Here is a 57,378-nt window from a genome sequence, read left to right as displayed (position 1 = left end):
TCACCGCGGGCCTGCGGGGACACCCCGGCGGCGACCAGCGCGGACTCCGCGGCCGCGGCGGACCCGGCCCACCCCGCCAGCGCGGCCCGCAGCGTCTTGCGGCGCTGCGCGAAGGCGGCGTCGACCACCGCGAAGACCTCCTGGCGGCTCGCCGACGTACGCGGCGGGTCGCGCCGCACCAGCGCGACCAGCCCCGAGTCGACGTTGGGCGCGGGCCAGAAGACGCTGCGCCCGATGGCGCCGGCCCGCTTGACGTCGGCGTACCAGTTCGCCTTCACGGACGGCACGCCGTAGACCTTGTTGCCCGGCCCGGCGGCGAGCCGGTCGGCGACCTCGGACTGCACCATCACGAGCGTGCGCTCGATGCCCGGGAAGGTCGCGAGCATGTGCAGCAGGACGGGGACGGCGACGTTGTACGGCAGGTTCGCCACCAGGGCGGTGGGCGGCGGGCCCGGCAGCTCGGTCACCGCCATGGCGTCGCTGTGGACCAGGTCGAAGTGGTCCGCCCTGCCGGGCAGCCGTGCCGCCACCGTGGCGGGCAGCGCCGCGGCCAGCACGTCGTCGATCTCGATCGCCGTCACGTGCGCGGCCGCCTCCAGCAGCGCCAGGGTGAGCGAGCCCAGCCCGGGGCCCACCTCGACGACCGTGTCGTCGGGCCCGACCCCCGCGGTCCGCACGATCTTCCGTACGGTGTTCGCGTCGATCACGAAATTCTGCCCGCGCTGCTTCGTCGGCCGCACGCCGAGCGCCGCGGCCAGCTCCCTGACGTCCGCGGGGCCCAGCAGGGCGTCGCTCTCAGTGCCACTCACGCGCCCTAGGCTAATCGGTTCTCCCGCCCTGCCCGGCCAGGCGATTCCCGGGGCCTCCTCCCGGCGGGTGGCACCCGCGGTCCGGACATTGCGCCGCGGGCGGTCAGCGGAAGAGGTGGCGGCCGCACACCGGCCAGGGGGAGGCGCCCCGGGTGGCGTAGAGGCGCTGGGCGCGGGCGGTCTGCTCCGCCGCGCCGGCGTTCTGGGGCAGGCCGCGGCCGCCGAGGCTCCGCCAGGTGCGGACGTCGAACTGGTAGAGGCCGCCGTAGCGCCCACTGGGGTCGACGGCGTTCGGACGGCCGCCGGATTCGCACAGGGCGAGGCCGTGCCAGTCGAGGCCGGACCGGTCGGTCCCGGGCAGGTCGTTTCCGGGCAGGTCCGAGCCGTGCGGGTCGACGCCGGACCGGTCGGCGCCGGGCTGGTCTTTGCCGTGCCGACGGGGGGCGGCGTGCCGGTGCCGGCGGGGTGAGGGCGCGGACGTGCCGACGCGGACGACCTCGGTGACCGGCGCGAGGACGAGGGTGGCGCGCAGGACGCGGGTGGAGCCGGTCACGCCGTCGACCGTGCGGACGGCGTAGCTGACCTCGCGCAGCCCGGGACGCCCTGCCACGGACACCGCGGTGGACCCGCGGGGCAGAGACGGGTCCCGGCGGCGTACGACGCCGTAGGGCACCGGCTCGCGGCGGGTGGACTGCGAGGTCCTGACGCGTACGACGGTCACAGCGAGGCCTTCCGCCGGGAAACTGCCCGCGGCGGGCGACAGCGTGTCCTCGGCGCCGAGGACGAGGCCGGCGTCCGCGACGGCCCCGCGGACGGTGACCGCGTGCGTGCGCACGATGTGCGCGCGGCCGTCGGCGACGACGGTGACGCGGCGCTGCGTGCGGACGGACAGCGCGAGCCCGAGCCGCCCGATGGCGGCGCCGCGGGAGGCGTCGACGAAGGCGCCGTCGGCGCGGACGCCGAGCTGCCGCAGGGCCGCGGCGACGGTGGTCGCCGTGGTCCAGACGCGGCGGCGGCGCCCGTCGAGCGAGAGGGTCAGCGGGCGGCCGTAGCGCACGGCGACGGTGTCCCCGTCGTGCAGCGGCCGTCCGGGCGCGGGCGCCACGATGTCGTGCCCGCCGACCGCGATGTGCTGCCGGCGCAGGACGCCGGCGACGTCCGCGGCGAAGGTGTGGACGGTCCGCTCCCGGCCGTCGACGCTGAGCCGTACGGTCTTGTCGGCCGCGACATACGCCCCGGCGCCGCCGGCGAGCACCGCCACGACGAGTGTCTGCGGTACGAGCCTGCGCGCGTGTCCGGCGAGGTGGATGCTCACGACGTCGGACCTTAAAGCACAAAAAATGCGATATGCGGCATTTACGTCACGTGTCGTAACCGAAGGCCCGTGCGGTGTTGGCGGCGATCGCGGCCGCGAGCAGGTCCTCGTCGTCCCCTCTGGCGGCGGCCATCGCGCGCAGCGTGACCGGGATGAGGTAGGGCGCGTTCGGCCGCCCGCGATGGGGCACCGGGGTCAGGAAGGGCGCGTCGGTCTCCACCAGCAGCAGTTCGCGCGGGGCGACGGCGACCGCGTCCCGCAGATTCTGCGCGGACTTGTAGCTGACGGTCCCGGCGAAGGACATGTAGTAGCCGCGCTCGGCGCACACCTTGGCCATCTCCGCGTCGCCGGAGTAGCAGTGGAAGACCACCGTGGAGGGCGCGCCCTCCTCGGCGAGGATGCGCAGCACGTCGGCGTGGGCGTCCCGGTCGTGGATGACCAGCGCCTTCCCGTGGCGTTTGGCGATGGCGATGTGCCGGCGGAAGGAGTGCTGCTGGTCCTCGACCCCTTCGGGTCCCGTACGGAAGTAGTCGAGGCCGGTCTCCCCGACCCCGAGGACCTGCGGCAGGGCGGCGAGCGCGTCGATGGCGTCGATCTCGGCGTCGAGTCCGGGCCTGCCTCCGCCGGAGGTGCGGGCCGCCACGCGCGGCGCCTCGTTCGGGTGCAGCGCCACCGTGGCCCAGATGCGGTCCCAGGTGGCGGCCGTCTCGGCGGCCCAGCGCGACCCCGCGAGGTCGCAGCCCACCTGGACCAGCGTGTCGACGCCGACGGCCGCGGCCTGGGCAACGGCGTCGGCGACGCTGCCCGACTGCATGTCGAGGTGGGTGTGGGAGTCGGCGACCGCCACCCGCAGCGGCTCGGGCGCCGGCGGCGGTGCGGTCGGCTTCTTGCTGTCCCTGTCTGGCATGCCCCCGATCCTAGGGACCCGCCCGCAATGTACCGGCGGCAAGGCCCACCGCCGGCAATGTACCGGCGGCAAGGCCGACCGCCCCGTGATGTCGCCCTCGCCGGCCTTGTGCGCGTGCCCGAGCTGCAGGGGCGCAGGGGGTCCGGCGGCGCGGCGCCTCGTGCGCGATCCACGCTCCACGCTCAGCGCGCGTGACCCGGTCCGCATCGCTCACGGAGGCCGTGCGCGGCCCGCCGGTGGGCCGGTGGGCCGGTGGGGGAATCCTCACACCGCGCCGTGCTTGGCGGCCACGACCGCGTCGAAGACCTCGCGCTTGGGCAGCCCGGCGTCCGCGGCGACCGCGGCGATGGCCTCCTTGCGCCGCTCCCCCGCGGCCTCGCGCGCCGCGACCCTGCGGACGATCTCGGCCTGGTCGAGGTCGGCGGGCCCGGGCGCGGGCGCGCCCTCGACCACGACGGTGATCTCGCCCCGTACGCCGTCCTGCGCCGCCCAGCGGGCCAGTTCGGCCAGCGGGCCGCGCCTGACCTCCTCGTAGGTCTTGGTCAGCTCGCGGCAGACCGCGCCGCGCCGCTCGGCGCCGAAGACCTCGGCCATGGCGGCGAGCGTGTCGTCGATGCGGTGGGTGGCCTCGAAGTAGACGAGCGTCCTGCGGTCCGCGGCGACCTCGCGCAGTCGTGCCAGCCGCTCGCCCGCCTTGCGGGGCAGGAAGCCCTCGAAGCAGAAGCGGTCGACCGGCAGCCCGGAGACGGCCAGCGCGGTCAGCACGGCGGAGGGGCCGGGAACCGCCGTGACGGTGATGCCGCGCTCGACGGCGGCGGCGACCAGCCGGTAGCCGGGGTCGGAGACGGAGGGCATCCCGGCGTCGGTGACCAGGACCACGCGGGCGCCGCCGGCCAGCGCCTCGACCAGTTCGGGCGTGCGGCCCGTCTCGTTGCCCTCGAAGTAGGACACGATCCGCCCGGTCGGCTCGATGCCGAGCGCCTGGGTGAGCCGGCGCAGCCGCCGGGTGTCCTCGGCGGCGATGACATCGGCGCCGGTCAGCTCGGTGCCGAGCCGCGGCGGGGCGTCCGCGGGGTCGCCGATGGGGGTTCCGGCCAGTACGAGGACGCCTGCGGCTTGCGTGGTCACCCGCCAAGCTTCCCACTCGCGGCGACCGCCCGGTCTCCCCCGCCGGCGTCCCGGCCCGGCCGCACAGCCGGCTCACGGGTTTGCGGACAAACAGGGGCGCCGGGCGCCGACCTCATCACATTTTCAGAGGCGTTCCCTACGATGGGCCGGTGACGAGTGAGACCGCGACGCAGGACCGGGCCGCCGAGGCTGTTCTGGCACAGCTGCATCCGAGCCCCTGGGCGCAGCGGCTGCGCAGGTTCGGCTATGCGGAGAGGCCGCGCACCGACACCCGCGAGCGCCTGGTTCCGCCCTTCCCCGAGCCGGGGACGCGGATGTGGCGGTCGCTGGGCGCGAGCCAGGAGCTGTCGTATCTGCTGGCCAGGATCTCGGGCTGGCTCGGCCCGATCCTGGTGGCGGTCTTCGCCGGCGCGCTGCGCTTCTGGCACCTGGGCACGCCCCGCGAGGTCGTCTTCGACGAGACGTACTACGCCAAGGACGCCTGGTCGCTGCTCCAGTTCGGCTACGAGGGCACCTGGCCGGACGCCAAGATCACCAACCCGGACCTGCTGGGCCACCCCCAGACGATCCCGCTGTCCGATGCGCCCGGCTACGTGGTGCACCCGCCGGCCGGCAAGTGGGTGATCGCGCTCGGCGAGTGGATGTTCGGCATGAACCCCTTCGGCTGGCGCTTCATGATGGCCGTGCTCGGCACCCTCGCGGTGCTGATGCTGTGCCGTATCGGGCGCCGGCTGTTCCGCTCCACCGCGCTGGGCTGCCTGGCCGGGGTGCTGATGTCGGTGGACGGCCTGGAATTCGTGATGAGCCGGATCGCGCTGCTCGACCTGGTGATCATGTTCTTCGCGCTGGCCGCCTTCGGCTGCCTGCTGGTGGACCGCGACTGGTCCAGAGCGCGGCTGGCGCGGGCGCTGCCGGTGGACGGGTCGGGCTGGGCGGGGCCGGACCGGCAGGTGGGCGAACGGGTCGGCATGGGCTGGCGCCCGTGGCGTATTGCCGCGGCGGTCTTCCTCGGCCTTGCTGCGGCGAGCAAGTGGAACGGCTTCTACTTCCTGGCCTTCTTCGTGGTCATGACGCTGGCCTGGGACATCGGCGCGCGCCGCGTCGCGGGCGCCCGGCGGCCGTGGCTGGCGATGCTGCGCAAGGACTTCGGCTGGTCGGTGCTGACCATGATCCCGGTCACGCTGCTCACCTACCTGGCGACGTGGACCGGCTGGTTCATGTCCGACAAGGCCTACAACCGGCACTGGGCCGACGGCCGCAGTGGCACCTGGTCGTGGATCCCGGGGCCGCTGCGCAGTCTGTGGCACTACGAGTACGAGGTCTACCAGTTCAATGTGACGCTGCACACTCCCCACCCGTACCAGTCCAACCCGTGGAGCTGGCTGGTCCTCGGCCGCCCGGTGTCGTACTACTTCGAGTCGCCCAAGCTCGGCCAGGACGGCTGCCACAGCGCGGGAGGGTGCTCCAAGGAGATCCTGGCGCTGGGCACCCCGCTGCTGTGGTGGTCGGCGTGCTTCGCGCTGCTCTACCTGCTCTACCGCTGGATCATGCGCCGCGACTGGCGGGCGGGGGCCGTCCTGGGCGCGCTGGGCGCGGGCCTGCTGCCGTGGTTCCACTACCAGGACCGCACGATCTTCTACTTCTACGCGGTCGCCTTCGTGCCGTACCTGTGCCTGGCGGTGGCGATGATGGTGGGCGCCTTCCTCGGCCCGCCGGGTTCCGGCGAGGGCCGCCGGATGTGGGGCGCGGTGGGTGCGGGCACCCTGGTGCTGCTGATCATCTGGAACTTCATCTACTTCTTCCCCATCTACACCGGCACGACCATCCCTTACACCGGCTGGCAGGCCAGGATGTGGTTCGACTCCTGGGTGTGATCCCCCGACGGCCCACAGGTGACCCGGGTAGAGTGCCGGTGGGAGCGCGCTCATTTGAACGCGTTCAGGGGGTGGGTGGAGGGGGGTCTCGGTGCCCATGGCACGGGGGGTCAAGACCGGCGTCATCAGTGCGGTCTTCGTCTGCATGGTGAGCGTCGCGGGTTACGGCGCGTACAACATCTACACGGGTCTGGACGGCAGCAGCACCGGCACCAAGCCGGCCGCCACGACCAGCAGGGACGAACCGCTCAGCAGCAAGGACGTCACCGACACCGCGACGGACTTCCTGGCCGCGTGGTCGGCCGGCGACGACGCGAAGGCCGCCAAGCTGACGGACTCGGTCGGGACGGCGACGACCGCGCTGACCGAGTACCGGAACAAGGCGAGCATCACCAAGGTCACGGCGACGGCCACACCGACGGGCAGCGCGACCGACTCGACCGCGACCGCGGGCGCGACCGGTGTCACCGTCTCGTTCACGGTGCAGGCGACCGTCGCCTACCAGCAGCTCGCACCGAAGATCTGGACGTACGGCTCGACCCTGACCGTCGGCCGCAACACGGTGGGCGATCCGGCCGTCAAGTGGGCGCCCAGCGTCCTGGAGCCCGACCTCAAGGACGGGCTGTCCCTGGTCACGGGCCTTGCCACGTCACCGGACCTGGACCTGGTCGACCGGCACGGCAAGACGATGACGGCCGCGCAGTATCCGGGCCTGACCGACGTCTTCACCGACCTGCGCAAGCGGTACGCGAACGCGAAGCTCGGCGGCACCGCCGGCATCGAGACCTACGTGACCGACGACGGCGGCAACCTCGTCAAGACGCTCTACACGGTCGCACCGGGCAAGAACGCCAAGCTCAAGACGACGCTGGACGCCGGCATCCAGGCGGCGGCCGAGAAGGCGGTCCGGAAGTACGGGCAGTCGGGGGTGACCGCGCTGGACACCCGCGACGGCTCGATCCTCGCCATGGCGGCCAACCCGCCCGGTGGCACGAACTACGCGCTGTCCCTCCAGCCGCCCGGCTCGACCTTCAAGATCGTGACGGCGACCGCGCTGATGCTCTCGCCGCAGCACATCACGCCCCAGACCCGGTCGCAGTGCGTCGACGGGTACGCGCCGATCGGCGGCAAGCCCTACCACAACGTCACGCCCGACAAGCAGGACGCCACACTGGGCTGGGACTTCTCCCGGTCCTGCAACACCGGCTTCATCCGGCTCTCGAAGTATCTGACCCCGACCTCGCTGACGGACGTCGGCAGGAAGTACTTCGGGCTCGTCGGCGACGCCCGCCCCTGGTACACGGGCACCGGCACCACCGACGGCAGCATCCCCGGCGGCACGGGCGACGAGATGACGTCGGAGATGATCGGCCAGGGCAAGGTGCTGATGAACACGCTGAACATGGCGTCGGTCGCCGCCACCGTCCGGGACGGCGAATTCCACCAGCCGTCGATCCTGCAGGACACCAACCTCATCGAGAATCGGCAGCACCTCGGCACCACCCCGCTGCCGCACGCCGTCCGGCAGAACCTGATGTCGATGATGCAGCTGACGGCGACCGACGGCACCGCCGCGGGCCTGCTGACCGGCGTGAACAGCCCCTACGGTGCCAAGACCGGCTCGGCGGAGGAAAACAAGAACGATCTCCCGACCGGCTGGTTCACCGCCTACAGCGGCCATGTGGCGGCGGCGGCGATGGTCGTGCAGGGCGACCACGGCAACAAGTCCGCGGGCCCGATCGTCGCGGACGTCCTGCGCGCCTCCTGATACCGCATCAATCAACGTGCTGATGCGGCTCCCGCTCGCGCAAGTGCCTTCTCGACGGCTTCCTGCACGCGGTCGTCCTCGTCCTGCCTGCGGCGGCGGCGGTTGCGGCGGGTGACGAGGAGTGCCACGACGGCAGCCGCGACCAGGAGGACGGCCGGCAGCACGAGCACCCACGGGAGCGCCCAGCCGCCGGTGGTGCCGTGCACCTGTCGAGGGGGGTGGTGGTGCCCGAGGCGTCGGTGAGCAGCGGCGTGAGGGTGACAGTCGCGGTCAGCCGGCCGGCGGGGGCGACGCCACTGACGGGCACCGTGACCTTCCAGCGTTCCCCCGGCAGAAGTTCCGGCGATGCGGCGACCTTGCCCGCGTCGGTGCGCAGCCGTCCGAAGGGTCCAGCGACGGACACCTTCTGCCGGGCGGAGAGCATGGCGTTGCCGGTGTTGTGGATCGTGTACGTGACCGTCGCGCTGCCCTTGCCGAAGGGGTTCGACGTGCCTGAGTAGTCGAGGTGAGGGTTCTCGACCCGCAGAGCCGGCCGCAGTTCACCGCTGACCCGCAGCTTGACCCGGATGCCGAGTCGCCGGTCCACGTTGATCTGCTCGGCGTCGTCGGACCGGGAGTGGTCGCGGGAGGAGGACGTCGACCTCAGGACGGTGACGGCAGGCGGACCGGCCGACCTCGCCCCCGGCATCACCCGAGCCCTCGGCATGCGTCCCGACCTCATCGTCAGCGCGGGCAACGACCTGGTCGACCCGCTGGCGACGGTCACCCCGAACCATCTCTCGCAGCAGTTCCTGGTCGTGGGGGCCGAGCTGGCCGAACCCACCCAGAACGTCACCGCTGTCGACTGGTCCGGCGCGTCCTTCCGCGGCGAGGGACTCGGCATGTCCTCGACTTACGATCCCGCGTCCTTCACCACCGAGCGGTGCTCGGCATCCATCCGTGCGGGGGTCGCGGCCGTCCTCAACGACCTCACCGGGATAGTGATCTGGCTCGACCGGGTCTGAGCGCCCGGCGCCACGTCGGCTTCTTCGCTTCTCCCCCTCCGGCCGCCGCGCCGGACGGCGGTGGACGCAACCGGTCACCTGGCGGACGTGCCGGTGCCCCCGCCCCGCGGCGACCGCGGACGGGGGCACCGGCGTCTGGGGCGGTCAGCCCAGCAGCACCGGCAGCCGCAGGTGGCCGTGCGAGATGAACGACTCGACCGGCTCCAGCTCCTCGGTGGGAGCCGCCAGCGCCAGGCCCGGGAAGCGGGCGAAGAGCGCGGGCAGCGCCACCTCCGCCTCCAGCTGGGCCAGCGGCGCGCCCAGGCAGCGATGGACGCCGTAACCGAAGGCCAAGTGCTCCTTGTTGACCCGCAGGACGTCGAAGCGGTCGGCGGTCGGCCCGTGGTAGGCGGGGTGGCGCCCGGCGGCGGAGTAGGAGGCCAGGATCGCCTCGCCCTTCTTGATGCGTACCCCGCCGGCCTCGATGTCGTCGACCGCGTAGCGCAGCGGCAGGCTGGCGACCGGCGCCTCGGCCCGTAGCGTCTCCTCGATCACGTCGCTCCAGTTCGCCTTGCCGGTCCTGACCAGTTCGAGCTGGTCGGGGTGGGTGAGCAGGGCGTGGACAGCGTTGTCGAGCAGGTTGACGGTGGTCTCGTGGCCCGCGCTGATCATCAGGATCAGGGTGTCGACGAGTTCGCCCTCGGTCAGCCGGGAGCCGTCCTCCTCGCGGGCGGAGATGAGCACGCTGGTCAGGTCGTCGCCCGGCGTCTCCCGCTTGAGCGCGACCAGGCCGCTGAGCACCTGGTGGATGCCGGCGAAGGTCGCGACGGCCTCCTCGGCGCTGATGGCGGTGTTGAAGATGTTGTCGACCAGCCGGCGCAGCTCCCTGCTGGTCGCCTCGTCCTCGACGCCGAAGAGCCGGCTGATCACCTGGATCGGGATCGGGTAGCAGTACGCCTCCCGCAGGTCGACCGGCTCGCCGGCCGGTGTCCCGGCGAGGCCGTCGAGCAGGTCGGCGGTCAGCTGCTCGATCCAGGGGCGCATCGCCTCGGTGCGGCGGGCGGTGAAGGCCATCGACACCAGCTTGCGCAGCCGCCGGTGGTCGCCCCCGTAGGCGGTGAACATGTTGGTGACCGCGACCCAGGTGAACAGCGGCCAGTCAGGGGTGATCTCGCCGTTGGCCCAGGCCGTCCAGTGCTGCCGCGGGTCCTTGGAGACCCGCGGGTCGGTCAGCAGCTCCTTGAGCAGCGCCTGGTCGGTTACCGCCCACGCCTGGACCCCACCAGGAAGCTCCACCAGCGTCGCGGGGCCGCGTTCGCGGAGCCTGGCTCCCTCGGCGTGGATGTCACGCCCTGCGGGGTCGATGACGAGGGGGCCGAGGCCGGCTGCGTCAGTGGCGGGAGGGTCGGCGGGGTGGGCTCGGTTGTCCATGCGGTGGCTCCAGGGGTCTCGTCCGCGGCGGCCTGCGCGGTGACGGTGATCGGCGGGTAGACGACGGGCAGGGCGACCAGGGCCCGGTGGAAGGGACCCTGCCGCCACTCCAACTGATCGGTTTCGCAGTCGAGTTCGATGTCCGGCAGCCGGTCGAGCAGTTTTTCCACCGCGACCGCCGCGATCAGCCGGGCCGGGCTCTTGGCGGGGCAGGTGTGCGGTCCTGCGCTCCACGACAGGTGGGCGCGGTTGCCGCCGCGCCGCTCGCCGCTGAGCGCCGGGTCGGTGTTGGCGGCGGTGAAGCTGACCAGGATCGGGCGTCCGGGGGCCAGTTCGACGCCGTCGACCTCGGTCTCCTGGAGCGCGTAGTGCACCGCGTAGTTGGCCAGCGGCGGGTCGGCCCACAGCACCTCGTCGAGCGCCTCGTCGACCGGCATGCTGCCGCCCGCCAGGTCGCCGGCGAAGCGGTCGTCGGACAGCAGCAGGAGCAGCGAGTTGCAGATCAGGTTCTGCTCGGGCTCGGTGCCCGCGCCCACCAGCAGGACGAGCTGGTGCAGCATCTCCTCGTCGGTCAAGCCCGCCGGGTGCGCCATCATCCACGACGTGACGTCGGCGCCGGGCTCGCGCCGCTTGAGCGCGACGAGTTCGGCCATGCCCTCGCCGAGGATCTGGTTGGCCTTCTCCGAGTCGGCGTCGGCGTCGAAGATGCCGGACATGCCGACGACCAGCTTGTCGCCGATGTCGGCGGGACAGCCGAAGAGGCGGTTGAAGACCAGCAGCGGCAGCAGCGCGCCGTATTCGCCGAGCAGGTCGGCATGGCCGCGGGCGCCGATGCGGTCGATGAGGACGTCGGCGCTCTCCTCGACGTAGCCGCGCAGCGCGTTCGGGTCGACCTGGCTGAGGCTGTCGGTGATCACCCCGCGGTAGCGGGCGTGCGCCTCGCCGTCGGACCACAGGGCGTTGGGCCGGTACATCATCATCGGCACCACCGGGCTGTCGGCCGGCACCGTGCCGTCCGCCAGCGCCCGCCAGTTGCGCGGGTCCTTCGAGAAGCGCTCGGGGCTGCGCAGCACTTCCAGCGCGCTCTGGTAGCCCAGGACGAGGGTGGCCTCGACGCCGGGGGCGATCTCCACGGGCGCGACGGAGCCCTGGGCGCGCAGCGCCGCGAAGGTCGCCTTGGGGTCGGCGGCGTGCTCCGGTCCGTAGAGGCGCGCGGCGCCGCCGGCGTGGGCGGGGCAGCCGGGCGGCGGGGAGAGCGGCTCGGCCGAGGCGTAGCCCGGGTTCGGTACGGGCTCTGGCGCGGTGGGGGACGTCATCCTGGTCAGGACTCCTGGGGTGCGAGGGCGGGGCGGGTCTGGAGGTGTTCCACCAGGGCGATCAGCGCCTTGGTGGAGGAGGCGGTGTCGCGGGCGTCGCAGCCGATCAGGGGCGTGTCCGGCAGCAGGTCGAGCGCCTCGCGTATCTCCTCCTCGGGGAAGTGCGGCGCCCCGTCGAACTGGTTGACCGCGACCGCGTACGGCATCCCGAACTCCTCCAGCAGCCCCATCACGTCGAAGGACTGGTGGAGCCGCCGGGTGTCGGCGAGCACCAGGGCGCCGAGCGCGCCCTGGAGCATGTCGGTCCACAGCCGCGTGAAGCGCTTCTGGCCGGGCGCACCGAAGAGGTAGAGCACCAGGCTGTCGCTGAGGGTGAGCCGGCCGAAGTCCATGGCGACGGTCGTCGCGGTCTTGTCGGGGACGCCGGCCAGGTCGTCGACGTGCGCGCCGGCCTGCGACAGCGGCTCCTCGGTGCGCAGCGGCCTGATCTCGGACAGGGTCCCGACGAAGGTGGTCTTACCGACCGCGAAGTGCCCCACGACGAGGATCTTGGCCGCGGTCCTGACCGAGTCGGCCACATAGGAGGGTGTGCCGCCCGGGGGGACGAGGGCGCGGTCAGAGGCGGGCGCGGAGCCCATCGAGCACCTCCTGCAGAAGCTGGACGTCGGGGAGTTGCGCCTTCGGGATGGCGGCCCGCGCGATGATGTGGCCGCTGTCGATGAGGTCACTGATCAGCACCTTGGTGACGCTGATGGGCAGCGCCAGATAGCCGGCGACCTCGGCGACGGACAGGGCGCCGCCCCGGCACAGATCCATCACCGCGCGCCGCTCGGGGGTGAGCCCGGCCGGCGAGCGGCCGGGCACGGCGTTCACCAGCGAGACGATGTCCAGGGTGTTGCGCGTGGGGTGGGCGCGTCCGTCGGTGACGACGTAGGCCCGCACGAGCCCCTGCTCCCGCTTGCGCGGCGGGGTCATGACGGAACGGTGGTGCCCGGCCGGAAGTTCGCCGCGTCCTGGCGGGGCGGGCTCGTCAGCTCCTTGCCGAGCCGGTCGACGAGCTTCTGCATGCGGTAGGTGACCATCTCCATGTCCACGTCCTGCGTGGAGGAGACCGCCAGATACGCGCCGGCGCCCGCGGCGACCAGGAAGACGTAGCCGCCGGCGAATTCCACCAGCGTCTGCTGCCAGGGCGAACCGTCCTTGCCGCAGAATTCCGCGGTGCTGCGGCTGATGGACTGGAGCCCCGACAGGGCCGCGGCCTGCCGTTCCGCCTCGTCCCTGCCGATGCCCTTGGAGTGGGCCCGCAGCATGCCGTCCGCGGACAGCAGGATGGCGTGCCGCGCCTCCGGGACCTTCAGGACCTCGTCGAGCATCCAGCCCAGTTCGTTGGCCATATGGTCGTTCATTCCTGAGTCGTCCCTTCGTCATCGGCGGATTCCGCGCGCCCGGAGCGCGTGCCACGGGCGAATGCACCCATACGGGATGCGGTCTCGTAGGGGGTGCGGATCGGTCCGGTGTCCTCGCCCGCGGGTTCCGCGGGGCGTGCGTGCCGGGCGGCGAACTGCTGCTCGCTGACCTCCCGCCTGCGCCGCTTGGGCAGACCGCCCGCGGTGGCTCCGGTGATCGGGGTCTCGGGTACGTCGTCGTCACCGGGCGCGCGCTCGTGCACGGGTTCGGCGGCGGCCGCGTGCCCGGCGGCGGCCGGTACGGCGGCGGGGCCGCGTACCGGCGTGCGGACCGGCAGCTCGGCCTGTGCGGCCTCGCGCCGGTGCGCCGCCGCGCGGGCGGCCACCGGGGCCGCGGCGGTTCCCGAGGCGACCAGCAGCGCCTTGGGCAGGAACAGCACGGCCCGCACCCCGCCGTAGGGCGACCTGGTGTCCACCGACACCGAGAAGCCGTAGCGGGCGGCGAGCACGCCGATCACCGCGAAGCCGAACTGCGGCGGGTCGCCGAGCCGGTTGATGTCCAGGTTCTCGCCACCCCCGAGGCGTTCGACAGCGACCGAGACCTCCAACTCGTCCATGCCGACACCCGCGTCGTCGATGACGATCGTGGTGCCGTTGTGGGCGGGCCGCAGGGAGACCTCGACGCTGGTGTTCGGCTGCGAGTGGCGGGTGGCGTTGTCCAGCAGCTCGGCGACCGCGAGCACGACCGGCTCCACGGCCCGGCTGATCACGTCGACGTCCGGGCCCTGGCCGATCTCAACCCGCTGGTAGTCGCGGATACGGGACTTGGCGCCGCGCAGCACGTCGATCAGCGGCGAGGCCGCGCGCTGCCGCCCCGGCCACGACCCGCAGAGCACCGCGATGGCCTGCGCGCGCCGGGCGAACTGCGAGTTGGCGTGGTCGATCTCCATCAGGTCCTGGAGCACGTACGGGCTGTCGTGCCGGTCCTGCATGTCGGAGATGGACAGCTGCTGCTCGTTGGCGAGCGCCTGGACCGAGCGCATCGCCGCCTTGAGCGTGGCCTTGGCGGACTGGTCGGCCCGCACCCTGGCCTTCTCGACGGTGCCGACGAAGCGGCTCACGACCTGGTCCATCCGGTCGGCGTAGACCGTCCCGGCCAGCCGGCCGTCCCGCAGCCCCTGCTGGGGCCGCCGCCCGCCCAACTCCACGGCCGGCAACCGGACGTCGACCAGGTGCGCGACCTCCGCCTCACGGATCCGCACGTCCGCCTCGCGGTCCCGCACCTGCTGCTCGGTGGCGGCGAGCCGTCTGCGGAGCCGGGCCGCGGCGACCGCCTGCCGGACCCACATCACCAGGGCCACGAGCGCGACGGCGGCGACAGGCCAGAACACCACTCCCGATATGTGACTAGTCATCAGATCCTCAGGAACTCGGGGAGGCCGATCAGACCGGGGCAGCCCATCGGATCCCGGCACACACGCGTGCGCGCCGGAATGCGCACAGCGGTCGGCGTGGTCAAAACCCGACGCGCGCACCCGCCATGGGAAGGGATTGCCTGATCATCCTAGCCATCTGACTGAGGAACAAGGGCCGTCTGGTGAGGGAGTTGTGACAGCTCGTCATGCGAAAGCGGGGTCGTCTCCCGCGCCTCCGTGCCTGACGTGGCGGTCTGTCCTGCCCGAGCGCGCCTCCCCCGGCGCGCGGGGCTGATGCGCCGCTCGGCGCAATTACGCCACGGGATGCGTGCGCCCGTGCGCCGCGCGTGACGACGCCCGGGTGGGCGGACGCCGTCCGGCGGGGGCCGGGGCGCGGTGGTGCGGCGGCGCGGCGCTGTTGCGCCACCGGGCACGCGCGCGTCCGATGCCGCCGGCGCCGGCCGCCCGTGCGGGGTCGTGCCACCGCCTCGCCCGCGCCTGCGTTCCCGTGCGGTGGCGGGGCGCGCGCGCGGGCGCCGTCCGTGACGTGCCCGCCGTCCGACGCGACCGGCCCCGCCGCCCCCGTGGCGGCGGGACCGCCTCCCCCGTCGGTGCCACCACCGTAGGCGGAGGGTCTGACAACGGCCCCCGAAGCCCGCCGCCCGGCGGGCGCGGGCGTACTGCCGGGCGCCTTCGTCCTGGCCGGGCCCGGAAGCCGTGGTCCATTGCCGGGCCTCGGGATATTGCGCAGCGGCACGGGCGCGCGGGGGGGGCGGGCGCGGGCGTCGCTTCCCGGCGCGGGGGCTGGCCACCGGCACGGGCACCGGGCGCGAGGCCTACTGTTCGGTGACCGCCTCGACCGCGTCCGCGAACCCGGGGTTGCTGAGCAGGATGCCGCCGTCGACGGGCAGCGTCACGCCGGTGATCCATGCGGCGTCGCGGGACGCGAGGAAGGTGACGGCGGCCGCGATGTCGTCCGGCTCGCCGATCCGGCCGAGGGGATAGAGCGGCGCGGCCGCGGTCAGGACCGACTCCTTGCCCGTCCAGGCCGGTGTGCGGATGGTGCCCGGGGCGACGAGGTTCACCCGGACTCCGCTGGGCGCGGCATGCACCGCCAGCGTGCGGGTCAGCGACATCAGGCCCGCCTTGGCCGCGCTGTAGGAGTGGTTGCCGAAGTAGGAGATCCCGTTGACCGAACCGATGTTGACCACCGCGCCCCGCCGGTCGGGCGCGGCGGCCAGGTGCGGCAGCGCGGCCCGGGTGCAGCGCATGGCGCCGACCAGGCTGACGTCCAGGTCGAGCCGCCACTCCTCGTCGTCCTCGTCGGTGAAGTCGGGGCGGTGCTCGCCGCACCGGTAGGCGTTGTTGACCAGCACGTCGAGCGTCCCGAAGGCGTCCACCGCCCGTGCCACGGCCGCGTCCACCGACGTACGGTCGGCGACGTCGCAGCCGACCGCCTCGGCCCGCCCGCCCGCCGCCCGGATCGACTCGGCGGTCCGCTCGGCCCCTTCCTGGTCGATGTCGGCGATCAGCACCCCGGCGCCCTCGGCGGCGAACCGCCGCGCGGTGGCCTCACCGATACCGCGTGCCCCGCCCGTGACGATCACACCGAAGTCCCCGAAGCGTCCTCGCATCGGGTCAGCGTATGCATTCCCTGAGCGCCCTGACCAGGGCCTGGGCGCGCGGATCCGCCGTGACGTTGCGCTGCATGCCGTTGGTGACATAGCCGAAGCCGACAGCCGTACCGGGGTCGGCGAAGGCCAGGCTGCCACCACGGCCCGGGTGCCCGAACGACCCGGGGGCCAGCAGCGGCGACGCCGGACCGTGCAGCATGTAGCCCAGCCCGAAACGGGTGTTGACCACCAGCACGCGGTCCGGCCCGTCCGACTCCGGGGTCCTGGCCGCGGTCACCGTCGCGGGCGCGAACAGCCGCGGCCCGTCCGCCACCTCGCCGACCAGCGACGCGTAGAAGCGCGCGAGTGACCGGGCGGTGGCGATACCGCCGGAAGCCGCCAGCTCCCCGGCCCGATACGCCGGGTCGTTCTCGTCGGGCAGCGGGGTGATCGCGGCGAAGGCCCGCCGGGTGAGCGAGTCGGGATCGGCGTAGGCGTCGTGGACGGACTGCTTGGCCCGGGTGCGCAGCCCGCCGGACACCGCGGGCTCGGGCACCTCGATGTCGGCGATCCTGCCGACCTGGCCCGTCCGGTCGGCCGGCAGGCCTATCCACAGGTCGAGGCCGAGCGGCCGGGTGATCTCCTCGGCCACGAAGCGCCCGATCGACCGCCCCGAGGCGCGCAGCACCAGCTCGCCTGCCAGCCAACTGAAGGTCTGCGCGTGATAGCCGTGCTCGGCACCCGGCGGGAAGAGCGGCTGCTGCGCGGCCACCGCGCGCGGCCCCGACGTCCCGTCCAGCGCCTGCCCGGGGGTGAGCGGCATGTCCAGCGCGGGCACCCCGGCCCGGTGCGCGAGCACGTCCCGAACCGTCACCCGCTCCTTGCCGCGCGCCTTGAACTCCGGCCAGTACGCCCCCACCGGCGCGTCCAGGTCCAGCTGCCCGCGCTGGTGGAGCAGCAGCAGGCAGGCCGCGGCCACGCCCTTCGTCGCGGACCGCACGGTCTGCGCGGTGTCCTCCCGCCAGGGGGCGCCCCCGTCCGGCGCCGCGGTGCCGCCCCACAGGTCGACGACCTTCCGCCCGTCCCGGTAGACCGCGACCGCCGCGCCGCGGTCCCCGCGGCGCGCGAAATTCCCCGCGAAGGCGGCGCGGACCGGCTCGTACCCCGGCTCCACCGACCCGTACACCTCGGTGACGTCCATGAACCCGCCCCCCCTTCCCCTCGTCCCGGCCACGGCGGCCTTTCCACCCAATGGTGCACGAAGGGTCCGACAACCGGGCAGGCCGGGGCCCAGCACGGCCCCGGGCATGCGGCGGGCCCGTGACGGGACCGCGGTCCGGGTCGATGTGACCCAGGCGCGGCCCCGTACGGGCCCGGTGGGGGGATCCGCTGGTCAGGTGTTACGACAGCGGCGGGTATGCGTTGGCCACCAGCTGGTGGAACTGTGCGGAGAACCAGTCACCGGCGAGCGGCGAGTCCGGCAGCGCGCCGGTCTTGTTGTTGCCGTTGCGTGCGTTGCCCGCGTAGTTCGGGTCGCACATCCCGTCGAAGCCCTTGCCCTGGTCGTTGGGGATGGCCTTGCTCGCACCGTCGGACTCACCCGGGGGCTTGACCCAGACGTAGGCGTCGATGCTCGTCGCCGGAGCGGCGGTCGGCCGTGCGCCGAGACCGGCACCCGACTGGTTGCACCAGTTGCCCGCGTGGATGCGGCGGTCGATCCGGCCACCGTCCACGTAGGTGTCGACGCTGGTCGTCGCGCCCGGGCCGGTGGGACGGGCGCTGCCGCCCCAGCCGTTGCGGGAGGTGTCGATCAGCATGCCGATGCTGGAGCTGAAGCCGAGCGAGACCAGCTTGTCCCGGAGGCCCACCGCGTAGGACTGCTCGTCCACGTAGTAGTTCCAGTCGACCCACTTGGACTGCCGCACCGTGGTGCCGTTGACGTTGTCCGTGATCTTGACGTAAGGCTCGACGGTCGCACCGTAGTTCGCGGTGTTGACGATGAAGCCCTGGACGTCCGCGACGCTGGCACCGTTGGTCGTGGCGACCTTGTAGAACTCCTGCGCGGCCGGGCCGAGGTTGGTGTCCCAGCCGAGCCAGGCGTGGTGTCCGGCGTCGATGTAGTTGTAGGTGTTGCCGAGGCCGCCGAGCTTCGCGAGTGCGTAGCTGACGCCCTTCTCGTAGTTGCCGTTCGCCTTCATCGTCGCGCACGCGTCGGTGGAACCGGCGGTGCCGCCCGCGTTGGTGGTGAGGTTGGGCAGCGAGTCGGGCTCGATGATGTTGACGATGCGCAGCCCCGCGTACGCCGGGTTGCCCTCAAGGGCGGTGATCGGGTCGATGTACTCGGTCTGGTAGCGGCCGATGTCCGTCGGGCCCAGCTCACCGTTGGAGGCGAGGGCGGCGCAGTCGCGTCCCGGCAGGTCGTAGATGACCAGTTCGATGGTCAGCGGCTGACCGGCCGCCTGCTGTACGGCTGCGTCCAGGTGGGCCTTGAGGCCCATGCCGCCGTTCACGCCGTTGATCGCGGCGATCCGGTCCAGCCACACGGCGGTGGACTGGTTGGCGACCTTCTGACCGCCGTCGGCTGCGGCCTTCGCGGACCACTCAGGGTTGACGTAGCCCTTGGCGCCCACGTACGGGTTGTCGACCTTCTGCCCGGGAGGCGGGGTGGTCGGCGGGGTGGTGGGCGGGGTGGTCGGCGGCGTCGTGGGAGGCGTCGTCGGCGGGGTGGTCGGCGGCGTCGTGGGAGGCGTCGTCGGCGGCGTCGTGCTGGTGCCACCGCACGCGACACCGTTCAGGGTGAACGCCGTCGGCGAGGTGTTGGTGCCGCTGTACGACCCGTTGAAGCCGAAGGTCGCCGTCCCGCCGGTCGCCACCGCACCGTTGTACGACAGGTTGGCCGCGGTGACGGCCTTGCCGCTCTGGGTGACGGTGGCGTTCCACGACTGGGTGATCTGCTGGTTGCCGGCGAAGCTCCAGCCGAGTTTCCAGCTGGTCAGCGCCGGGCCGGTGTTGGTGATCGTCACCTGCGTGGTGAAGCCGGTGTCCCACTGGCTCACGTTGTAGGCGACCGAGCAGCCGGCTGTGGCCGCGGAGGCGGACGTGGTGCTGAGTGCAGCGGCCACACCGCCGGACGCGACGACCATCAGGCCTGCGGCCAGTGCCGCGGTTCTGCGTCGGACTATCGGGACTGCCATGTGCGAACAACCTCCATTGGGGGGTGGGCCTTCGAAAGGGCTTCGAGAGGTCATGGGAGGTGGTGCGGTGATTCATTGTTCGGTTACACGCTCTTAACGTGGGAGCGCTCCCATAGTGCGGAGCCGTCCTGCTCCTGTCAATGCTTGAAGCACGACAAGGCGCTCCGCTCCAGGCCCGGTTACCCCCTGCCCCCACCGTCCCCGCAGGTCACGCCCGTCCCCGCCGGGCTCGCGCCCCGCCCCATCCGACGCCTCACCCCGCCGCCCCCGCCCCCGACTTCGCGCCCCGAAGCAGTGGGCGGCGGCAGGCGCGCCGGGAACCGCACCGGTCCAACCGCCGCCCGCGGGCGAAGACGCGGGAGCCGCTAGGGCCTGTCCGGCGGATCTTGGCGGATCAGCCTGCGGCGTCCGGTGCCGTACATCGCAAGGCGGAGAATCGTCCTCGTACCGGGTCGTACAAGGATGATTCGACAACGCAGCGAGGTGCGGTGTCGGGCGTCGCAGGCCCGCCAAGATCCGCCGGACAGGCCCTAGACGGTGGCCGCCACCGCGGCCCTGCCCGCCCGCCGCCCGGAGAATATGCACCCGCCGAGGAACGTCCCCTCCAGCGAACGGTATCCGTGCATGCCGCCCCCGCCGAAGCCGGCCGCTTCCCCGGCCGCGTACAGCCCGCCCAGCGGCTCTCCGCGCCCGCCGCCGGCGCCGGACGCCGTGCCGACCGCCGGAGGCGCGAGCACCCGCCCGTCAAGGTCCGTCTCCAGCCCGCCCAATGACTTCCGCGTCAGAATGTTCAGCCGCACGGCGATGAGCGGGCCGGCCTTCGGATCGAGCAGCCGATGCGGGGACGCCGTACGGATGAGCTTGTCCCCGATATAGTTCCGCGCCCCGCGAATCGCCGTGACCTGCAGATCCTTTGTGTACGTATTCGCGATCTCCCGGTCCCTCGCCTCGATTTCACGCCGCAGCGCCCGCTCGTCCACCAGGTCCTCCCCCGTAAGCGCGTTCATGCCCCTCACAAGTGCGCCGAGTTCGCTCTCCACGACGAAGTCGACTCCGTGGCGCTTGAAGGCCTCCACGGGCCCGGGAGCCCCGGGCAGCGCGCGTTTGAGAACCTCCCGCACACTGCGCCCGGTGAGGTCGGGATTCTGCTCGGATCCCGAAAGGGCGAACTCCTTCTCGATGATCTTCTGCGTGAGGACGAACCATGTGTATTCGTGCCCGGTGCGCATGATGTGTTCGAGGGTGCCAAGCGTGTCGAAGCCGGGAAAATAGGGCACGGGCAGGCGTTTTCCGGTCGCGTCGAGCCATAGCGACGAGGGGCCGGGCAGAATGCGGATTCCGTGCCTGGCCCAGATCGGGTTCCAGTTCTCGATGCCCTCGGTGTAGTGCCACATACGGTCGCCGTTGATACCGGAGGCGCCCGCCGATTCCGCGACGCCGAGCATCAACCCGTCGACATGCGCGGGAACGCCGGAGAGCAGTTTCTTCGGAGGTGTGCCGAGCCGCTCGGGCCATGCCGCGCGCACCAGGTCGTGGTTGCCGCCGATTCCGCCGCTGGTGATGACGACGGCCTGCGCCTTGAGGGCGAATTCGCCCGCGACCTCCCGTGAACTGGCCGTGCCCCGCTGCGCGTCGCTGGCCGCCAGCACCTCGCCGGTGACACCGTCGACGGCGCCGCCGGTCGTACTCAGCCCGGTCACCCGGTGCCGGAACCGCAGTTCGACGCGCCCCCGGGCGACCGCCTCCCGCACCCGCCGCTCGAACGGCTCGACCACGCCGGGACCCGTACCCCAGGTGATGTGGAAACGCGGCACCGAATTGCCGGGACCGGTCGCCAGGAAACCGCCGCGCTCGGCCCAGCCGACCACCGGGAAGAGCCGCAGCCCCTGCGCACGCAGCCAGGCCCGCTTCTCACCGGCGGCGAAGTCGACGTAGGCCTGCGCCCATTGCCGCGGCCAGTGGTCCTCGGGCCGGTCGAAACCGGCTGTTCCCAGCCAGTCCTGGAGCGCCAACTCCGTACTGTCCCTGATCCGCATCCGGCGCTGCTCGGGCGAGTCCACGAAGAAGAGCCCGCCGAACGACCAGAAGGCCTGCCCCCCGAGCGACGCCTCCGGCTCCTGGTCGACCAGGATCACCTTCCGCCCGGCGTCCGCCAGCTCGGCGGTGGCCACCAGCCCCGCGAGACCCGCACCCACCACGACGACGTCCGCGTCCAGTGCCATCCGCCCGCCTCCTGCTCCCGCGCCCATTACCCACGACCTACTCGGTGGTAATGCACGTTACGCGAGCCACCCCCGCCAGGTCAGTGCCCCTGCACGCGCTCCCGGGCTGCTGCCACCGCCCGCAGGCGCCCGGCTCATCGGATGATCAACCGCCATCTCATCTCACCGTCGTGCCACTCGTCCGTGGCGGTGAGCCCCGCCGCCGCGGCCACCGCGGCGGACGCCCGGTGATCGGGGTGAACGTGCGCGACCACCGCCGCCACCCCCTGCTCGCCGAGCCACCCGACCAGCCCACGCGCGGCCTCGGTCGCGATCCCTCGGCCTTGCCACGGCCTTCCCACCACCCACGCGATCTCCGCCTGCCCACCGGCGACCGTCGCCTGCACCGTCCCGGTCAGACGATCCGCGGAATTCAGCCGCACCACCCAGTTGCACCACGACACCCCGGGCTCCCCCGACCCGGCGGCCAACCGCTCGTACCGCGCCCGCAACTCCTGCGCGGTCCGCGGCGCACCGCCGATGAAGGCGTGCAGGTCCGGGTCGCCCAGCACCTCGGCCATTTCCTCGGCATATTGCGCCGCCAACGGCACCAGCGTCAGCCGCCGCGTCGCAATGACCCCCGCTTCCACTCCCCGCACCCCGCCTCCCCGCCACAGGCCCGCCGCCGATCACCCGCACCTCCCCGGGACCGTACGCCCCGGCGGCCGCCCGGGTGCGCCGAGGCACTTCGGGGGCGCACGGGAGTGAAAAGTTGCTGGCCGTGCGGGCGCCCCGAAACATGGGTGGAGTGAGCGACGGCGCGTACCTACGGTTTCCGCACCTGCACGGCGACATGCTCTGCTTCGCCGCGGAGGACGACCTCTGGGTGGCCCCGCTGGGGCCGCCGGGCGGCTCCCCCGGGCGTGCGTGGCGGGTGACGGCCGACCGTACGCGGGTCGGGCCGCCGCGGCTGTCACCCGATGGGGCGACGATCGCCTTCACGACCTGGCGGAGCCTGGACCCTGAGGTGTATCTGGTGCCGTCCGACGGCGGCACCGCACGCCGGCTGACGTACTGGGGCAGCGCCGACACACGGGTGTGCTCATGGACTCCCGACGGCCACGTACTGGCGGTCTCCTCCCACGGGCAGCCGTTCTCCTACTTCACCTGGGCGCACAGCGTGCCGGTCGAGTGCGGCCCCGGCGGACCGCTGCCCTGGGGGCCGGTGTCGGACATCGCCGTGCGCGACGACGACGCCGGCGGCGAGCGCCGCACCCTGCTGCTGACGGGCACGCCGCCGCACGAACCGCACGCGTGGAAGCGCTACCGCGGCGGCGCGACCGGACGGCTGTGGCTGCACGGTGAGCGCCTGGTGCCGGACATCGACGGGCACCTCGCGTCGCCGATGTTCGTGGCCGGCCGGATCGCTTTCCTGTCCGACCACGAGGGCATCGGCAACCTCTACTCCTGCCTCCCCGACGGCACCGACCTGCGCCGCCACACCGACCACGCCGACTTCTACGCCCGCAATGCGGCCACCGACGGCGAGCGTGTCGTCTACCAGTGCGCGGGCGACCTGTGGCTGGTCGAGGACCTGGCCTCGGCCGACGCCGTCCCGCGCCGCCTCGACATGCGCCTGGGCGGCGCCCGCAGCGGCCGCCGCCGGTATCAGGTGCCGGCGGCCTCCAACCTCGACGGCCTGGCCATCGACCCGTCCGGTCGCGCCAGCGCTGTATGCGTACGCGGCAGCCTGTACTGGCTCACCCACCGCGACGGGCCGGCCCGCACCATCGCCGACGACGCGGGCGCCCGGGTGCGGCTGCCCGCGATGCTGGGCGACACCGGCCTCGTCGGCTACGTCACCGACGCCGAGGGTGAGGACGGCATCGAGCTTGCCCCCCTCCCGGGCCGCGCCTCCCGCGCCCTCAGCCGCGGCCCGGAGACGGCCGCAGAGGCGGCCGCGGCGGCCGCCGTCGTGGACGCTGCTCCGGACTCCGTCGAGCCGTCCGGCGCCCCGGCGGACGCGGGCGCGGGGGCGAGTGCGGGGGCGGGTGCGGGGGCGGGTGCGGGGGCGGGTGCGGTTCCGGTGGGCAGCGCGCGGTCGCGTACGGCGGGGGGCGATGATCATATTCCGGCGGGCGATGATCATACGAAAGCGGGCGATCATCGTATTCCGGCGGGCGATGACCACATGATCAGAACCGGTTCCACCCGGGTGGCCTACGTCGACGGCGCCGTCACCCTCGCCGCCGCCGGCGGCGGAGACAGCGGCCCGCCACCCGGCGACAGTTCCGACGCGGTCACCCGTCTGGCGGTGGGCCGCCTGGGCCGCGTACTGGAACTGGTGTCGTCACCCGACGGCGGCACCCTGGCGGTCGCGTCGAACGACGGCGGCCTGCTGCTGGTGACCACCGGCGTGGCTACCGACGCGAATTCCGACGGGGGCGGCGCGACCCGCTACGACGACACGGACCCCGGCACCGCGGACGTCACCTTTGAGGAGCAGAACCCGCCCGGCACGGTGAAGGAGCTGATCCGCTCCACCAACGGGCCGGTCCGCGACCTCGCCTTCTCCCCCGACTCGGCGTGGCTGACCTGGTCCCATCCCGGCGTCGGCCGCTCCCTGCGCTCCATCAAGATCGCCCGATTGTCCGACCACACGATCATCGACGTCACCAACGGGCGCTTCGAGGACGAGCAGCCGGTCTTCACCCGCGACGGCCGCTATCTGGCCTTCCTGTCCTGGCGCGGTTTCGACCCGGTGTACGACGTCCATACCGGCGACCTGTCGTTCCCGCTCGGCTGCCGCCCGTATCTCGTGCCGCTCAACTCGGCCACGCCGTCCCCCTTCGCCCTGCCCGTCGACGGCGGCCCGGTCGGCAGCGCCAGCGGCAGCGGCCTCGACCCGGGCGAGAGCGGCGGCGACAGTGACGGCCCGGTCGTCGTCGAGGCGGAGGGCCTGCCCAGCCGGGTGACGCCCTTCCCCGTGCCCGCGTCGAAGTACTCGTCACTCGAACCGGTGCAGGGCGGCCTGGTCTGGATGCGCTGGCCGATCTCCGGCGCCCTCGGCGAGACGTTCGTCAATCCCACCGACCCCTCCTCCCGCCCGAGCCTGGAGTTCTTCAACCTCGGCAAGTCCAAGAAGACCGAGCTGGTCCACCACATGGACTGGTATTCCGTCAGCGGTGACGGCCGCCGGCTCGCGGTATATGACGAAGCCGAACTGGCGGTGCTGCCCGCCAACGAACGCGGTGACGACGACACCACCGTCTATGTCGACATGCGCCGCATCCTGCACGAGGTCGACCCCGGCGCCGAATGGCGGCAGTCCTATGCCGAGGCGGGCCGCCTGACCCGCGACTACTTCTGGGCGCCGGACATGTGCGGCGTGGACTGGCCGGCCGTCCTTGACCAGTACCGCCCGCTGGTGGACCGGGTGGCCACGCCGGACGAGTTCGCCGACCTGCTCCGCGAAGTGCTGGGCGAACTGGGCACGTCCCACGCCTATGTCGCCGCCGCCCGCCGCAACGAAGGGCCGCCGCACTACCAGCGCCCCATCGGCCTGCTCGGCGCCGACTTCCAGCACAACAAGGACGGCACCTGGACGGTGGTCCGCATTCTGCCGGGCGAGTCGTCGGACTCCAAGGCCCGCTCCCCGCTGGCGGGCACCGGCATCCGCGAAGGAGCCGTCCTCACCCACGTCGACGGCCGCCCGGTGGACCCGCACGCGGGCCCCTTCCCGCTGCTCGCGGGCGCCGGCGGCACCACCGTGGAGCTGACCTTCCGCCCGCCGGGCGGCCGCGGCGCACCCCGCCGGGTGGCCGTCGTCCCACTCATCGACGACCGCCCGCTGCGCTACCAGCACTGGGTCGCCAAACGCCGCAAGGTCGTGCGCCGGCTCAGCGGCGGCCGGTGCGGCTATCTGCACATCCCGGACCTGGGCGGCTCCGGCTGGGCGCAGTTCAACCGCGACCTGCGCAAGGAGGTCGCCTACGACGCCCTGCTGGTGGACGTCCGCGGCAATGCGGGCGGCAACATCAGCGAACTGGTCATCGAGAAGCTCACTCGCACGGTCCTGGGCTGGGACCTCACCCGCAACGCCCAACCCGTCTCGTACGCGAGCAACGCACCACGGGGCCCGATCGTCGCCATTGCCGACGAAGCCACCTCCTCCGACGGCGACATGATCACCGCGGCGTTCAAACTCCTCGGCCTCGGCCCCGTGGTGGGCCTGCGCACCTGGGGCGGCGTCGTCGGCATGACCGGCCGCCACCGCCTGGGCGACGGCACCGTGATCACGGTGCCGATGAACGCCGCCTGGTTCGACGCCTACGGCTGGTCGGTGGAGAACCACGGGGTCGCACCCGACATCGAGTGCCTGCGTACGCCGCTGGACTGGGCTGAGGGCCGCCACGGCCAACTCGACGTCGCCGTACGCACCGCCCTGACCCTCCTCTCCCAGCACCCCGCGGCCACCCCTCCGGACCTCTCCACCCGTCCCGACCGCGCCCGGCCGCCACTTCCCCCGCGCCCGCCCGCGACGCCGCTCTGAGGCCGTCCTCGCACCCCGGCCTGCCGGTCGCACCGCGGACGTGGCAGCCTCCTCGCAATGGACACTCACGGCAGCGGCAGCAGGGCACGGGCCGCCTGGCCGCGTTCGGTGGACGAGGCCTTGGCCGAGCAGGAGCGGATGCGCGGTCTGGCGGATCTGACCTCGCCGGGCCCGGCGCCCGGCAATGTACGGCTGGTTGCGGGCGTGGACGTCTCCTACGCCAGGCAAGGCGACGCCCTCGTGGCGGCGGCCGTGGTTCTGGACGCGACGACGCTGGAGACTGTCGAGGTCGCGCTGGTCGAGGGGACGGTGACCTTCCCGTACGTACCGGGTCTGCTGGCATTCCGCGAACTGCCCCCGGTCATGGCGGCGCTGGAGAAGCTGACGTGCGGACCGGACCTTCTGGTGTGCGACGGCTACGGCGTCGCACATCCCCGCCGGGCAGGCCTGGCGGTGCAGCTGGGCGTGCTGACCGGACTTCCGTGCTTCGGCGTCGCGAAGACCCCGTTCGTCTTCGGCCACCAGGAGGTCGGCGAAGAGCGCGGCTACGGCGCCGCGTTGACGTCGGACGACGACGAGGTGGTGGGCCGGGTGCTGCGCACACAACCGGGCGTCAAACCGGTGTTCGTCTCGGTGGGCCACGCGATCAGCCTGGACCACGCCTGCGCCCATACCCTCCGGCTCGCCCCCCGATACCGGCTTCCGGAGACCACCCGCAGGGCCGACCACCTCAGCCGCGAACGCCTGCGCGCGATCACGCTCTAGACCGGGCGCCACGAGCCGGACAGCGAAGAAGGGGCGCCCCGAGGGGCGCCCCTTCCCTGTGTCACGGTATTCGCGCGACTATCTCGAGGCGCGACGTCAGCTCCAGTCGTCCTGGGGCTCGTCGTTCGAGTCCTCGCCCATCCGGCGAGCCCGCTCCTGGCCTCGCTGAGCCGGCTCGTCGACACGGCCGCCCGAGCGCTCCGGGGCTTCCTGCCCGGCGCGCTGCATGCCCTCGTCGGCCTGCTCGGAGCCCTGACGGCGGGCCGTCTTGGCCTTGTCGGCGTACTCGCTCGCCTTGTTCCTGATGTCGTCCATACCGCCCATGATTACTCCTCCTGGAGTGTGTGGGGATGCGGCCTCGACCAGACTTACATGGGGTGACAACCAGCGCATCCTGGGGCAATCAACTGCCAATCGCCCCAGGTCAGCGGCACTTTGTCGTCACAGAACGTGATGACCGGCGGCGCGGGCCGACTCGTCGGCGGCACCTCCCCGCCCGACAAGACCCCGGTGTATTCCCGCGTTGCGGGCCAGCGCGGGCGCCGCCCGCCGCATTTCGCGCCGCCCGAGGGCCCCGCCGATGACCGACGGCAGCGCGCCCCGCACCGACTGCATGCCGCGCAGCCACCACTGGGCATAGACGTGCGGCGAACGCCGCGCGATACCCGCCGCGATGCGCTCCACCGCCGGCTCCAGCGGATAGGTGCGGTTGGCCGGCCACGGCAGCCGTGCGCGCAACTCCCGCAGGACGTCGTCCTCGTCGGCGCCGCGCACCATGTCGGTGTCGGTCCAGCTGAGATATCCGACGCCCACTGCCACGCCGTGGTGGCCGACTTCCGCGCGCAGGCTGTGCGCGAAGGCCTCCACGCCCGACTTGCTCGCGCAGTAGGCCGCCATCATCGGCGCGGGGGTGATCGCAGCGAGCGAGGCGATCTGCAGCAGGTAGCCGCGCGATTCGAGCAGCGCCGGCAGAAAGGCGCGGGCGGTGGCGATACTGCCCAGCAGGTTGACCTGGATGACGCGGTCGAAGGCGTCGGGGTCGGACTCGAGGAACGGACCGCCCGTCGCCACACCGGCGTTGGCGACGACGACGTCGATCCGGCCGAATTGCGTGACCACTTCGGCGGCGACCCGGGCCATGGCGGCCCGGTCGGTGACGTCCGCGGTCCAGCAGGCGGCGTCGCCGCCCAGCGACGCGGTGACCTGCTTGAGCTCGTCCGGCTCCAGCCCGACCAGGGCCAGCCGCGCGCCGCGCGCGGCGAGCTTGCGGGCCAGCAACTCGCCCACCCCGCGGGCGGCGCCTGTCACCACCACGACCTGACCCTGTACCGATGACCGGCTCATGCGCTCTTCTCCTCGACTACGGCGTCACCCTGTCCGGCGACGGCGTCGACATCGGCGTCAACCTCGGTGGACGGCACTGCGTGGGCGGCGGCCAGCTCACGTATGACGGACGCCACCGCCTCCGGGTCCTCGATCGGCGTCATATGGCCGAGCCCGGGCAGTTCGGTCAGGCCCACGCAGCGCGGCAGCACCTTCGCCATCTCGCGGGCGTGCACTTTCGGCGTGAGCTTGTCATGCGTGCCCACCAGCACGGCGGTGGGCACGTCCAGCGCGGCGATCTCGGTGTCCAGGTCGAGAACGGCAAGCACCCGCCCCCACGCGGCCCGCTGCCTGGCTTTGCAGGCGTGCACGATCCGCGCGGTGAAGGCCGCCTGCTCCCTGGTCGCAGCGGCCCCCAGGACGCCGTAGGCGAAGGCCTTGCGCGACATCGGGGTGATCGGCCCGAGCGGCAGCCGCGAGACCAGCAGCTGCCGGTGAAAGAACCGCCGCAGCCACCGGGACGAGAACCGCGGCGGCAGCACCTCGGTCGAACCGAGCAGCCGCCCGCTGCCGGTGCTCGCCAGCAGCACCGCGGCCGTACGGCTGGTGACGGCCGCCCGCCCGAACGCCGCCATGATCGTCATACCGCCCATGGAGTGCCCGACCAACACCGCCCGTTCACCCTCCGGGGGCACCGCTTCCAGTACGGCTTCCAGATCATCGGCCAGCACAGCGGTGCCGTAACCCGTGCGGGTGAGCGGAGCCGCGCTGCGACCGTGACCTCGCTGGTCGTAGGCGATCACCCGGAAATCGGACGAGAGCAGCCGTATCACCGGCGCCCAGAAGAGGGTCGAGCACGTCCAGCCGTGTGCCAGGACGACGGCCGGCCCGTCGGCGCGGCCGAATTCCTCAACATGGACGCGGGTTCCGTCCGCCGACACCACGTGCAGCGTGCGCCGCGCGGTCACCGCTTCGTATGAGAGCGTCATGACGCGACCTCCGCCGGGATCGTACGATCGTCGCCCACCGGTGAGACGTCACCCGCGGCGGGTGCGATCAGATCGTATTCGGAGATTTTCAACTGCTCGGTCGCACGGCGGAATTCAGCGGTGGTGCCCGGCCACGCCGTGGTGTTGCGCCCGTTCGCGTCCAGATACCAGCTCTTGCACCCGCCGGTGTTCCAGACCGTGCGCGCGGCGCGGCTCTGCATCTCCGCGTTCCACGCGGCCACTGCGGCGGGTTTGGCGTCCAGCGCCGCGGCGCCGGTGCGCGCCAGGGTGCGCATGTAGTCGGCGACGTAGTTGAGCGATGATTCGATCATCAGGATCATCGAGCTGTTACCGAGGCCGGTGTTGGGGCCGATGATGAGCAGCAGGTTCGGGAAGCCGTCGACCGTGCAGCCACGCAGCGCCGCCATCCCTTCCTTCCAGTGCTCGCCCAAGGTGCGCCCGTCCGCGCCGATGACGCGGTCGCCGATCGGCATGTCGGTGACGCGGAAGCCGGTGCCGAAGATGATCGCGTCGACCTCGCGCTCGGTTCCGTCGGCGGTGACCACCGAAGAGCCCCGCACCTCGGTGAGCGCGGCGGTGACGACCTCGGTGTTGGGCTGCGCGAGCGCCGGATAGTAGGTGTTGGACAGCAGGATCCGCTTGCAGCCGATCGTGTAGTCCGGGGTGAGCCGGGCGCGCAGCGCCGGATCCTTGACCGACCGCCGCAGGTGGGCGCGGGCGATGCGCTCCGCCGCTTTCATCAACCGGGGCCGCTTGACGAAGGCGCCGACCTGGAATTCCCTGATCAGCCACAGCAGTCCGCGCCTGGCCTTCGCGGTGCTCGGTACATTGCCGTGGAGCCAGCGCTCCGCGCCGCTGACCGCGCGGTCGACACGCGGCATCACCCACGGCGGGGTGCGCTGTATGACGGTCAGGCTGCGGACCTCGGGCTGGATTGACGGCACGATCTGGATCGCCGACGCCCCGGTGCCGACCATGGCGACGCGCTTGCCCCTGAGGTCGTAGTCGTGGTCCCAGCGCGAGGAGTGGAAGACCGGCCCGGGGAAGTCCGCGATACCGGGGATGTCGGGGGTCTTCGGGTCGGACAGCGGGCCGGTCGCCGACACCAGGACGTCCGCGGTCAACTTCCCGGCTGCCGTGGTCACCTCCCAGCGCCGCGCGGCGGCGTCCCAGCGCGCCTGCTGCACCTCCGCGCCGAAACGCACATGCGGACGCAGCCCGAAGGTGTCCGTGACACGCTCCAGGTACGCCCGGATGTGCTGCTGCCCGGAGAAGGCGCGCGGCCAGTCCGGGTTGGGGGCGAACGAGAACGAGTAGAGGTGCGAGGGCACGTCGCAGGCGCATCCCGGGTAGCTGTTGTCGCGCCAGGTGCCGCCGACGGCATCGGCCCGCTCCAGGATCACGAAGTCGGTGATCCCTTCGCGCCGCAGCCGTACACCTGCTCCCAGACCGCCGAATCCGGACCCGATCACCGCTACCCGCACGTGTTCGCGGTTGTCGTCGTCCATGGCACCGCCTTTCCTTCCCCGTCCGCATCCGGGGACCGCGACCGGTCCAACCGAACTGCAGAACACCTTGCCATTAATCACTGGCATTGTTGGGACTGTAGGGCACGGCAGGTTACCTGCGGTAGGGGGTGGGCGGAAATCGCCCGCAGAACCGCGCCCGGTCCGCGCCCGGTCCCACCAGCCGGCGATGCACGCCCGGCGTCCGCGAGGGCGTCCGGCACGGACGGCGCGCGGACCGGCACTGTGCGCCGCCCGCCCGCAAAGACCCGACCTGATGAGGGGTAAGGAGCGCCGCACCAGGACGGAGACACTTACGCCAGCGCATAGGCTGGGCGGGTGAACGACCGCGTGGACGACACGAGCTCAGCCGATGACGCCGGCGCACGCTCCGGCGGACAACCCAGCGCGCGCGAATACCGAGTGGAGGAGCTGGCGGAAGCCGCCGGTATACCTGTCAGGACACTGCGCTTCTACCGCGAGCGCCGCCTCCTTCCGCCGCCGCGCCGCGACGGCCGTATCGCCTGGTATTCCGAGAGCCACCTCGCCAGGCTGCAGACGATCGCCGCGCTGCTGGAACGCGGCCACACCCTCGGCGGCATCGCCGAGCTGATCACCGCGTGGGAGAACGGCCGCACCCTCAACGGCGTCGCCGAACTGCTCGGCCTCGGCGGCACCCTCGCCGCCCCCTGGTCCGACGAGACCCCGGTCGTCCTGACCCCGCAGGAACTGGCCGACTACTTCGGCGAGGACGCCAGCCCGGAGAACCTGACCGCGGCGCTGGAGATCGGCTACATCTCCGTGGCGGGCGAGAGCGCCCTGCACACCAGCCGCCGCCTGCTCGACGTGTCGGCCGCCCTCGTGCACGAGGGTGTGCCGCTGGCCGCGGTCCTTGCCGCCGGCCGGGAGGTACGCGGTCACGTCGACGCCATTGCCGAGCTGTTCACCCAGGTCGTCAAGACGCACGTGCTCGGGCCGCTGGACGACGTGCCCCCCGAGCAGGCCCACCGCATCTCCGACGCGATGCAGCGCCTCCGCCCGCTGGCCAAGGACATCGTCGACGCCGAGATGTCGCTGGCCATGGAGCGCCGGGTGCGCATCGAGATCGAGGCGTGGCTGCGCCGCCAGGCGGCCGCCACGGGTTCCGGGGCCGGCGCAGCACACCCCGAGCCGTCGGCCGCGTCGCGGGGCCCGCAGCGGCCGGCGGAGGACGACTGAAGCGCCGTACCGCGAGCGCCGCGCCCGGCGACCTGCAAGAGTGGAAAACAGCGACCCCTGGGAGGTGTCCCCCCGTGCAACAGCCACACGACGCCAGTGCGGAGCAGGCCATACTCGGCCGCATCAGCAAGATGGTCGCCGACGAGAAGGTGCTACGCGACCTGCTCGCCGACGCCGGACCGGAAGGCGCCGAAGAACGCGCGCGCCTGACCGCCCTGGAACACGAGCTCGACCAGTGCTGGGACCTGCTGCGGCAGCGCCGCGCCCTGTCCGAGGCGGGCGAGGACCCAGGCGCCGCCCGCGTCCGCCCGTCCTCGACAGTGGAGGGTTACCGGTCGTGACGAATCCCGGCGCAATAGGCGACGGCGCGGCGCTGAGCGTCACCGACGACCCGCGGGCCCGCCGCTACGAGGCCAGGCTCGGCGACGAGCTGGCCGGTACGGCCGCGTACATCCGCACCCCCGAGGTGATCGCCTTCATCCACACGGAAGTGGGTGACGCCTACGAGGGCCGCGGGATCGGCTCGGCATTGGCCCGCACCGGCCTGGACGACGCCCGTGCCCAGGGACTGCGGGTACTGGCGATCTGCCCGTTCATTGCCGGGTGGCTCGCCAGGCACCCGGAATACGACGATCTGCAGTTCGTACCGGAGAGCAGCGTCTCCGACTGACCACCGCAGCCAGGGCCGAGCCCTGACAACGACCGGCCGCACCCCCGACCTCGATGTCGTTTTCCCGCCAGACCAGGACGATGACGAGGGGCGATGCTGGAGGGGTGCATACGGACTTCGACGCCTGCGTTCGCGCCGTCCAGTCGAAGGACGCCCGATTCGACGGGTGGTTCTTCACTGCGGTGCTGACCACCCGCATCTACTGCCGGCCGAGCTGCCCGGTCGTACCCCCCAAGGTCGAGAACATGACCTTCTACCCGAGCGCCGCCGCAGCGCAGCAGGTCGGCTTCCGCGCCTGCAAGAGGTGCCGCCCCGACGCCAGCCCCGGCTCACCTCGGTGGAACGAGCGCGCCGACATGGTCGCCCGCGCCATGCGGCTGATCGCCGACGGCGTGGTGGACCGCGACGGCGTACCGGGACTCGCCGCCCGGCTCGGCTACAGCGCGCGCCAGGTCGAGCGCCAGCTGCTCGCCGAGCTGGGCGCGGGCCCCCTCGCCCTGGCCCGCGCGCAGCGCGCCCAGACCGCGCGGCTGCTCATCGAGACCACCACCCTGCCGATGGGCGAGGTCGCCTTCGCCGCCGGCTTCTCCAGCATCCGCACCTTCAACGACACGGTCCGCGAAGTCTTCGCCCTCGCGCCGGGCGAACTGCGCGCCAGGGTCGCCAAGGGCCGCCCGGCGGCCCCGGCCGGCTCCATCGCGCTACGGCTGCCCTTCCGCCGCCCGCTCACCCCGGACAACCTGTTCGGCCACCTCGCGGCGACCGCGGTCCCCGGCGTCGAGGAATGGTGTGCGGGGGCGTACCGCCGCACCATGAGCCTGCCGCACGGCGCCGGCATCGTCGCGCTGCGGCCGGAAGCCGACCACATCGGCTGCCGGCTGTGGCTCACCGACTGGCGCGACCTCGCGCAGGCGATCAGCCGCTGCCGCCGGCTGCTGGACCTGGACGCCGACCCCTTGGCAGTGGACGCCCTCCTGTCCACCGACCCGGTGCTCGCGCCGCTGGTGGCCAAGTCGCCGGGCCGGCGGGTGCCGCGGGTCACGGACGGGGCAGAATTCGCGGTTCGCGCGGTGCTCGGGCAGCAGATCTCGACGGCCGCGGCCCGCACCCACGCCGGGCGTCTGGTGGCGGCCTACGGCGACCCGGTCAACGACCCCGCCGGTGGCCTCACCCACCTCTTCCCGTCCTCCGACGCACTCGCGGGCCACGACCCGGCTGAGCTGGCGATGCCCCAGACCCGCAGGGACACCCTGGCGGCGCTACTGGGGGCCCTGGAAGGCGGCGGCCTCGACCTGGACGTCGGCAGCGACTGGCAGCGCGCACGGGCACAGCTGGGGGCCCTGCCGGGCTTCGGGCCGTGGACGGTCGAGACGATCGCCATGCGGGCGCTCGGCGACCCCGACGCCTTCCTGCCGACCGACCTGGGCGTCCGCTATGCCGCCCGCGACCTCGGCCTGCCCGCCACGCCGGCCGCGCTGACCCGGCATGCCGCGGCCTGGCAGCCGTGGCGGGCCTACGCGACGCAGTACCTGTGGGCGACGGGCGATCATCCGATCAACGTCCTGCCCACCGATCACCTCCTACCGGAAGGCATTTCCCAATGACGACGACGGCTTCCACGACCGCGGCCGCGACACTCACCGCATCCGCTCATACGATCATGGACAGTCCGATCGGCCCCCTCACGCTGGTCACCCGTGCGGGTGGCCTCGCGGGCCTGTACATGACGCAGCATCGGCACATGCCGCCCGAGGAGACCTTCGGCCTGCGGGTCGACGCAGCCCACTCCCCGGTCCTGGCACGTACCGCCGAACAGCTGACCGCGTACTTCGCCGGTGACACCGCCGCCTTCAACATCGACTTGTCGACATCGGGCACCCCGTTCCAGCGCCGGGTCTGGGCGGCCCTGCTCGACATCCCGTACGGCGAGACCGTCTCCTACGGCGAACTGGCCGCGGCTCTGGGCCAGCCCACCGCCTCCCGCGCGGTCGGCCTCGCCAACGGCAAGAACCCGATCAGCATCATCGTCCCCTGCCACCGGGTGGTCGGCGCCGACGGCAGCATGACCGGATACGGCGGCGGGCTGGAGCGCAAGCGCTGGCTGCTGAGCTTCGAAAGGGGCGCCCACCAGCCCCTCCTGGGCTGACGTCAGCACGCACACCCGCGGGGCCGAGCGTCAACCCGACGCCCCGCAACTCACCCCTCGGCCATGACGGCGCTCACCGTTTCGGGTGATGCGCCGAGGTCGCTGCCACCGTCACCGCCGTCGCCCGCGGTGTCGCCGGAACGTCGCCGCCGCCACCAGCCGTAGCCGCCGAGCGCGACGATCCCGAGCAGCGACAGTCCTGCGACGCCCTCCCCCTGGTGCAGCCCAGGCGGGCTGAAGGAGCAGGACACCGACGTGGCGCTGCCGTCGGCGGGCAGCGGCACGGCCAGCAGACCCAGGTAGGACCGTCCGGCGCGTGCACCGCCGTCGCCCGCCGAGCACTGCCACCCGGCGATGGCCGGCGCCGCGACGACCGCGAACCCACGCGAGCCCCGAGGCAATTGCGCGGTGATGCCGTCGTCGGTCACGTGCTCGGAGGTCGCGGCGGTCGCATTGATCCGCTGTTCGGCGGCGGCCAGCTTGCCCGTGTTCAGGCAGCCGACGGCGTCGGTTTTGAACGTGCTGTTCTCCATGACGCGCATCGACAGCGACACATGGCCGTCTCCCGGCGCGTCCCAGACGTGCTCGGCCGCGGCCCGCCGGGACGTCAGGCGCCCCGTGAAGCGGATGTTCGGGCCACCGGGCACCTGCACATGGCTGAAGACGCTCGGCGTGTACAGATAGACCTGGTCACCCGCCGGGCACGTCGCTTCGAGCTTGTACGTGCTCCGCTTGGGATCGGCGTAACCGCCCACCACGTGGAAGCGGTCGTTCTTCGGCAGCACCTGGTTGCCGTCCCCGTCGTGCAGGACGATCGGGCCCGGCGTGTCGTAGACGCTGTGGCCGAGCAGCAGTTCCTGGTTGCTGTACGGCGAGTCGCCATAGCCGGACGCGGGCTTGGAGGGGTGCACGGTGACAAGCGGCGGCACCTGTTGCCGGGTGATGGTCGACGGCGTCCTGGCCTGCGGGTTGGCCGGCTCGTGCGGATCCAGCGGCTGGTGGGAGCGCGCCCCGACGGAGAAGATCACATCGGTGACCGGGCTGTCGAGACTCTGCAGCGACCGGCCGTGCGAGGTCCAGCCGCCGCCGAGCGACGCCAGCGTGTAGGTCCAGATGTCCGGCGTCAGGCTGCTGTAGTAAGCGGCGCCCTGCCCGCCGACCATCATCGGGTCGTTGCCGACGGTCTGCTCACGGCCGGGTTCGGTGCGGTACTGAGGCCAACTGTCGGCCGACGCGATGGCCGCCGCTTGCGAGTCCTGACGGCTGCCCCAGGGGGCGTAGTCGTCGAGCAGTTCGATGCGCTTGCGATCGGACCAGGCGTTGGTGAAGGCCGACTGTCCGATCTGCACAACAAGCAGCGCGATGACCGCGGCCACCACCAGAGCCCTGCTGCGTACCAGTTCGGCACGCCTGAGCAGCAGCAGCGCACCGACCGCCAGCACCAGGCCGACGCCGAACAGCGGGTATGTACCGCGGCTTGTCACACCGTTGTCGGCTCCGATGGCGGCCAGCGCCACCACGCCCATCACCGCGGCGCCCCAGGCGATCTGCCGCAGCTTCGGCAGGCCGTGCGCCAGCCCGAGCCAGGCCGCGATGATCATCACACCGCTGAGTACGAAGGTCTGCCGGTAGGAGCTGCCGTTGGGAGTGGCGAACGCGTGCCACGCCAGGTGCGTCGGCTTCAGTTGCATCGACACCGTCACCGCCAGCACGAGACCGGTCCACACCAGACGGGTGCGCCGCGGCACCCCGGGGTGGAAGGGCAGCACGAAGGCCAGCAGCAGCGCGGCGGTGTCGAGATACACCGCCGGCGTCGCGAAGGTGTACGTGCCGGGCAGCAGCCGCCCGACGATGTCGGCCCAGGACACGGGGTGGAAGTCCTGGACCGCGCCCGGATACGCGAGCTTCGTGCCCTTCACGATCGTCAGCAGCAGCGGCGCGGCCAGCCCGATACCAAGCGCCATGGACCGCGACGCGCGACCGATCGTCGTGATCCAGTGCCGCCGGGTGGCGTCGGGTTCCATCAGCAGCAGGGCGATCAGCACCAGGGCGGAGCCGATCGTGGCCATGTAAGCGATGTAGAAATTCGCCGTCCAGCCGAGCGCGACCACCGCGACGGACAGGAAGGGCCGCCGCCCTGCCCGCGCCCATTCCACGACCATGCAGAACAGCGGGAAGGCGATCAGGCCGTCCAGCCACATGGTGTTGTACGACGCCGCGGCGACCGTCCAGCCGCACATCGCGTACGACGCGCCGAGCAGTCCTGCGGCCCACCAGCGCCCCGGCCGCAGCGTCAGCAGCAGGCAGGCCATGGCCGCGGCCGCGGCACCGATCTTCATCACGGTGATGACGTAGACGGCGAGGTCGATGCGATCCCGCGGGAAGAGCGCGACGAGCAGGGCGAACGGGCTGGAGACGTACGTGCCCAGGTCCGGCAGGAAGCTGGTGCCGTAACCGGACTGCCAGTTCAGCAGCAGCCCGCCGTCGGCCTTGCCGTGCAGCAGGTCCCACAGATGGGCGTGGTACGGCACGAACTGGTTGCCGAGGTCGTTGACGCTGCGCGTGTGCTCCCCGAAGGGATAGCTGTGGGCGAACGCGTCGCCGACACAGAAGGCCACGATTGCGGAGACGGTGCCGAGCAGCGACGCCCGCAAGCGGTCGATTGCGCCGGGGGAGATCTTCTGGACTGCCATCGCTTGATTCCCCCGCAGCGCGCACGCTCTTGGTGATCCGGTGATGTGTCGCCAGATCGTAAGCACGTAAGCCGATCGGAATGGTGGCGGCCATCGGACGAGCGGGTGAACAAGGAACGCCCTGCCGGTGATTCGCACATCGTGTGCGAACCGTCCGGCAGGGCGCTCACCCGCACGGGTGAGGTGCGGCTCAGATCACGGCGGGTTCCCGTTCCTGCTCGGCAGCCGGCCGCGGCTCGACGGCGAGGTTCTTGCGCAGTTGCTCGCCCTCCACGTCGACGTTGGGCAGCAGACGGTCCAGCCACCGCGGCAGCCACCATGCGGCCCGTCCGAGCAGCGCGAGCACTGCGGGCACGATGGTCATACGAACGATGAATGCGTCGAACGCCACCGCAATTGCCAAGCCGAATCCCATCATCTTGATCATCGACTCAGACGATCCGATGAATCCGGCGAAGACGCTGATCATGATGACCGCGGCCGCTGACACCACCCGTGCGCCATGGGTGAACCCCGTGACGACCGCCTGGCCCGGCCTCTCGCCGTGGACGTACGCCTCGCGCATCCGGGTGACCAGGAAGACCTCGTAGTCCATCGCGAGACCGAACACCACACCGATCATGAAGATCGGCATCATGCTCATGATCGGCCCGGTCTGCTCCACCCCGATCAGGCCGGCCAGCCAGCCCCACTGGAAGACCGCCACGACGGCGCCGAGCGCCGCGAGCACCGACAGCAGGAAACCGAGCGCGGCCTTGAGCGGCACCAGCACCGAACGGAACACGATCATCAGCAGCAGGAAGGCCAGGCCGACGACGAGCGCCAGGTAGGGCACCAGAGCGTCGTTGAGGCGCTGCGAGACGTCGATGTTCATCGCGGTGGTACCGGTCACCAGCACCTCGGCTCCGGTGGTCTTCGTGAACTCACCCGAATGGCCCCGGATGACGTGCACCAGGTCCTCGGTCTGCGCGCTGCTCGGCTTGGACACCGGCACCACGCTCAGCGTCGCGGCATCACCCTTGGGGTTGAACGCCGGTTCGGTCACCGTCTTGACGTCGGCGAAACCGGAGATCGTCTTCTTGACCTGCTGCGCCGCCGCCTTCGGGTTGTCGCTGTGCGAGCCGTCGACCACGACCATGAGCGGCCCGTTGAAGCCCGCGCCGAAGCCGTCGGACAGCATGTCGTACGCCTTGCGCTGAGTGGTGCTGACCGGCTGCGAGCCGTCGTCCGGCAGGCCGAGCTGCATGCTGCTCATCGGGACGGCCGCGAGTCCGAGAGCGACCACCCCCGCCAGCAGGAACGGCACGCGCCGCCGCACCACCAGCCGCGCCCAGCGGGTTCCCACGTTGGGCTTGCCGTCGGCGACCGCCCTGCCCTTGCGCACCTTGCGGGTGAGCACCTTGGGGCCGGCGAAGCCGAGCAGCGCCGGTATCAGGGTCAGGGCGACGAGCACGGCGATCGCCACGGTGCCGGCCGCCGCGAGGCCCATCTTGGAGAGCATCGGGATGTTGACGACCGACAGGCCCGCCAGGGCGATGAGCACGGTGAGACCCGCGAAGACGACCGCGGACCCGGCTGTACCGACCGCGCGCCCTGCCGCGTCCTCGCCCTCGCGGCCCTCCATCAGCTCATGACGGTGGCGCGAGACGATGAACAGGGCGTAGTCGATGCCGACCGCCAGTCCGATCATCGACGCGAGCGTCGACGACGTACTGGACAGGCCGAAGGTGGTCGCCAGCGCAGTGATCGACGCGATACCGACGCCGACACCCATGATCGCGGTCAGCAGCGGCAGCCCTGCCGCCACCAGCGAACTGAACGTGATCAGAAGGACGACCGCGGCAATACCGACGCCTATGACCTCGCTGTTGCCGGTGGACGGCGACGCCTGCAGCGCGGTACCGCCCGCCTCGACGGTCAGCCCCGCGTCCCTGCCGTGCTGGGCGGCGTTCTCGATCGCCGTGTGCGTGGCATCGGTGATCTCGGCGGACTTCGCCTGGTAGGTGACCGTCGTGTAGGCGGTGGTGGCGTCCTTGCTCACCGCGTCGGCGGTGTACGGATCGGCGGCAGTGGCCTTCTGCGGGCTGTTCCCCAGCTCGGCGACAACCTTCTCCACCGCCGCCTTGTTCGGCCCTGCGGTGACCTTCTGGCCGCTCGGGGCCTTGAAGACCATGCGCGCGCTCGCGCCGTCGGCATTCGTCCCAGGGAAACGTTCATGCAGGAGGTCGAAGGCCTTCTGCGCCTCCGTGCCCGGCACCGTGAAGTTGTCAGCCGGCGCGGACGGCGCGGTGGCGGCACCGACGCCGGCGGCGGCCAGCAGAGCGATCCAGACGAGGACGACGTATCGCCGTCGCCGGAAGGCGAACCGGCCCAGTTTGTAGAGGAATGTGGCCATGGAGGCAGGGGCTCCGTCAGGAAGGGTCGGAAATGGGCGTGTGGAACCAGCCCGACGACGAGAGCGGCGTGTCAGGTGGGGCGGGTCATGAGGTATTCATATGGGTGAGCAGAACGTGGGGCGTGCCGGCCCGGCGTCAGGGCATGGCCGTGCACTGACCGGCCCTGTGGGACCCCGCTCGCGCGTGAGGCCTACGCCAGACCGAGGGCGGGGACGACGACGGCGTCGATGTATCTGTGGCTGTATTCGGGATCGGCGTCGATGCCCTCGAGAATGGGACGCGCCATTGCGCCGCCGAACAACATGTGCGGGATGAAGTCCCTCGCCGGGTTGTCGGCAGCCAGCTCACCGCGATCCACGGCTCGCTGCACCAGGACGCGGAAACTGTCCAGCTCCGGCTCGATCAGCAATTCCCGCAGGGCGCGGAAAAGGTCCTCGTTCCGGAAGGCGGCATGCGCGAGGCCGCGCATCAGTTCCTGGTCGCGCTTGGCTTCGTTCTCGTCGTGGCAACGGATCAGCTCGTGCAGGTCACCGGCGATCGACCCCGTGTCGATGTCCGCGAGCGACACCGGCTTGGAGTGCCGCAGCGCGGTGGCGACCAGTTCCGGCTTGCCCTTCCACTGGCGGTAGAGGGTGGCCTTGCTGGCCCGTGTACGGGCGGCGACCGCGTCCATGGTCAGCGCTTCGTAGCCGACCTCCCGCAGGAGCTCGACGACCGCCTCGTACAGTTCCCGCTCGCGCTCGGGGGTCAGGCGGGTACGACGCGCGGCGGATGCCTGAGCTGTCATGTCCTGTCCTCCGAATCCACTGGTTGGCGGGCACAGCGTACGGCCTCGTTCTGTGCGTCGCCGACACCGTCGGATACGGCGCGCGACTCTGTCATCGAAACGATGTCGTACACCTAGAGCGTAAACGACCCACGATCGAAACGCCACCGTTTCGATCGTGGGTCGCATCACGCGCATCCCGCGCAACCGCGCCGAGCGCCCAGCGGGCCCCCGGGGCGGCACATTGCCCAGCCGAAGGAAGGCCGTCACCCGCTACCGCGGCACAGCGGCCGCGGGGCGGCCGCCTCAGGCCGGCAGGGCGAGGGTGTGCCCGGTGTGTTCGATCTTGGCCCGCAGATAGCGGACATTGGCGTCGGAGACGTGCACACCGGTCGGCACCAGCTCGGCCACCCTCGTACCGAGCCGCGCCAACTGCCGGGCCTTGTCCGGATTGTTGCTCAGCAACCGGAGCTCACCGACCCCGAGAGCGTTCAGCATCTGCGCCGCGGCGGTGTAGTCACGCTCATCCTCGCCCCGGCCCAGCGCCAGATTCGCCTCGTACGTGTCCAGGCCGTCGTCCTGCAGCGCGTAGGCGTCGAGCTTCGCGTACAGACCGATACCGCGACCTTCCTGGCGCAGGTAGAGCAGGTAGCCGCCGTGCTCGCCGATACGTTCCACGGCCTCCCGCAACTGCGGGCCGCAGTCGCAGCGCTGGGAGCCGAAGACGTCACCGGTCAGGCACTCCGAATGCAGCCGCACCAGCGGCACGGCGGCGTTCTCGTAATCGCCGATCCCGAGCGCCAGATGCTCCTTGCCGTCCACCAGACCGGTGAAGGTGTAGACGTCCACGGTGGTTTCCCATCCGTCGGCGAACCTCAGCGGCACGCGCACCTTGGTACGGACACCCGCGACTGGCGGCACTGCGGTCACGACTGCGGGCACCGGATGTGCGTCTGCCGACATATCGACTCCCTCGTAGGATCTTGAAAACTCAAGCTCTTACGATCGCCGGTATATTTCCGCGCCGACCAGTGGCGCACGTCACACGTTCGGGTCAACCGCCGCCCGACGAGCCGAGGTCGAGCGAACGACGACCGTACGACCATGAGCTCATACGACCCCGCTGGTAAGCGCCCTGTGCAGCTCGGGCATGCTGACGCGGTGAGGACGTCGGCCGACCACGGCACAGACCAGGCAGGCCTGTGCAATCGGTACTGACCGGCTTCCTGCCCATCTGGGCCGTCACCGCTCTCGGCTGGCTCGGCGGCCGCTACCGCCTGCTCGGTGACGGGGCGCAGCACGTACTGGGCAGATTCGCGTTCACCTTCGCCATGCCGTCGCTGCTGTTCCTCACCATGGCCAAGTCGCATGTCGGTGACCTCGCCACCGCCGGCGTCGGCGTCTTCGCGGCGAGTCTCGTCGTCGTCTTCGCGGCAGGACTGGCGCTCAGCCGCTGGGGGTTCCACCGCCGCCAGGCCGACCAGGCGATCGGCGCGATGTCCGCGGCCTACGTAAACTCAGCGAATCTGGGTATCCCGGTCGCCGTGCACGTCCTACACGACACGTCCTTCATCATCGCGGCCGCCCTCTTCCAGATGCTGTTCATCACCCCGCTGATCCTGGTGCTGATCGACCTCGACACCCATCGCGGTACCGGCGACCTATGGCGGCGCATGCTGCAGCTGCCGTTCCGCAACCCCGTCATAGCCGCGTCGGCGGCAGGCCTGGTGGTCACCGCCCTCAGCAAGGGTGACCATCTGCCGGGCGCGTTGACGTCGCCCCTGCAGATGCTCGGCGGAGCGGCCGTGCCCACGGCGCTCTTCGCCCTTGGCATGTCCCTCAACCCCCGCACCCGCCCCTCCCCCGCAGGTCGCACGGAACGCCACGTCCTGGTCGCCCTGAAGGTCGTCGCGCAACCGCTGCTGGCCTACGTACTCGCGCGCTACGGCTTCGGCCTCACCGGGCACGCCCTGTTCGCCGTGGTCATGTGCGCCGGACTTCCGACCGCGCAGAACGCGTTCATCTTCGCCTCGGAGTACGACCTGGACACCGACCTGCCACGTGACACCGTGCTGCTGTCGACCCTGCTGTCCATGGCGTCACTGTCGCTGATCGCCTACCTGCTGACCTGATCGTCAGATGAGCCGCACCGCTCCCCACCGGTGACGAAGGAGAATCCCTCGGCCGCCTGTTCCGGCGCTGCAATACACCACGCCGAACGGGGCCGGCCCGGACCCCCGGAGCGACAAAATCCCGACCGATCGCAATGATCAGTCGGGATCTCGTGAACCGTCCGGAATCTCGTTCTGGAACGGACTTGTTGTGGACCTGAGGGGATTCGAACCCCTGACCCCCTCGATGCGAACGAGGTGCGCTACCGGACTGCGCCACAGGCCCTTGCAACGAAGGAAACTCTAGCACCCCACCGCGGGTGGTCGTGAACGCGATATCGGCTGGCGGGAGGGCTACTCGTTCGCCGCGCGCGGGCGGTCGGGGTCGGCGTACTGGTCGAACAGCGGCGTGCGGGTCGTCCGCGGACGCGTACGACCGGTGGGAGCCGCCGGCGGTGCAGCGGGCTCAGGAGTCGGCGTCGTGCCCGAGCGGGCCGAACTCCAGGTGTCGGCCGCGCCCAGATCGATGCCGCCAGTGGTGCGCGGCGCGACCGGGGCCGTGACGTAGGTGGGCAGTGGCACCGGCACAGGGTCCCAGCCGTCGTCGGCCGACTGCTGGGCACGCTGCTGGTCGACCCATTCGGCGTGGTCCGTCTGCTCGACCAGTGCGCGGCGGTCGGCGGTACGAGGCGAAGGCGCGGAAGCCGCCGCAGCGGGGGGCGCTGCTTCCGAGGCGGCCGGAGCCGGCAGTTCGGCCCTGGCGCGCTCCTGACGGGCGCGGTCAGGCCGCGCACGAAGGCGCCGCGCCGCCTCGGCGGCGTGACGCTGGTCGAGGCGCACCTCGTAGCGGCGGCGCTCCTGGCGGCGCATCTGGCCGATGTAGACCGTCAGCAGCGCGGCCGGGATCGCGGGCGCCCAGAGCAGCGCGACGCCGCCCACTGCCGCGGCGCCCGCACCGACGGTGAAACCAAGGAAGAGCAGCGTTGTCGTACGACGACGCCGGGCCAGCACCTGGGCACGAGGGTCCGGGCGCAGCGCGCCGGATGCCGCCGTACGCTCGCGGCCGGCGGCTGGGCGCACCTCGGTCGCGGGCACGGCAAGGCCACGGACGTCCACGACGTCCGCGGGATCGAGGTCGTTCTCGACATCGCCGCTACCGGGCTCAACGCTCTCACCTCGCGCTTTGGCGACGCGCCGCTCCATCGCCGCTCGCCCGGACAGCAGCCGGATGGCGGTGCTGAAGCGTTCCGTCGGACGCGCTTCGTTGAGCTCGTCCTGCCTACGGAGCCACATCGGCACCAGATAGGCAGCCCAGGCCCCGACGATGACTGCGTAGATGAGGCCACTACTGCTCACGCGCTACACGGTAGGGGGAACCGAGACACGCCATACGTAATTTGGCACGGTGTGTCGCACGATCTGGCTGATAAGCCGAGATTTTTTTGCGATAGGCTTCATTTTCGAACAATTGTCTTATTTCTGGGATGCGCCGGGCTTCGCCTGGCGCCAGCGGTTCAGCAGCCCTTCGGGGACTTCCTCCGCTGTCAGCGCGTAGACCAGATGGTCGCGCCAGCCCCCGTCGATATGGAGATAGCGGGGGCGCAACCCTTCCTCCCGGAAGCCGAGCTTTTCAGCGACCCGGCGGCTCGGCCCGTTCTCGGGTCGAATGCACACCTCGACGCGGTGCAGTCCGACACGCCGGAAGCAATGATCGACGGCGAGCGCGACGGACGTCGGCATCACCCCGCGGCCGGCCACCGCCTCGTCCACCCAGTAGCCGATGTGCGCGGAGCACATCGAGCCCCAGGTGATGCCTGCGACGGTGAGCTGGCCGGCCAGCCTGCCCTGGTAGTCGATGACAAACGGCAGCATGCGGCCGGCGCTCGCCTCGCTGCGTAGATGACGCACCATTTGTCGATATGTCGGCCGCTGTGCGATATGACCGGGCGGCGCCGGCGGCACGGTCGCCTCCCAGGGGCGCAGCCAGTCGCGGTTGCGCCGGTTGACCTCGCGCCATGCGCGCTGGTCGCGCATCCTGATCGGGCGGAGGGTGATGTCACCGTCCACCAGTTCCGTCGGCCAGGACCCGTTCAGCTCGGTCTCCCGGGGACTGAGGCCGCCGACGGTGCGGAAGTCGGATGATCGCCGCCCCGAATCTGATCAACTGCGTGCGCCAGCACAGGGGTGAGTGCTGCCAGCCCGTCCTTGACCCCACCGGTCGACCCGGGAAGGTTCACCACCAAGGTGCGGCCCGCCACCCCTGCGATGCCACGCGAGAGCACCGCGGTCGGTACCTTCTCCCGCCCTGCGGCGCGGATCGCCTCGGCGATGCCGGGGATTTCGTAGTCCAACACCTGTCGGGTCACCTCGGGAGTGCGGTCGGTCGGTGAGATTCCGGTACCCCCGGTGGTGATCACCACGTCGTAACCGGCGGCGGCCGCCGCACGCAGCGCCCGACCGACCGGCTCGCCGTCCTCGACGATCTGCGGCCCGTCGACAGTGAACCCGAGGGCTTCCAGCGCGGCGACGATCAGCGGGCCGCCACGGTCCTCGTAAACACCCGCGGCCGCGCGGTTGGACGCGGTCACGGCGAGCGCCCGCATGACGGCAGGACCACCCGTCATGACCGGTGCCAGTCGCCGGACTTGCCACCGGTCTTGGCCTCGACGCGCACGTCGGTGATGACCGCCGCCTTGTCCACGGCTTTCACCATGTCGATGACGGTGAGGGCCGCCACGCTGACAGCGGTCAGCGCCTCCATCTCCACGCCCGTGCGGTCAGTGGTCTTCACGGTGGCGGTGATCTCCACGGCGTCGTCCTCGACCACCAGGTCGACGCTGACCCCGGAGACAGCCAGCGGATGGCAGAGTGGAATCAGCTCCGGGGTGCGCTTGGCGCCCATGATGCCCGCGATCCGCGCCGTGGCAATTGCGTCGCCTTTCGGCACGCCGGCGCCGCGCAGCAGGTCTACGACGTCGGGGCTGACCAGGACCCGCCCGCTTGCACGGGCGGTGCGGGCGGTCACCTCCTTGGCCGAGACGTCGACCATATGGGCCGCGCCCGCCTCGTCGAGGTGGGTGAGGTGATGCTGCGCGCTGCTCATCGTTCTCCCGGGTGCGGTCGCTAGGGCAGACACCGTACCGGCAGCCGCGGCTCCCCGCCCCGGGGCCCCGCGCGCACCGGCGGCGAGCGCTAGTCCAGCACCACGACGTCGACCTCGCTGCCGGCCTCCAACGAGGTCACGGCCTCGGGGACGACGATCAGGGCGTTGGCCTGCGCGAGTGCCGCGACCAGGTGCGATCCGGCACCGCCCACCGGGGTGACGGTGCCCGAGATCCGGTCGTAGCGGCCGCGCAGGAACTGGCGCCGCCCTTCCGGCGACCTGTCGATCGCCGTCACGCACGCGGCACGTACGACGTCCCGGTGAACCGACGCGGCACCCATCAGCGTCCGGATCGCGGGGCGGACGAAGAGTTCGAACGAGACATAGGCGCTGACCGGGTTGCCGGGCAGAGCAAGCAGCGGGATGCGGTCGGGACCGATCCGGCCGAAGCCCTGCGGTTTACCCGGCTGCATGGCCAGTTTGCGGAATTCGACATGACCGGGAGCGCTGCCCGTACCGTCCTCGGCGTGGTCCATTGTGCCGCCGAGCCAAGACAGCGCTTCTTTTACGACGTCGTAGGCACCGACGCTGACGCCGCCCGTGGTGACGATGATGTCGGCGCGGACCATCTGGTCCTCGATTGCGGCGCGCAGGGTCTCGACCTCGTCGACGACGGCGCCGACACGGTAGGCGATGGCTCCGGCGGCCCGGGCCGCGGCGGTCAGGACGAAGCTGTTGGAGTCGTGGATACGGCCGGGCCCCAGCTCTTCACCGGGCTGGACCAACTCGCTGCCCGTCGACAGCACGACGACCCGAGGGCGCGGTCTGACGGTGACGGTGCCGCGGCCGATGGCGGCCAGCAGGCCGATCTGCGGAGGGCCGAGGACAGTTCCCGCGGCGAGCGCCAGCTCGCCTGCCGCGATGTCACTGCCGCGGACCCGTACGAATTGCCCCTTTTCGGCGCCCTGATGCACCCGCACCTCTCCGCCGGCACCAGCCGGGTCGAGGCTGTGCGCGGCCATGGTGGTAGCCGGTCCCTCGCCGCTGCCGCCGTCGGTCCACTCGACGGGGACGACCGCCTCGGCGCCGGGCGGCAATGGGGCGCCTGTCATGATCCTGGCGGCTTGGCCGTGACCTACCTCGGGCAGCGCGTCGCCGCCCGCCGCTACATCGCCGATCACTTCCAGGACGGCGGGGTGCTCGGGCGTCGCGGCAGCCGTGTCGGCGACACGTACCGCGTAGCCGTCCATGGAGCTGTTGTCGAACGGGGGGAGCGCCACCGGCACGGTGACGTCCTCGACCAGCACGCAGCCCTGTGCCTCGAGCAGTTGCAGCTCGATGGCCTCCAGCGGGGTCAACTGACCCAGGATGCTGTCCAGGTGTTCGGTGACGGACCACACTCGGTCGGCGCCATAGCTCACTCTTGCATCTCCTCGGTGACGTACGAACGCAGCCAGGTCCGGAAGTCCGGCCCCAGATCGTCACGTTCGCATGCCAGTCGGACAATCGCACGGAGGTAGTCGCCCCGGTCGCCGGTGTCGTAGCGGCGGCCGGTGAAGACGACGCCATGTACCGGCCCGCCCGTGTCGTCCCGGTGGGAGAGGTCGCGCAGGGCGTCGGTCAGCTGGATCTCGTCGTTGCGGCCGGGGACGACCTTCCTGATGGCGTCGAAAACGGCAGAGTCCAGGACGTACCGTCCGATGATCGCGTAGTTGGACGGCGACTGCTCAGGCTCGGGCTTCTCCACCAGGTCGGTGACACGTACGACGTCGCTGTCCGCCGTGGGCACTATGGCGGCCGCACCGTAGAGATGGATCTGCTCCGGTGACACCTCCATGAGGGCGATCACGCTGCCGCCGTGCTGCTCCTGCACGTCGATCATGCGGGCGAGCAGCCGGTCACGCGGATCGATCAGGTCGTCGCCGAGCAGTACGGCGAACGGCTGGTCCCCCACGTGGGGCTCGGCGCACAGCACTGCGTGACCCAGGCCCTTGGGGTCGCCCTGGCGCACGTAATGCATGGTGGCCAGGTCGCTCGACTCCCGCACCCTCGCGAGCCGCGACTTGTCCCCCTTGCGGGTGAGGGTCTCCTCCAGCTCGTAGTTGCGGTCGAAGTGGTCCTCCAGGGGACGCTTGTTCCGACCGGTGATCATGAGCACATCGGACAGTTGCGCCGAGACGGCTTCTTCGACCACGTACTGGATAGCCGGTTTGTCCACCACAGGAAGCATTTCCTTGGGTGTCGCCTTTGTCGCCGGCAGAAAGCGGGTGCCGAGACCGGCTGCTGGGATGACAGCCTTGCTGATCCGGGTACGTGTGCGCGTCATGCGCTCCACCATAGCGTTCGCGTATGTGTGGAAGATGGCGTACCGGCTCTTCACAGCTGGTATACAGCGGTCGTGGACGGTATGAGCGGGATTCGGGCGCAAAAAGCGCAGCTGCGAGCACAAATCCTGCGCACCAGAGGCGAGTTGGCCGCCGACGAGCGGGAAGCGGCGGCAACGATGCTGAGGGAGAGGGTACGCGACCTGCCTGCATTCACGGACGAGGGAGCCGTTGCCGCCTACGTCTCGATGGGCTCGGAGCCCGGTACGGGCCCGCTCGTCGAAGCGCTGCGGAATGCCGGGACCCGCGTGCTGCTGCCCGTCCTGCTGCCCGACAACGACCTGGACTGGGCCGAGTACCGCGGCCCCGACGCGCTGGTGCGCACCGGGCGCGGGATGTTCGAGCCGACCGGCCCACGGTTGGGACCCGATGCCGTCGCACACACCCGCCTGATATTGCTGCCAGGCCTCGCGGTGGACGCGCACGGCGTGCGCCTGGGTCGCGGCGGCGGCTCTTACGACCGCGCCCTCGGCCGCGTCCTGCGGGCCGCTACGCACCCGGCGCTCGTCGTGCTCCTCTACGCGCACGAGGTGATCGCGTCGGTCCCGAGAGAACCGCACGACCACCTCGTGGACGCCGCGCTCACCCCGCGAGGGGTGCACCGCTTTCGCGGTTGACGTTTTCCAGCGCAAGTACGCAGCGACCCTGTCCGCCGCGTTTTCGCGCGCCAACCGCGCCGGGTTACGGAGTCAGCGCCATCTTCGCCTTGGCCGCGCTGTCCACCCGATCATCGGAGAAGTACCAGGGCAGCAGTTCGTTGTCGGCCCATTTGTCGGTCTGGTCCGTGTAATGGGAGTTGTATGCGTGGCCTGATGCGCCGGTGAGGTTGATCCAGCGGGAGTTGTTGAAGTCCTTGAGGTCGACGATCATCCGCATGGAGGGCACCCAAACCACGTCGTAACCACCCGCCGCGTTCCAGCCCGTCGCGTCCACCGCCGCCTCGCCGCCGCTGAGCTGCCAGGGGCCGCGATTGAGCAGCCACTTGACCACGCCTGGGCCATCCGTACCGAGCGTCTGGTTCTTCAGGTCCAGCTTGTGCAGCCGGCCCCAGCTCCAGGTGTTTATGTCCTTGCCCATATCGGCGGTGAGCTCGTAACGAGCGTCCTTCATGGCCTGCTCGAGCAACTGGTCACGGCTGCTGTGGTGGGCCTTGTCCGTGTCGATGCCGAAGAAGGCGGTGGTGGACATCGTCCACCAGGCGTTGGCCGAGTCGGGGAGGATGTTGCGCATCACCTCGAACCATCGGTCGCCGCCGTCCGGCTGCGCCTCGGCGGGATCACGCTCGCCGCACTCCTGCACGGTGACGACACCCTTGCCGTCGAGGTTGTCGACCGGCCCGCTCTGACCGACGGGCGGCACCCGCAGGCACTGCCCCTCGGGGCGCAGCTCCTTCGGCAGCTTGTTGCCGAAGGCGAGCTTGAGCACGTTGCGCCAGACGGCGTTGAAATACGCCGCGGCGGCGGAGTCCGCGTCCTGGTTGTAGTCCCAGCCCGCGAGCAGCTTCTGGGCGTTGCGCACGTAGCTGTTCTTGTCGTTGGTGATGTCGACTTTCAGAAGGTAGGGGACCAGCAGCTTGGCGATCTCGCTGCTGTCGTCGCCCTGCATCGACTGCATGTCGCCCACGGAGATCAGGCCGCCGTCCTTGATCTTGGAGGCGATGAGGTCGTTGATGCGCTGGCTGCGGGTGCCGTATCCCCAGTCCTGGGTGAGCAGGAAGGGATATTTGCTCTGATCGATGACCGCCTGGTTCGCCGTCACGATGTAGCCGCGGGGCGGGTTGTACTCGTACGGCATGGACTTGAACGGGATGTTCTTGCCCCAGTCGTAGTGCGAGTCCCAGCCAGGTGCGGGATATGTGCCGTCGTCGCCGTCTGCGCGGATCGGCACCTGCCCTGGCGCCTGATAACCGATGTTTCCCTTGGTGTCCGCGTAGATCAGGTTCTGCGAGGGCACCGCGAAGTCGGCGGCGGCGGTCCGGAAGTGGGCGAAGTCGGTGGCCCTGTCGAGTTCGAAGACGGCATCCATCGTCTTCGAAGGAGTGAGTGCCGTCCACTTGAGGGCGACCGCGTACCCGGCGTTGACACCGCCTGGAGCGTCTGTGACGGGGGCGGTCTGTCCCACGTTACGGATCTCGTCACTGCGGTCGGAGATCAACGGGCCGTTGTTGGTCTCCCGCACGGTGATCACGCGGTCCTTGCCGCCTGCGACCTTGATGACCTCTGGGCGGGTCGCGAACGGCTTCTGCTTGCCGTCGCGGAGGTAGGTACTGGCGGTCACCTTCTCCAGGTACAGGTCGGTGACGTCGGCGCCCAGGTTGGTCATTCCCCAGGCGATGTCCTGGTTATGGCCGATGACCACACCGGGCATGCCCGAGAAGGTGTAGCCGGCGACGTCGTACGGGCAAGCGCTGCTCACCGTGCGGCAGTGCAGACCCATCTGGTACCAGAGCGACGGCAATTGCGGCGCCAAGTGCGGGTCGTTCGCAAGGAGCGGCTTGCCCGTGGTGGTGTAGGTGCCGGACACGACCCAAGAGTTGGAACCGATGCCGCTGCCGCTCGGGCCGAGCATCGCCGGCATCTGGTCGATGATCTGCGAGATGCCCGAGAGCTGGCTGTCGACGGCGCTGCTCAGCCCCTGAGGACCGGACGAGTTCGGGGGCGCGTAGTCACCGGTGGCCGGGTCGACCGAGCCCGCATTGACGATCGGCTGATTCCGGTCGTAGGGGTAGGCGGGGTAGAGCTGCTTGATCTGCGCCTGGCTGAGCCGGCTCGTCATCAGGGCGCGGTCGATCTCGTCCTGCATATTGCCGCGCAGATCCCATGCCATCGCCTTGAGCCACGCCACCGAGTCGACGGGGGTCCACAACTCCGGCTTGTAGTTGTTGCTGAGCTTCAGCGCGGCGTACTCGACGGAGAGGGCGGCACCGCTGTGGTCCGTGAGGTACGCGTTGACGCCGTCGCTGTACGCCCGCAGGTGCTGCTTGGTGGTGGCGTCGAGCTTGGTGTTGTACTCCATCTGCGCAATGCCGTGCCAGTTGAGGGTGCGCAGGAAGGCGTCCGTTTCGACCTGGCCCTTGCCGAACATCTCCGAGAGCCGGCCGGAGGTGAGGTGGCGGCGTACGTCCATCTCGTAGAAGCGGTCCTGCGCCTGAACGTAGCCCTGGGCGCGGAAGAGGTCCTGCGGGGTGTCCGCGTAGATCTGCGGGATGCCGTAGGCGTCGCGCTTGACGTCGACCGGCGCGGACAGGCCGGCGAGCTTGAGCGAACCGGATGTCTGCGGGAATGAGGCGCGCACCGTACTGACGCTCCAGTACGACCCGAAGCCGACGCCCGCCACGAGCAGCAGCACGATCGTGATGACGACGTAGCGGACGCGGCGGGGCTTCTTCCGTGCGGGCATCGCTGTCCTTCGAGGGGCAGGGCGGACCAATGATCAAGGTGCTCGTTGTGCAAGGGCAACCATAGGCGCATGCCCTGCAGGCCCCGGACGCGGTCCCAGGCCAGCCATAAGGTGGACCATGCAACGTCAAGAGAGGGTAAAATATTAGACTAGGCAACAAAGTTGAAAGGACCGGGCCCCTGACTGTCCACCACCTGAACGAGTTCCTGCTGGTCGGCGCGGCAGTACTGCTCGTGGCCGTCGTAGCCGTCCGCCTGGCCTCCCGGAGCGGGCTACCGACACTGCTGATCTACCTCGGCATCGGCGTCGCCATCGGACAGGACGGCCTGTTCGGCTTCACCTTCGACAATGTCGAGCTGACCCAAGTGTTGGGCTATGCCGCACTTGTGGTGATCCTCGCCGAGGGCGGCCTCGGTACGAAATGGCATGAGATCAGGCCCGTCATGCCCATCGCCGCCGTCCTGTCGACGGTCGGTGTCATGGTGAGCGTGTTCATCACCGCAGGCGCGGCATATTACGTGGTGGGCCTCGACTGGCGACAGTCGCTGATCATCGGCGCGGTGGTGTCGTCGACTGATGCCGCCGCAGTGTTCTCAGTGCTGCGCAATGTACCGCTGCCCAAGCGCGTGACCGGCGTCCTGGAGGCCGAGTCCGGATTCAACGACGCGCCCGTGGTGATCATGGTCGTCGCCTTCTCGGCGACCGGGCCGATCGACTCCTGGTACTACCTACTCGGCGAGATTCTCCTCGAGCTGCTGATCGGAGCCGCGATCGGGATCGCGGTGGGCTGGGTCGGCGCCTACGGCCTCAAGCACGTCGCCCTGCCGGCCTCCGGCCTTTACCCGATCGCCGTGATGGCCATCGCGGTCGCGGCTTACGCGGCCGGCGCCATGGCTCACGGCTCGGGCTTCCTCGGCGTCTACGTGGCCTCGCTCATCCTCGGCAATGCGAAGCTGCCGCACCGTCCCGCAACACGCGGCTTCGCGGAGGGGCTGGGCTGGATCGCGCAGATCGGCCTCTTCGTGCTGCTCGGCCTGCTGGTGACGCCGCACGAGCTGGGTGACGACGTCGTGCCCGCTCTGATCATCGGCTTGTTCCTCACCGTCCTCGCGCGACCTGCGGAGGTCATGATCAGCCTGTTGCCGTTCCGCATCCCCTGGCGCGAGCAGGCGCTGATGTCGTGGGCCGGGCTACGCGGCGCCGTACCGATCGTGCTGGCCACCATTCCGATGGTGGCCGGGCTGGGCGAAAATCGCAGGATCTTCAACATCGTCTTCGTCCTGGTGATCTTCTACACGCTGGTGCAGGGCCCGACGCTGCCATGGCTGGCGCGGCGGCTCCGCCTCGGGGCGAGCAGCGGCCCCGCAGACCTGGGGATCGAGTCGGCGCCCCTTGAGCGGCTTCGAGGCCATCTGCTTTCCGTGGCCATTCCCGACGGCTCGCGCATGCACGGCGTCGAGGTCAACGAGTTGCGGCTTCCGACCGGCTCCGCCGTCACCCTCGTCGTCCGGGAGGGCGCCAGCTTCGTGCCCCTGCCGTCGACCAGCCTGCGGCGGGGCGACGAACTGCTGGTCGTCGCCACCGACCCGGTGCGGGACGCCGCGGAGGACCGTCTGCGGGCCGTGGGACGTGGCGGCAAGCTGGCTGGCTGGCTCGTGCAGCGCGATCGGCAGCGCCAAGCCTGAGGGCAACCCGACGGGGCGCCAGCGCAGCCACGTATCATGATGCGGTATTTGTCGAGTTCAACCTCTGTCTGATGCAGAGCCGGCGCGGATCACCGCGCTGAGCGGACGGCTCTCGGCGCGACATCACGGCTTGCCGCCGCGGCCGCGCTACCAGGCAGCAGAAAGACCAGGCTGTGGGATCCACAGTGCCCACCCTTCCCACCCCTTCGCCTTCCTCGAAGCAGACCTCTGCCCGCACACCGGGTTACCGGCAGTTGCTGCGTACGCCCGGGGTGTGGGCGTTCGTCCTCCCGGGCTTCGCCGCCCGGCAGCCCTTCGCCATGCTTACGATCAGCTTGGTGCTGCTCGTGGAGCACACCACCGGGTCTTACGGGACGGCGGGTGCCGTCGCGGCAGTGACGGGCGTGGCCATGGCCCTGTGCGCACCACGCGGCGGACGGCTCGCCGACCGGTTCGGGCAGCGTGCCGTGCTGGTGCCCGGCATCGCCTTGCACGCCGCCTCCGTGGGTGCCCTGGTGACCCTTGGGCTTGCGCACGCCCCGACCTGGGCACTGTTTGCGGCGGCGATCCCGACCGGGGCGACCGTGCCTCAGGTCGGGCCGATGGTGCGCTCCCGGTGGGCCGTGGCGCTGGACTGCGGCTCGGCCCGGCCCTCGTCGCTCGCACAGACGGCGGCCGCCTTCGAATCGGTCACCGATGAGTTCACCTTCGTCATCGGACCGGTACTGGCGACAGCACTGTGCACAGGGGTGCATCCGGCGGCTGGGCTCATTGCCGAGGCGACGCTGACACTCGCGGGGGGAAGCCTTTTCGCGGCGCAGCGGAAGACCGCCCCTCTCCCGCACCGTGTGGCGCCGGGCAGTGATTCCCGCCGCCGCTCGGCGCTGTCCGTGCGGGGAGTGCGCGCGCTGGTGATTGCCTTCCTCGGCATAGGCGCCGTCTTCGGCGGCATGCAGGTATCCATCACCGCCTTCACCGAGGAAGCCGGTCACCCGGGCCTCAGCGGAGTGGTCTACGGCACCTTCGCGGCCGGCAACATGCTGGCGGGAGTGGCCTACGGCGCCGTCAGATGGCGACGTAGCCCTCGACGGCGCCTGCTGGTCGCATACGCGGCCCTGACGCTCGCCTGCGTCCCGTTGTGGGCCGTGCAGGCCCTGCCGGTGCTCGCCGTGCTCGGCTTGGTGGTGGGGCTGTGCATCGCTCCGACCCTGATCACCGGCTACACACTCGTTGACGCACTCGTACCGGCCGCGACGAGGACCGAAGCCTTCACCTGGCTGACAGGAGCCGTCGCGCTCGGCCAGGCGGCCGCAGTCACCGTCGCGGGCCTGCTGGCCGACCACGCGGGTTCGCGCGCCGGCTTTACCGTGCCTCTGACCGGCACGGCTGTCGCGCTCGTGATGCTCGCGGGCCTGCGCGGGCACTTGGTGCCGACGCCCCGCAACGTGGTAACGGGAGGTGTGATCGGTCACCGTCGGGCGGTCACGGTGGACTGACGCACGGAAATGCTGCAGTATTGAGCGTCGTTAGCACTCATTGAGTGAGAGTGCCAGGAGGAGCTAGTGCCGACGTATCAGTACCAGTGCACCGAATGCGGCGAGGGCCTTGAGGCGGTGCAGAAGTTCAGCGATGACGCGCTGACCGTATGCCCCAACTGCAGCGGACGGCTGCGCAAGGTGTTCTCCGCCGTGGGCGTGGTCTTCAAGGGCTCCGGCTTCTACCGGACCGACAGCCGTGGCTCCTCGTCCAGCAGCGCGCCTGCCGCCAAGAGCGGTAGTGCGGGCGCGGACAGCAAGCCGAGCGAAGACTCGTCGTCGACTTCGACGTCGTCCGGGTCCTCTTCGAGTTCGTCCGGCTCCTCATCCACGTCAAGCAGCTCGTCGGCCGCCTGAGGCACCTGGTCGCGGGCCGCTGCAATCGCGTGATCTTACGAACCTCCGTCGTGTGGATGACGGGGGTTCGTCGCATCGCCTCCTCGGCTTAAGGTGATCGGCATGGTGCTGAGCAGCGATGCGACACAGGAGCGGGCCGAGATCGGCGTGATCGGCGGGTCGGGCTTCTACTCCTTCCTTGACGATGTGAGCGAAGTCACAGTCGATACCCCATATGGGCCGCCCAGCGACTCACTCTTCCTCGGAGCGGTGGCCGGCAGACGAGTGGCGTTCCTGCCCCGGCACGGGCGTGACCATCGCCTGCCGCCACACAGGATCAATTACCGGGCCAACTTGTGGGCCCTACGCTCGGTCGGAGTACGCCAGGTCCTCGGCCCATGCGCCGTCGGCGGGCTGCGCGCCCAATACGGCCCCGGAACCCTGCTGGTGCCCGACCAGCTCGTGGACCGTACGAAGTCGCGAGCGCAGTCGTACTTCGACGGGGAGGCCCGAGCGGACGGCCAGGTGCCGAACGTCGTGCACGTGACATTCGCCGACCCGTACTGCCCGGTGGGCCGGAAGGCCGCGGTGAGCACCGCCCGGGCAAGCGGGTGGGAGGCTGTGGACGGTGGAACGCTCGTCGTTGTGGAGGGGCCTCGCTTCTCCACCCGCGCGGAATCGGTCTGGCACGCCGCCCAGGGCTGGTCGGTGGTCGGTATGACCGGGCACCCGGAGGCTGTGCTCGCGCGGGAAATCGGCCTCTGTTACACCTCCCTGACCCTGGTCACCGATCTGGACGCGGGTGCGGACACCGGCGAGGGCGTGGCACATGAGGAGGTGCTCGAAGTCTTCGCGGCGAACGTCGGGCGAATGCGGGACGTTCTCTTTGATGTGATCGGAGCGCTGCCCGGCAACGAAGATCGCGACTGTCTGTGCGTCGAGGCGCTGGGCGGGCAGGATCCGGGCATCACCCTGCCGTCCTAGGCCGCAGTCGGTGGTGCGGGTGTCTGGACCAGCCGGGGGTCTTATCCGGAGTTATCCACAGCCGTGAAGTTATCCACAAGCGCCGGCCACGGTGTCGTCGGTGTGCGCGATGGTGAGGACATCGACCGAATTCCCGGTCGAATCCCTCGCACCCCGGCGGTGATTCTCCATGCGCACACCCCCGTCCGCGCCAGCTCCGGCTCCGACTTCCGGACGCTTCGACATCTCACTGTTCTCGCCGCCCGCACCCCCTCCGGAGGGACCATCACGGTCCACGGACCTGGCCGCCCCTGAGCCGTACGCCCCGCCGGGCTGCACGGTTCCGGCCTTCCCCCCGATCAGGGCGGGGAGGCGCGGTAGCCGGCGGCTGATGCCTCCGGCGTTGCGACTGAGGCGCAAACCGCTCGCGCTCGGGCTGGGCTTGGTGGCTGCCGCCTTGGCGGTGTCGGCCGTTCAAGGATCTTCACCGCGCGCACCGGCGACCGTACACAGTCCCGCGCAGGCCCTCGCCGCGAACCGAGGAGTCCGTGACATGGCAGACGAGTTCGTCAGGGCACCGGTACGGATCACGGATGCGGGCGCTGTGCGGCTGCTCCGGCAAGGTGACCGGGTGGACGTCCTGGCCGCGTCGCGAGTGGTGGCGTCCGCGGTACTGGTGGTCGCCGTCCCCCAGCAGCCCGGCGGCGAAACCGCGCCCAGGACGTCCGAGAGAAGCGACCTGCCGACTGGGACCGCAGACTCGGGCACCATGGGCGGGGCGTTGATCGTCCTCGCCGTTCCACGGCGTGTCGCCGCCGCACTGTCCGGCGCTGCCGTGTCGTCCCCGCTGGCGGTGGCACTGTGCTGAATCACCTATTCACCAGAGGTGATCGGCCAGAGCGACCCAGGATCACCATCCGGTGGCGCGGGCTGGCCACGGGCCTCGATCGGCTTCAGATGTGGTGCGGGGGCTTCTCGCTGAGGAAGCGCGTGAAGTCGTCGTCCGCCGACCCGGACGTCGGATCGCCCCAGCCACGATCGGTGTCGTCCGCGGACGGCCTGTCGAAGGGGTCGTCGAAGACCAGCCCAGCAGGCGAGGGCGCCACGCGTGGCGACGCGGCGGCGCCGGACGGCGCCTGCGACGCGTCGACCGCAGAGTCCGCCGTGGGCCCGGCGTCAGGCCCGGCACCGCAGCCCGACCCGGCACCCGCGGCCCCGACCGTGGCTGAGGTGTCCTCGGAATCTGCGGCGGTACTCATGGCTCAAGAGTACGACGCCGCACCACGCGGCCGTTCAGAGTCGGCGCCCAAGCAGGTGGGGGGAGATACCCCAAGTGTCCGTTTGAACCAGCCCGACGGATATACCTGGCCGCATGCACCCATCAGAACCGCGACCGCAGGCCGATCCTCCTCCCGCTCCGGCGGAGGAAGCGGACGTCGACCGAAGCGACCTCGCGTA

General features: G+C 71.0%; 50 protein-coding genes and 1 tRNA gene (2 of these 51 only partly in view). 18 read left to right on the top strand and 33 right to left on the bottom strand.

All coding sequences use genetic code 11. The annotated features are described in order from the left end of the window. From rsmA to rsmI, 4 genes are all read right to left on the bottom strand, one after another. On the bottom strand, positions 1-809 hold the 5' portion of the coding sequence (rsmA, locus tag BUE44_RS13795; RefSeq protein ID WP_073497827.1) for a 16S rRNA (adenine(1518)-N(6)/adenine(1519)-N(6))-dimethyltransferase RsmA. Its footprint begins 61 nt before the window's first position; the window shows 809 of its 870 coding nt (coding positions 1-809); the start codon lies at positions 807-809; its stop codon lies off the left edge, out of view. 103 nt (positions 810-912) lie between these two features. Continuing rightward, on the bottom strand, positions 913-2,124 hold the full coding sequence (locus BUE44_RS13790; RefSeq protein WP_073497824.1) for a resuscitation-promoting factor: 1,212 nt from the start codon (positions 2,122-2,124) through the stop codon (positions 913-915). Between the two features lie 46 nt (positions 2,125-2,170). Beyond that, positions 2,171-3,031: a TatD family hydrolase gene (locus tag BUE44_RS13785; RefSeq protein ID WP_073497822.1), complete on the bottom strand. Its 861-nt coding sequence runs from the start codon at positions 3,029-3,031 to the stop codon at positions 2,171-2,173. A gap of 264 nt (positions 3,032-3,295) precedes the next feature. Beyond that, the gene (rsmI, locus tag BUE44_RS13780; RefSeq protein ID WP_073497820.1) at positions 3,296-4,159 is read right to left on the bottom strand and encodes a 16S rRNA (cytidine(1402)-2'-O)-methyltransferase; all 864 of its coding nucleotides are present in this window, start codon (positions 4,157-4,159) and stop codon (positions 3,296-3,298) included. A 149-nt stretch (positions 4,160-4,308) separates the two neighbouring features. Here rsmI and BUE44_RS13775 point away from each other — a divergent pair, with 149 nt between their 5' ends. Beyond that, positions 4,309-6,033, top strand: coding sequence for a dolichyl-phosphate-mannose--protein mannosyltransferase (locus BUE44_RS13775; RefSeq protein WP_073497818.1), 1,725 nt, complete (start codon positions 4,309-4,311; stop codon positions 6,031-6,033). 97 nt (positions 6,034-6,130) lie between these two features. Then, positions 6,131-7,801 carry a penicillin-binding transpeptidase domain-containing protein gene (locus BUE44_RS13770; protein ID WP_073497816.1) on the top strand — a complete coding sequence of 557 codons (1,671 nt, stop codon included), beginning with the start codon at positions 6,131-6,133 and terminating at the stop codon, positions 7,799-7,801. Between the two features lie 7 nt (positions 7,802-7,808). On the opposite strand, the gene BUE44_RS36425 is transcribed toward BUE44_RS13770, so the two are convergent. Continuing rightward, positions 7,809-8,387 carry a hypothetical protein gene (locus BUE44_RS36425; RefSeq protein WP_200804410.1) on the bottom strand — a complete coding sequence of 193 codons (579 nt, stop codon included), beginning with the start codon at positions 8,385-8,387 and terminating at the stop codon, positions 7,809-7,811. Here BUE44_RS36425 and BUE44_RS13760 point away from each other — a divergent pair. Then, the gene (locus tag BUE44_RS13760; protein ID WP_235002128.1) at positions 8,368-8,805 is read left to right on the top strand and encodes a type 1 periplasmic-binding domain-containing protein; all 438 of its coding nucleotides are present in this window, start codon (positions 8,368-8,370) and stop codon (positions 8,803-8,805) included. The genes BUE44_RS36425 and BUE44_RS13760 overlap by 20 nt on opposite strands. 144 nt (positions 8,806-8,949) lie before the next feature. Here the strand turns inward: BUE44_RS13760 and BUE44_RS13755 are convergent, their stop codons facing one another. From BUE44_RS13755 to BUE44_RS13710, 11 genes are all read right to left on the bottom strand, one after another. Continuing rightward, the gene (locus BUE44_RS13755; protein WP_235002126.1) at positions 8,950-10,080 is read right to left on the bottom strand and encodes a cytochrome P450 family protein; all 1,131 of its coding nucleotides are present in this window, start codon (positions 10,078-10,080) and stop codon (positions 8,950-8,952) included. After that, positions 10,044-11,531, bottom strand: a complete 1,488-nt coding sequence (locus BUE44_RS38460) for a cytochrome P450 (protein WP_235002124.1) — start codon at positions 11,529-11,531, stop codon at positions 10,044-10,046. Before BUE44_RS38460 ends, BUE44_RS13755 begins: the two co-directional genes overlap by 37 nt. Before the next feature lie 5 nt (positions 11,532-11,536). Further along, positions 11,537-12,169 (bottom strand): GTP-binding protein, encoded by a 633-nt coding sequence (locus tag BUE44_RS13750; protein ID WP_073497812.1) that lies wholly within the window; start codon positions 12,167-12,169, stop codon positions 11,537-11,539. After that, a complete protein-coding gene (locus BUE44_RS13745; RefSeq protein ID WP_073497810.1) occupies positions 12,147-12,506 on the bottom strand; it encodes a DUF742 domain-containing protein in 360 nt (119 codons plus the stop codon). The genes BUE44_RS13750 and BUE44_RS13745 overlap by 23 nt, the downstream gene beginning before the upstream one ends. Then, the gene (locus BUE44_RS13740; protein ID WP_073497807.1) at positions 12,503-12,937 is read right to left on the bottom strand and encodes a roadblock/LC7 domain-containing protein; all 435 of its coding nucleotides are present in this window, start codon (positions 12,935-12,937) and stop codon (positions 12,503-12,505) included. The genes BUE44_RS13745 and BUE44_RS13740 overlap by 4 nt, the downstream gene beginning before the upstream one ends. Further along, positions 12,934-14,352 carry an ATP-binding protein gene (locus tag BUE44_RS13735; protein WP_073497805.1) on the bottom strand — a complete coding sequence of 473 codons (1,419 nt, stop codon included), beginning with the start codon at positions 14,350-14,352 and terminating at the stop codon, positions 12,934-12,936. The genes BUE44_RS13740 and BUE44_RS13735 overlap by 4 nt, the downstream gene beginning before the upstream one ends. Positions 14,353-15,188: 836 nt before the next feature. Further along, a complete protein-coding gene (locus BUE44_RS13730) occupies positions 15,189-15,986 on the bottom strand; it encodes an SDR family NAD(P)-dependent oxidoreductase (RefSeq protein ID WP_073497803.1) in 798 nt (265 codons plus the stop codon). A 4-nt stretch (positions 15,987-15,990) separates the two neighbouring features. Beyond that, entirely contained in the window at positions 15,991-17,166 is a 1,176-nt protein-coding gene (locus tag BUE44_RS13725; protein ID WP_073497801.1) for a serine hydrolase domain-containing protein, read from the bottom strand. A gap of 199 nt (positions 17,167-17,365) precedes the next feature. Further along, positions 17,366-19,159: a glycoside hydrolase family 6 protein gene (locus BUE44_RS13720; RefSeq protein WP_322940044.1), complete on the bottom strand. Its 1,794-nt coding sequence runs from the start codon at positions 19,157-19,159 to the stop codon at positions 17,366-17,368. Between the two features lie 530 nt (positions 19,160-19,689). Continuing rightward, complete coding sequence (locus BUE44_RS13715) at positions 19,690-21,381, bottom strand: FAD-binding dehydrogenase (RefSeq protein ID WP_073497799.1); 1,692 nt, start codon at positions 21,379-21,381, stop codon at positions 19,690-19,692. A gap of 134 nt (positions 21,382-21,515) precedes the next feature. Then, on the bottom strand, positions 21,516-22,019 hold the full coding sequence (locus BUE44_RS13710) for a GNAT family N-acetyltransferase (RefSeq protein ID WP_073497797.1): 504 nt from the start codon (positions 22,017-22,019) through the stop codon (positions 21,516-21,518). Between the two features lie 140 nt (positions 22,020-22,159). Here BUE44_RS13710 and BUE44_RS13705 point away from each other — a divergent pair, with 140 nt between their 5' ends. Together BUE44_RS13705 and BUE44_RS13700 are read left to right on the top strand one after the other, a co-directional pair. Further along, entirely contained in the window at positions 22,160-25,912 is a 3,753-nt protein-coding gene (locus tag BUE44_RS13705) for a S41 family peptidase (protein WP_073497795.1), read from the top strand. Positions 25,913-25,969: 57 nt separating this feature from the next. Then, positions 25,970-26,677, top strand: a complete 708-nt coding sequence (locus tag BUE44_RS13700) for an endonuclease V (RefSeq protein WP_073497793.1) — start codon at positions 25,970-25,972, stop codon at positions 26,675-26,677. A 96-nt stretch (positions 26,678-26,773) separates the two neighbouring features. Here BUE44_RS13700 and BUE44_RS13695 read toward each other — a convergent pair whose 3' ends face one another. From BUE44_RS13695 to BUE44_RS13680, 4 genes are all read right to left on the bottom strand, one after another. Next, positions 26,774-27,001 carry a hypothetical protein gene (locus BUE44_RS13695; protein ID WP_073497790.1) on the bottom strand — a complete coding sequence of 76 codons (228 nt, stop codon included), beginning with the start codon at positions 26,999-27,001 and terminating at the stop codon, positions 26,774-26,776. A gap of 117 nt (positions 27,002-27,118) precedes the next feature. Then, on the bottom strand, positions 27,119-28,021 hold the full coding sequence (locus tag BUE44_RS13690; protein WP_073497788.1) for an SDR family oxidoreductase: 903 nt from the start codon (positions 28,019-28,021) through the stop codon (positions 27,119-27,121). After that, positions 28,018-28,989: an alpha/beta fold hydrolase gene (locus BUE44_RS13685; RefSeq protein ID WP_073497786.1), complete on the bottom strand. Its 972-nt coding sequence runs from the start codon at positions 28,987-28,989 to the stop codon at positions 28,018-28,020. Before BUE44_RS13685 ends, BUE44_RS13690 begins: the two co-directional genes overlap by 4 nt. Next, a complete protein-coding gene (locus BUE44_RS13680) occupies positions 28,986-30,518 on the bottom strand; it encodes a flavin-containing monooxygenase (RefSeq protein ID WP_073497784.1) in 1,533 nt (510 codons plus the stop codon). The genes BUE44_RS13685 and BUE44_RS13680 overlap by 4 nt, the downstream gene beginning before the upstream one ends. Positions 30,519-30,938: 420 nt before the next feature. Between BUE44_RS13680 and BUE44_RS13675 the strand changes: the two genes are divergently transcribed. From BUE44_RS13675 to BUE44_RS13655, 5 genes are all read left to right on the top strand, one after another. Further along, positions 30,939-31,733, top strand: a complete 795-nt coding sequence (locus BUE44_RS13675) for a MerR family transcriptional regulator (RefSeq protein ID WP_073498060.1) — start codon at positions 30,939-30,941, stop codon at positions 31,731-31,733. 74 nt (positions 31,734-31,807) lie between these two features. Then, a complete protein-coding gene (locus tag BUE44_RS13670) occupies positions 31,808-32,074 on the top strand; it encodes a DUF2630 family protein (protein WP_073497782.1) in 267 nt (88 codons plus the stop codon). Next, the gene (locus tag BUE44_RS13665) at positions 32,071-32,403 is read left to right on the top strand and encodes a GNAT family N-acetyltransferase (protein WP_235002121.1); all 333 of its coding nucleotides are present in this window, start codon (positions 32,071-32,073) and stop codon (positions 32,401-32,403) included. The genes BUE44_RS13670 and BUE44_RS13665 overlap by 4 nt, the downstream gene beginning before the upstream one ends. A 104-nt stretch (positions 32,404-32,507) precedes the next feature. After that, positions 32,508-34,007, top strand: coding sequence for an AlkA N-terminal domain-containing protein (locus BUE44_RS13660; protein ID WP_200804409.1), 1,500 nt, complete (start codon positions 32,508-32,510; stop codon positions 34,005-34,007). A 56-nt stretch (positions 34,008-34,063) separates the two neighbouring features. Next, the gene (locus tag BUE44_RS13655; protein ID WP_322940036.1) at positions 34,064-34,549 is read left to right on the top strand and encodes a methylated-DNA--[protein]-cysteine S-methyltransferase; all 486 of its coding nucleotides are present in this window, start codon (positions 34,064-34,066) and stop codon (positions 34,547-34,549) included. Positions 34,550-34,599: 50 nt separating this feature from the next. Here the strand turns inward: BUE44_RS13655 and BUE44_RS13650 are convergent, their stop codons facing one another. The 4 genes from BUE44_RS13650 to BUE44_RS13635 all read right to left on the bottom strand — a co-directional run bounded on the left by BUE44_RS13650 (position 34,600) and on the right by BUE44_RS13635 (position 41,367). Beyond that, on the bottom strand, positions 34,600-37,242 hold the full coding sequence (locus BUE44_RS13650) for a YfhO family protein (RefSeq protein ID WP_107415708.1): 2,643 nt from the start codon (positions 37,240-37,242) through the stop codon (positions 34,600-34,602). Between the two features lie 190 nt (positions 37,243-37,432). Further along, positions 37,433-39,637: an MMPL family transporter gene (locus BUE44_RS13645; RefSeq protein ID WP_073497775.1), complete on the bottom strand. Its 2,205-nt coding sequence runs from the start codon at positions 39,635-39,637 to the stop codon at positions 37,433-37,435. Between the two features lie 191 nt (positions 39,638-39,828). Further along, a complete protein-coding gene (locus BUE44_RS13640; protein WP_073497773.1) occupies positions 39,829-40,425 on the bottom strand; it encodes a TetR/AcrR family transcriptional regulator in 597 nt (198 codons plus the stop codon). A gap of 285 nt (positions 40,426-40,710) precedes the next feature. Beyond that, complete coding sequence (locus BUE44_RS13635) at positions 40,711-41,367, bottom strand: GTP cyclohydrolase II (RefSeq protein WP_073497771.1); 657 nt, start codon at positions 41,365-41,367, stop codon at positions 40,711-40,713. Between the two features lie 239 nt (positions 41,368-41,606). Between BUE44_RS13635 and BUE44_RS13630 the strand changes: the two genes are divergently transcribed. Continuing rightward, positions 41,607-42,536, top strand: coding sequence for an AEC family transporter (locus BUE44_RS13630; RefSeq protein WP_073497769.1), 930 nt, complete (start codon positions 41,607-41,609; stop codon positions 42,534-42,536). A 191-nt stretch (positions 42,537-42,727) separates the two neighbouring features. On the opposite strand, the gene BUE44_RS13625 is transcribed toward BUE44_RS13630, so the two are convergent. The 7 genes from BUE44_RS13625 to galU form a co-directional block, all read right to left on the bottom strand. Beyond that, positions 42,728-42,801, bottom strand: a tRNA-Ala gene (locus tag BUE44_RS13625). A gap of 68 nt (positions 42,802-42,869) precedes the next feature. After that, positions 42,870-43,871, bottom strand: coding sequence for a divisome protein SepX/GlpR (gene sepX / locus BUE44_RS13620; protein WP_073497767.1), 1,002 nt, complete (start codon positions 43,869-43,871; stop codon positions 42,870-42,872). 117 nt (positions 43,872-43,988) lie between these two features. After that, the gene (locus BUE44_RS13615; RefSeq protein WP_407640025.1) at positions 43,989-44,582 is read right to left on the bottom strand and encodes a GNAT family N-acetyltransferase; all 594 of its coding nucleotides are present in this window, start codon (positions 44,580-44,582) and stop codon (positions 43,989-43,991) included. Between the two features lie 23 nt (positions 44,583-44,605). Continuing rightward, positions 44,606-45,118 (bottom strand): MogA/MoaB family molybdenum cofactor biosynthesis protein, encoded by a 513-nt coding sequence (locus tag BUE44_RS13610; RefSeq protein ID WP_235002118.1) that lies wholly within the window; start codon positions 45,116-45,118, stop codon positions 44,606-44,608. 17 nt (positions 45,119-45,135) lie between these two features. Beyond that, positions 45,136-45,618, bottom strand: a complete 483-nt coding sequence (gene moaC / locus BUE44_RS13605) for a cyclic pyranopterin monophosphate synthase MoaC (RefSeq protein ID WP_073497763.1) — start codon at positions 45,616-45,618, stop codon at positions 45,136-45,138. 89 nt (positions 45,619-45,707) lie between these two features. Further along, complete coding sequence (gene glp, locus BUE44_RS13600; RefSeq protein ID WP_079189710.1) at positions 45,708-47,039, bottom strand: molybdotransferase-like divisome protein Glp; 1,332 nt, start codon at positions 47,037-47,039, stop codon at positions 45,708-45,710. Then, positions 47,036-47,944 carry a UTP--glucose-1-phosphate uridylyltransferase GalU gene (gene galU, locus BUE44_RS13595; protein ID WP_073498054.1) on the bottom strand — a complete coding sequence of 303 codons (909 nt, stop codon included), beginning with the start codon at positions 47,942-47,944 and terminating at the stop codon, positions 47,036-47,038. Before galU ends, glp begins: the two co-directional genes overlap by 4 nt. An 81-nt stretch (positions 47,945-48,025) precedes the next feature. Here galU and BUE44_RS13590 point away from each other — a divergent pair, with 81 nt between their 5' ends. Further along, the gene (locus BUE44_RS13590) at positions 48,026-48,619 is read left to right on the top strand and encodes a 5-formyltetrahydrofolate cyclo-ligase (RefSeq protein ID WP_073497759.1); all 594 of its coding nucleotides are present in this window, start codon (positions 48,026-48,028) and stop codon (positions 48,617-48,619) included. Positions 48,620-48,683: 64 nt separating this feature from the next. Here the strand turns inward: BUE44_RS13590 and BUE44_RS13585 are convergent, their stop codons facing one another. Next, complete coding sequence (locus BUE44_RS13585) at positions 48,684-51,401, bottom strand: penicillin acylase family protein (protein ID WP_073497757.1); 2,718 nt, start codon at positions 51,399-51,401, stop codon at positions 48,684-48,686. Between the two features lie 143 nt (positions 51,402-51,544). Between BUE44_RS13585 and BUE44_RS13580 the strand changes: the two genes are divergently transcribed. From BUE44_RS13580 to BUE44_RS38455, 5 genes are all read left to right on the top strand, one after another. Continuing rightward, complete coding sequence (locus BUE44_RS13580; RefSeq protein ID WP_073497755.1) at positions 51,545-53,086, top strand: potassium/proton antiporter; 1,542 nt, start codon at positions 51,545-51,547, stop codon at positions 53,084-53,086. A 185-nt stretch (positions 53,087-53,271) separates the two neighbouring features. Next, complete coding sequence (locus BUE44_RS13575; RefSeq protein WP_073497753.1) at positions 53,272-54,582, top strand: MFS transporter; 1,311 nt, start codon at positions 53,272-53,274, stop codon at positions 54,580-54,582. Positions 54,583-54,648: 66 nt separating this feature from the next. After that, positions 54,649-54,978 carry an FmdB family zinc ribbon protein gene (locus BUE44_RS13570; RefSeq protein ID WP_073497751.1) on the top strand — a complete coding sequence of 110 codons (330 nt, stop codon included), beginning with the start codon at positions 54,649-54,651 and terminating at the stop codon, positions 54,976-54,978. A 102-nt stretch (positions 54,979-55,080) separates the two neighbouring features. After that, on the top strand, positions 55,081-55,941 hold the full coding sequence (locus BUE44_RS13565) for an S-methyl-5'-thioadenosine phosphorylase (protein ID WP_073497748.1): 861 nt from the start codon (positions 55,081-55,083) through the stop codon (positions 55,939-55,941). A gap of 532 nt (positions 55,942-56,473) precedes the next feature. Continuing rightward, positions 56,474-56,788 carry a hypothetical protein gene (locus BUE44_RS38455; protein ID WP_235002117.1) on the top strand — a complete coding sequence of 105 codons (315 nt, stop codon included), beginning with the start codon at positions 56,474-56,476 and terminating at the stop codon, positions 56,786-56,788. Positions 56,789-56,873: 85 nt separating this feature from the next. Here BUE44_RS38455 and BUE44_RS13555 read toward each other — a convergent pair whose 3' ends face one another. Then, positions 56,874-57,179 carry a hypothetical protein gene (locus BUE44_RS13555; RefSeq protein WP_073497746.1) on the bottom strand — a complete coding sequence of 102 codons (306 nt, stop codon included), beginning with the start codon at positions 57,177-57,179 and terminating at the stop codon, positions 56,874-56,876. Between the two features lie 113 nt (positions 57,180-57,292). On the opposite strand from BUE44_RS13555, the gene BUE44_RS13550 reads away from it, so the two are divergent. Then, positions 57,293-57,378 carry the start of a PLP-dependent cysteine synthase family protein gene (locus tag BUE44_RS13550; protein WP_073497744.1) on the top strand. The gene runs 1,081 nt beyond the window's last position, so the window shows 86 of its 1,167 coding nt (coding positions 1-86); the start codon lies at positions 57,293-57,295; the stop codon falls past the right edge of the window.

The organism is Actinacidiphila paucisporea, assembly GCF_900142575.1.
Classification (GTDB): Bacteria; Actinomycetota; Actinomycetes; order Streptomycetales; family Streptomycetaceae; genus Actinacidiphila; species Actinacidiphila paucisporea.
Note: the sequence above shows the minus strand (reverse complement) of the source record. Positions and strands in the feature narration are given on the sequence as shown.

Excerpts from the sequence above, each read along its gene's own strand:
- BUE44_RS13695 (WP_073497790.1), bottom strand. The coding sequence starts at position 27,001 with ATGGGCGGTATGGACGACATCAGGAACAAGGCGAGCGAGTACGCCGAC.
- BUE44_RS13770 (WP_073497816.1), top strand. The coding sequence starts at position 6,131 with ATGGCACGGGGGGTCAAGACCGGCGTCATCAGTGCGGTCTTCGTCTGC.
- BUE44_RS13785 (WP_073497822.1), bottom strand. The coding sequence starts at position 3,031 with ATGCCAGACAGGGACAGCAAGAAGCCGACCGCACCGCCGCCGGCGCCC.
- BUE44_RS13680 (WP_073497784.1), bottom strand. The coding sequence starts at position 30,518 with ATGGACGACGACAACCGCGAACACGTGCGGGTAGCGGTGATCGGGTCC.
- BUE44_RS13715 (WP_073497799.1), bottom strand. The coding sequence starts at position 21,381 with ATGGCACTGGACGCGGACGTCGTCGTGGTGGGTGCGGGTCTCGCGGGG.
- BUE44_RS13640 (WP_073497773.1), bottom strand. The coding sequence starts at position 40,425 with ATGACAGCTCAGGCATCCGCCGCGCGTCGTACCCGCCTGACCCCCGAG.
- BUE44_RS38455 (WP_235002117.1), top strand. The coding sequence starts at position 56,474 with ATGGCAGACGAGTTCGTCAGGGCACCGGTACGGATCACGGATGCGGGC.
- BUE44_RS13645 (WP_073497775.1), bottom strand. The coding sequence starts at position 39,637 with ATGGCCACATTCCTCTACAAACTGGGCCGGTTCGCCTTCCGGCGACGG.
- BUE44_RS13650 (WP_107415708.1), bottom strand. The coding sequence starts at position 37,242 with ATGGCAGTCCAGAAGATCTCCCCCGGCGCAATCGACCGCTTGCGGGCG.
- BUE44_RS13750 (WP_073497812.1), bottom strand. The coding sequence starts at position 12,169 with ATGGGCTCCGCGCCCGCCTCTGACCGCGCCCTCGTCCCCCCGGGCGGC.
- BUE44_RS13690 (WP_073497788.1), bottom strand. The coding sequence starts at position 28,021 with ATGAGCCGGTCATCGGTACAGGGTCAGGTCGTGGTGGTGACAGGCGCC.
- moaC (WP_073497763.1), bottom strand. The coding sequence starts at position 45,618 with ATGAGCAGCGCGCAGCATCACCTCACCCACCTCGACGAGGCGGGCGCG.
- BUE44_RS13705 (WP_073497795.1), top strand. The coding sequence starts at position 22,160 with ATGGGTGGAGTGAGCGACGGCGCGTACCTACGGTTTCCGCACCTGCAC.
- BUE44_RS13730 (WP_073497803.1), bottom strand. The coding sequence starts at position 15,986 with ATGCGAGGACGCTTCGGGGACTTCGGTGTGATCGTCACGGGCGGGGCA.
- BUE44_RS13740 (WP_073497807.1), bottom strand. The coding sequence starts at position 12,937 with ATGAACGACCATATGGCCAACGAACTGGGCTGGATGCTCGACGAGGTC.
- BUE44_RS13700 (WP_073497793.1), top strand. The coding sequence starts at position 25,970 with ATGGACACTCACGGCAGCGGCAGCAGGGCACGGGCCGCCTGGCCGCGT.
- BUE44_RS13635 (WP_073497771.1), bottom strand. The coding sequence starts at position 41,367 with ATGTCGGCAGACGCACATCCGGTGCCCGCAGTCGTGACCGCAGTGCCG.
- BUE44_RS13590 (WP_073497759.1), top strand. The coding sequence starts at position 48,026 with ATGAGCGGGATTCGGGCGCAAAAAGCGCAGCTGCGAGCACAAATCCTG.
- BUE44_RS13745 (WP_073497810.1), bottom strand. The coding sequence starts at position 12,506 with ATGACCCCGCCGCGCAAGCGGGAGCAGGGGCTCGTGCGGGCCTACGTC.
- BUE44_RS38460 (WP_235002124.1), bottom strand. The coding sequence starts at position 11,531 with ATGACGTCCCCCACCGCGCCAGAGCCCGTACCGAACCCGGGCTACGCC.
- BUE44_RS13720 (WP_322940044.1), bottom strand. The coding sequence starts at position 19,159 with ATGGCAGTCCCGATAGTCCGACGCAGAACCGCGGCACTGGCCGCAGGC.
- BUE44_RS13610 (WP_235002118.1), bottom strand. The coding sequence starts at position 45,118 with ATGCGGGCGCTCGCCGTGACCGCGTCCAACCGCGCGGCCGCGGGTGTT.
- BUE44_RS13555 (WP_073497746.1), bottom strand. The coding sequence starts at position 57,179 with ATGAGTACCGCCGCAGATTCCGAGGACACCTCAGCCACGGTCGGGGCC.
- BUE44_RS13685 (WP_073497786.1), bottom strand. The coding sequence starts at position 28,989 with ATGACGCTCTCATACGAAGCGGTGACCGCGCGGCGCACGCTGCACGTG.
- BUE44_RS13735 (WP_073497805.1), bottom strand. The coding sequence starts at position 14,352 with ATGACTAGTCACATATCGGGAGTGGTGTTCTGGCCTGTCGCCGCCGTC.
- BUE44_RS13585 (WP_073497757.1), bottom strand. The coding sequence starts at position 51,401 with ATGCCCGCACGGAAGAAGCCCCGCCGCGTCCGCTACGTCGTCATCACG.
- BUE44_RS13655 (WP_322940036.1), top strand. The coding sequence starts at position 34,064 with ATGGACAGTCCGATCGGCCCCCTCACGCTGGTCACCCGTGCGGGTGGC.
- BUE44_RS13565 (WP_073497748.1), top strand. The coding sequence starts at position 55,081 with ATGGTGCTGAGCAGCGATGCGACACAGGAGCGGGCCGAGATCGGCGTG.
- BUE44_RS13725 (WP_073497801.1), bottom strand. The coding sequence starts at position 17,166 with ATGGACGTCACCGAGGTGTACGGGTCGGTGGAGCCGGGGTACGAGCCG.
- BUE44_RS13760 (WP_235002128.1), top strand. The coding sequence starts at position 8,368 with ATGCCGAGTCGCCGGTCCACGTTGATCTGCTCGGCGTCGTCGGACCGG.
- galU (WP_073498054.1), bottom strand. The coding sequence starts at position 47,944 with ATGACGCGCACACGTACCCGGATCAGCAAGGCTGTCATCCCAGCAGCC.